The organism is Enterovirga aerilata, assembly GCF_013044135.1.
Lineage (GTDB): Bacteria > Pseudomonadota > Alphaproteobacteria > Rhizobiales > Beijerinckiaceae > Enterovirga > Enterovirga aerilata.
Genome location: NZ_JABEPP010000002.1, coordinates 281,688 through 336,678, shown reverse-complemented (window position 1 = coordinate 336,678; position 54,991 = coordinate 281,688). Strand labels below are relative to the sequence as shown.

Sequence of the window (54,991 nt, the reverse complement as noted above, 5' to 3'; positions counted from 1 at the left end):
GCCCTTCCATTGCGGATCGCTGGGCGGGAAATGCGTGCCGATATCGCCGCACGCGATTGCGCCGAGCAGGGCGTCGGTGAGGGCGTGCAGCACGACATCCCCGTCCGAATGCGCGAGCACGCCCTTCGTATGCGGGATGCGGAGGCCGCCGAGCCAGATATGGTCGCCTTCCGTGAAGGTGTGGACGTCGAAGCCGGTGCCGACCCGCGTGATCATGCTCTCTCCTCGGCCGGCGAGACGCCGCTCGGCCTCCTCGAAGTCCCGCGCGCTCGTGAGCTTCACGTTGGCGCTATCGCCGTCGACGACGTAGACCGTCGCTCCCGCCCATTCCATGAGCTGGCCGTCGTCCGTGAAGGCGTCCTCGCCCTCGGCCGCGGCCCGCGCATGGGCTGCGGCGAGCGGCCCGCGCCGGAAGGCCTGCGGGGTCTGCACGCTCCGGAGCGCGGCCCGGTCCAGCGTCTCGCATACGGCCCCGTCCGGGCCGACGCGCTTCACCGTGTCGGTGACGGCGAGCCCCGGGATCGCCGCCCCATGGGCGACGCCCGCCTCGATCGCACGCTCGATCAGCCCGGGCTCGACGAATGGGCGGGCGGCGTCGTGGACGAGGACGATGGCGTCGCCATCGCCCGGCGGGAGCGCCGCGAGCGCCTGGCGGACGGAGATCTGCCGGGTGGCTCCGCCGGCGGCGGGCGCCAGCAGCTTGCGCCGGAGCGCCGGATCGAGCTCGGCCACCGAGCTTTCGTACAGCGCGCGGTCGTCCGGGTGGATCGCGCACAGGATCCTGCCCACGCCGGGGTGGCTGGCGAAGGCCTGGAGCGTCCGGCCGAGCACCGTCCGCCCCGCCAGGGCGCGGTACTGCTTGGGCAGGCCCTCGCCCGCCCTGCTGCCGCGGCCCGCGGCCACGATGATCGCAATCGTCTCCATCACCCCTCGGCCCGGAACAAGGGCGACCTGATAGGCAATCCGCGCTGCAGTGCAAAGATGACCCATTGCGCTGACGCCCGGATTGGTTATTCGTCAGGCAGCCATGGCTTCTGAACAGTTTTTAGGCAGCGAGCTCCGGATCGGCCCCGTGCCGATGCGGGGGCGGGCGGTGCTCGCGCCCATGTCGGGCATCAGCGATGTCGCGTTCCGCCGGATCGCCGCCCGGTTCGGAGCCGGGCTCGTCGTCACGGAGATGGTGGCCGCAGCCGCCTATGTCGCTCGGGCCGACGAAGCGCGGCTGCGCTCGGAAGGGCAGGGGATCCAGCCGCATGTGGTCCAGCTCGTCGGGCGCAACCCGCGCGCCATGGGCGCGGCCGCCCGGCTCGCGGAGGCGAGCGGGGCCGAGATCATCGATATCAATTTCGGCTGCCCTGCCAAGAAGGTCACCGGCGGACTTTGCGGCTCGGCCCTGATGCGGGAGCCGGACCTGGCGCTCGCCATCGTGGAAACCGTGGTCGCCGCCGTGTCCGTTCCGGTCACCGTGAAGATGCGGCTCGGCTGGGACGATGCGAGCCGCAATGCCGTCGTCCTGGCGTCGGCGGCTGCCGCGGCAGGAGCGCAGGCCGTCACCGTCCACGGCCGGACGCGGCAACAATTCTATTCGGGCCGGGCGGATTGGGACGCGATCGGCGAGGTCGCCGCCGCTCTGGCGCTCCCGGTCATCGCCAACGGCGACGTCGTCTGCGCGGAGACGGCCCGTGCCTGCCTCGCCCGCTCCGGAGCCGCAGCCGTGATGATCGGCCGGGCGGCGGTGGGGCAGCCCTGGATCGTCGGCGAGGTCGCAGCCGCGCTGGCCGGCCGGCCCTTTGCGCCCCCGAGCTGGGCCGAGCGCGCCGGCGTCGCACTCGAGCACTACGAGGCCATGCTGACCCTCTACGGCACCGAGATGGGCGTCAGGCATGCACGCAAGCATCTCGCCGCCTATGCGGACCGGGCGACCGAGGCGGGGTTCGGGCTGGCGGAGACCGATCGCCGTACGCTGCTGACCACGACCGAGCCGGGGCTCGTCGCCTGCCTCCTGCGCCGGCTCTATGCGGAACCGGCGAGGCTCGCGGCATGAGTGCGGTCTCGAGCGATCTTGTCGTCAACGCGCTGCCGCTGCCGGTGCTCACGATCGGGCCCCAGGGCGAGATTCTCGATGCGAACCACGCGGCCGAGACGTTCTTCGAACTGTCGATCCGCGTACTGCGGCGGCAGAGGCTGGAGGACGTCGTCCCGTTCGGCTCCCCGACGATCGCCCTGGTTGACGAGGTGCGCCGCCGCGGGGCCGGGGTGAGCGAGCACAGGGTCGACCTGCCGAACCCACGCTCGATCGCGGAGCGCACGGTCGACGTCTTCGCCACGCCGCTCGGCGAGGATGGAGCCGTCGTGCTGATGTTCCAGGAGCGGACCATCGCCGACAAGATGGACCGGCAGCTCACCCACCGGGGTGCGGCGCGGTCGCTCACGGCGCTGGGCTCCATGCTGGCCCACGAGATCAAGAACCCGCTCTCGGGGATTCGCGGGGCGGCGCAGCTCCTGGAGCAGTCGGTCGACGAGAACGACCGCATGCTGACCCGGCTCATCTGCGACGAGGCGGACCGGATCGTGAGCCTCGTCGAGCGCATGGAGCTGTTCGGGGACGAGCGCCCGGTCGAGCGCGGCCCGGTGAACGTGCACGGCGTGCTCGACCATGTCCGGCGCCTCGCGCAGTCCGGCTTCGCCCGCCACATCCGCTTCGTGGAGGCGTACGATCCTTCGCTGCCGCCGGTCCACGGCAATCGCGACCAGCTCGTGCAGGTGTTCCTCAATCTCGTGAAGAACGCCGCGGAAGCGGTCGGCGTGGATGCGGTGGACGGGGAGATCGTGCTCGCGACCGCCTTCCGGGCCGGGGTGCGGCTGCAGATGCCGGGCGCCCGGGGCCGCGTCGCGCTGCCCATCGAGGTGGGCGTCAGCGACAACGGCCCGGGGGTCCCGGCGGACCTTCTGCCCCACCTATTCGATCCGTTCGTCACGACCAAGGCGCAGGGAAGTGGCCTGGGGCTTGCCTTGGTCGCCAAGATCGTGGGCGCGCATGGCGGCGTGGTCGAGTGCGATCCCGCCCCGCGGCGGACGACCTTCCGGGTCCTCCTGCCCATGTACAGCGCCCGCGACGGGCGCGGCTCAGAGGTTTGAGGCTGACGGATGCCGAGCGGACAAATTTTGCTGGCCGACGACGATTCGGCGATCAGGACGGTGCTGAACCAGGCGCTTTCCCGCGCCGGCTACGACGTCCGCTCGACCGGGCATGCGGCGACGCTCTGGCGTTGGGCCGCACAAGGGGAGGGCGATCTCATCATCACGGACGTCGTGATGCCGGACGAGAACGCCTTCGATCTCCTTCCCCGCATCAAGAAGGTGCGGCCGGAACTGCCCATCATCGTCATGAGCGCGCAAAACACGTTCATGACCGCGATCCGCGCCTCCGAGCGCGGAGCATACGAGTACCTGCCCAAGCCCTTCGACCTGAAGGAGCTCGTCGCGATCGTCGGCCGGGCGCTGTCGCGGCCGCGCAATCCCGGCCAGGCCGGGTTGGCGGCGGAGCAGGAGGAGATCCCGCTCGTCGGCAGGTCGCCGGCCATGCAGGAGATCTACCGCGCGCTCGCACGGCTGATGCCGACCGACCTCACGGTCATGATCTCGGGCGAATCGGGCACCGGCAAAGAGCTCGTGGCGCGCGCGCTCCACGATTACGGCAAGCGGCGGAAGGGGCCTTTCGTCGCGGTGAACATGGCCGCGATCCCGCGCGACCTCATCGAATCGGAGCTCTTCGGGCACGAAAAGGGCGCCTTCACGGGCGCCCTGACCCGCAGCTCGGGGCGCTTCGAGCAGGCGGAGGGCGGCACGCTCTTCCTCGACGAGATCGGCGACATGCCGATGGAGGCGCAGACCCGCCTCCTGCGCGTCCTGCAGCAGGGCGAGTACACCACCGTCGGCGGGCGCGTGCCGATCAAGACCAATGTCCGCATCGTCGCGGCGACGAACAAGGATCTCCGTCAGTCCATCCAGTCGGGTCAGTTCCGCGAGGATCTGTTCTTCCGCCTGAACGTCGTGCCCCTGCGGCTGCCGCCGCTGCGGGAGCGCAGCGAGGACATCCCGGACCTCGTTCGCCACTTCGTGAACCTGGTCGAGAAGGAGGGCCTGCCCCGCAAGCAGATCGATTCCGACGCGCTCGACCGCATGAAGCGGTATCGCTGGCCGGGGAACATCCGCGAGCTGGAGAACCTGGTGCGGCGGCTTGCCGCCCTCTATCCGCAGGATACGATCACCGGCCCGATCCTGGATGCGGAGCTCGACAGCTCGCCGCAGGTCGCGAGTGGTGGCTCCGAGTTGACGGCGCCCGTCGAAGGCGAGACGCTTTCCATGGCGGTGGAGCGCCATCTCGGGGTGTATTTCAAGAAGTACCAGAACACGTTGCCCCCGCCCGGGCTCTACCACCGCATCCTGCGCGAGGTCGAAGGTCCGCTGATCGGGGCGGCGCTCGCGGCGACGCGCGGCAATCAGATCCGCGCGGCCGAGCTCCTGGGCGTCAACCGGAACACGCTGCGCAAGAAGGTGCGCGACCTGGACCTTCAGGTGATCCGCTCGTCGCGCTGACGGGTCGCCGGCCGCTCGCCTGGACTTCGGAGCACTTCGGCTCTAATCCGCGGCTGTGGCCGTAATGCATCACCTCGCTCCGGCTCCGCGGGCATTCCCGCGGGCCGGGAGCGCCCGCGGGGCCTGTCATGCAGGCGGCTGAGCCCATGCCCGCGGCGAGGCCGGCGCGCCGCACGTCGCGCGGGCCGGGCTGGATCGGCGCGTTCATGGTCGGGGCGGCGCTCTGCTCGGGGCTCGTCACCTTCCTTGTCCTGGCGGGCATGACGCCGGTCCTGCCGACCCACGACGTGGTCGTCTGGGTGCTCGCCATCAATGTCCTGCTGGTTCTCGTCCTGGTCGGCGTGGTTGCCTGGGAGGGCTGGACCATCGTCCGCGCCCGGCGCGAGGGAGCGGCGGCCGCGGGGCTTCATGTCCGCGTCGTGGCGCTCTTCAGCCTCGTGGCGGCCGCCCCTGCGATTCTGGTCGCGATCGTCGCAAGCGCCATCCTCGAGCGCGGACTGGACCCCTGGTTCACCGGCTCGATCAAGGCGCTCATGTCGAACACGGTCGAGATCGCGCAGGCCTATCGCGACGATCAGTGCCGGACCCTGGCGCGTGAGACGCAGCTCATGGCCGCCGATCTCAATCGCGCACGGGTGCTGTACGACGCCGACCGGAAGCTCTTCCGCGACTTCCTGACGTCCCGCGCGACCTTTCTCGGCTTTCCGGTCGCAATGCTGGTGAAACCTGACGGCACCATCCTGGAGCGCGTGGACATACGGACGATACCGGGCGTGAAGGGCCCGTCGGCGGAGGACCTCGCGAGCGCGAACGAGAACGAGGCCATCTGCATCGTGCCTCGGGTCGGCAACCTGTTCAGCGCGGTGCTCCGGCTGACAGCGCATGAGGGGGCAGTTCTGTTCGTCACCCGGCCCGTGGATCCCCGCGCGACCGAGTTCCCGCCCGTGGCCGAAGCCGGCGTCGCCTACTACCAGGCGCTCGAGGAGAAGCGGCTGGGCATCCAGGTCGCCTTCGCGTCCATGTTCGGGCTCATCGCCCTGATCGTCCTGCTCTCAGCCGTCTGGTTCGGGCTGAACTTCGCGAATCGTCTCGTCGCCCCGATCCGGCGGCTCATTCACGCGACCGATCAGGTCGCGACCGGAAATTTCTACGTGCAGGTGCCGGTCCGCCGCAACGAAGGCGACCTCGCGCATCTCGGCGAGACCTTCAACAAGATGACCTCCGAGCTGCGCCGCCAGCACGACGGGCTGACCGCGGCGAGCGACCTGATCGATCGGCGCCGCCGCTTCATGGAGGCCGTGCTGTCCGGGGTCTCGGCCGGTGTCATCGGCATCGACGCGCACGGCCTCATCACGATCGTGAATCCCCCTGCCGAAGCGCTTCTCGACGCCAACCGCCAGGATCTCCTCGGCCAGCCCATCGTCTCCGTGCTCCCCGAAATCGCCCAATTGATCGAGGAGGCGAAGCTCGGGCGGCTGCGGCTCGCCCAGCAGCAGATCCCGATCTCCCGCATGGGGAGGGAGCGCACGCTGAACATCCGGGTCACGAGCGAGCAGGCCCGCGGGGAGGACAAAGGCTTCATCGTGACGCTCGACGACATCACGGATCTGGTCACGGCTCAGCGCAGCTCGGCCTGGGCCGACGTCGCCCGGCGCATCGCGCATGAGATCAAGAACCCGCTCACGCCGATCCAGCTTTCTGCCGAGCGGATCCGCCGCAAATACGGGAAGCTGATCACGACGGACCGGGAGGTATTCGACCAATGCACGAACACGATCGTGCGCCAGGTCGATGACATCAAGCGAATGGTGGACGAGTTCTCGTCCTTCGCGCGAATGCCGAAACCGGCGATCGGTGCCGAGGACATCGTGGATACGGTCCGCCAGATCGTCTTCATGATGCGGATCGCAAATCCGGAGATCAGCATTGTAGACGATGTGCCGGAAGCCCCGATCGCCGCGAGGTTCGATCGAAGGCTCCTGTCGCAGGCGGTGACGAACATCATCAAGAACGCGACGGAGGCGATCGCGGCCGTCCCCGAGAGCGAGCGGGGCAAGGCCGAGATACGGGTCGCGGTCAGGGCTGAGGGCGGAGACGTGATCATCGACGTGAGCGACACGGGGAAGGGCTTCCCGGTCGAGGGGCGCCAGCGCCTGCTCGAGCCCTACATGACCACCCGCGAAGGGGGGACGGGTCTCGGCCTCGCGATCGTGGGCAAGATCCTCGAGGACCATGGGGGCCGGATCGAGCTCCTCGACAATCCGGCAGGCCGCGGCAGCCTCGTCCGCATGCGTTTCCCGCAGAACCTGGAGGCGGAGCCGGGGCCATCGGCGGCTTCCGAAACGCAGCGGGTGCCTGCATGAGCACGGACATCCTGGTCGTCGACGACGAGGCGGACATCCGTGACCTGGTCGCCGGCATCCTCGAGGACGAGGGGCACGGCACGCGCAAGGCCGGCTCCTCCGACGAGGCGCTCGCGGCCATTCAGGCGCGGCGACCGCATCTCGTCTTCCTGGACATCTGGCTGCAGGGCAGCCGGCTCGACGGCCTGCAGGTTCTCGACCTGATCAAGGCCGAGCATCCCGATCTTCCGATCGTGATGATCTCGGGCCACGGCAACATCGAGACGGCCGTCTCCGCCATCAAGGCGGGCGCCTACGACTTCATCGAAAAGCCCTTCAAGGCGGACCGCCTCGTCCTCGTGGCGGAGCGGGCGCTGGAGGCGTGGCGGCTCAAGCGCGAGGTCAAGGACCTCAAGGCGCGCTCGATCCAGGCGAGCCGGATCGCCGGGCGCTCGGTCGTGATGAACCAGCTTCGCCAGGCGATCGAGAAGGTCGCGCCGACGAACGCGCGGATCCTCATCGCCGGGGCGCCCGGCTCCGGCAAGGAGCTCGTCGCCCGCACCATCCATGCCCAGTCGGGACGATCGTCCGGGCCGTTCGTGACGCTCAACGCGGCCGCGATCACGCCGGACAACATGGAGGCCGAGCTCTTCGGCGTGGAAGGCGGCGCGGAGCGCGGCCGCCGCACGGGCGCGCTGGAGGAGGCGCATGGCGGCACGCTGTACCTGGACGAGATCGCCGACCTGCCGAAGGAGGTGCAGGGACGCATCCTGCGCGTCCTCGTGGAGCAGAACTTCCAGCGCGTCGGGGGGGCGACGCGGGTCCATGTCGACGTGCGCATCATCTCGTCGTCGAGCCGCGATCTGCCCGCGGAGATCCAGCGCGGAGCCTTCCGGGAGGATCTGTTCCACCGTCTCGGCGTCGTGCCGATCCGGGTGCCGTCGCTGGCCGAGCGGCGGGAGGACGTGCCGGAGCTGATCGAGTTCTTCCAGGACCAGATCTCGTCCACCACGGGGCTTCCGAAGCGCCGGATCGGCGAGGAAGCCATGGCGGTCCTCCAGTCGCACGACTGGCCCGGAAACGTGCGCCAGCTCCGCAACAACGTGGAGCGGCTGATGATCCTGACGGCCGGCGACCCGGACGCCGAGGTGACCGCCGAGATGCTGCCCTCCGAGATCGGGACGCTCGTTCCGTCGACGCCGAACGGGGAGGGGGGCGAGCGCCTGATGAGCCTGCCGCTGCGGGAGGCGCGCGAGATATTCGAGCGGGAATACCTCGTCGCGCAGATCGCACGCTTCAGCGGAAACATTTCGCGCACGGCCGAGTTCATCGGCATGGAACGCTCCGCGCTCCACAGGAAGCTGAAGCTTCTCGGCATCGGAGGATAGCTCGCGTTCGCGCTGCACCTGCGAAAGGGCTTGCGCGATGCGGTATCAATCCGTGTAATGAGGAGCCGGTCGGAGGCTTTGCGCTTCCTGATCAACGACAACAGGGGCAGCCCGGCGATGGCCGGCCGTGAGGGCTGACACGGGCGCAACTATGCCGAACGAACGCGGCCAAAATCTTCAGGACACCTTTCTCAACCACGTCCGGAAGAACAAAGTCCCACTCACCATCTTCCTCGTGAACGGCGTCAAGCTCCAGGGCATCGTGACCTGGTTCGACAGCTTCTGCGTGCTGCTGCGGCGCGACGGGCACTCGCAGCTCGTCTACAAGCACGCCATATCGACCGTGATGCCCGGGCATCCGATCCAGCTCTTCGAGCCGGACGAGGTCGATCCCAAGCCGTAAGGATAGCAGTGGCGGAACCGCGCCCTCCGAAGCAAGACCGTCTTAGGCGCGGGCCGGAGCCCGAGCGCGACATCGCCGCTCGAACCCGGACGCTCGTCATCGGGCCGTATCTGGCGAGGGTGGCGGGTGCCGGGAGGGCAGGGGCCGTCCAGTCCCCGCCGCCCAATCCCCGTCCCATGGAGGCGCGACTCGACGAGGCGGTCGGGCTGGCCCGCGCGATCGATCTCGACGTGGTCGGCCAGTTCATCGTGGTCGTCTCGGCCCCGCGTCCCTCGACCCTGCTCGGTAAGGGCAAGGTCGAGGAGATCGCAGGCCGGATCGCCGCCGACGAGGTCGACCTGGTCGTCATGGACGGCGCGCTCACCCCGGTGCAGCAGCGCAATCTCGAGAAGGCCTGGGGGGCTAAGGTCATCGACCGTACCGGCCTGATCCTCGAGATCTTCGGCCGGCGCGCGCGTACCCGCGAGGGCGCGCTCCAGGTCGAGCACGCGCATCTCGCGTATCAGAAGAGCCGCCTGGTCCGCTCCTGGACCCATCTCGAGCGGCAACGCGGCGGCTTCGGCTTCCTCGGCGGTCCGGGCGAGACGCAGATCGAGGCGGACCGCCGCATCATCCAGGACAGGATGCGGCGGATCGAGCGGGACCTGGACGCCGTGAAGCAGACCCGCTCGCTCCATCGCGCGAGCCGGCGCCGGGTACCCTATCCGATCGTCGCGCTCGTCGGCTACACCAATGCCGGCAAGTCGACGCTCTTCAACCGGCTCACCTCGGCCGAGGTCTTCGCGGAAAACCTGCTTTTCGCGACGCTCGATCCGACCTCCCGGGCCATCAAGCTCCCGCACGGCGAGACGGCAATCCTGTCCGACACGGTGGGATTCATCTCCGACCTGCCGACGATGCTGGTTGCGGCATTCCGGGCGACGCTGGAGGACGTCATCGAGGCGGACGTACTCCTGCATGTCCGCGACATCTCGCATGGCGAGACGGAGGCCGAGGCCGCCGACGTCCAGAACGTGCTTCGCCAGCTCGGCATCAACCCGGACGACCGCGCCCGGGTGATCGAGGTGTGGAACAAGGCCGACCTGCTCGCGGCGGACGAGCGCGACCGCCTCGCCGCGGTCGTCGAGCGGGCCGAGCCGGAGACCCGGCCGGCGCTCGTCTCCGCGGTCACCGGGGAGGGGATCGACGCACTCCTCGCCGGAATCGAGGCGAGGATCGCCAAGGGACGGCCGAGTTTCCGCATCGCTGTCGAGCCGAGCGATGGCGGCGCATCGAACTGGCTGCACGAGGAGGCCGAGATCATCGAGCGGCTGGACGGCGAGGGCGGCCGGACTGAGCTGACCGTCCGGATCGCACCCGAGAAGGAGCCTCGGCTCCGGAAGCGGTTCCCCCAGGCGGAACGCCTGACCTAACCCGGCTCCGGTCCCCCGGCCCGCTCGGCCGCCTTGGCCTCCTCCCAGAGCCGGTCCATCTCGGCGAGGTCGGACTGCTCCGGCGTGCGGCCGGCCGCCTCGAGCGCCCGTTCGACCGCCCTGAACCGGCGCTCGAACTTGCGGTTCGCCCGAGCCAAGGCCGCCTCGGGATCGATATCGAGGTGCCGCGCAAGGTTGGCGACCGTGAAGAGTAGGTCGCCGACCTCTTCGGCAAGGTCGGCCTTGTCGCCACCCGCAGCTGCCTCCCGGACCTCGGCCAGCTCTTCCTCGATCTTGGCCGTGACCCCGTCCAGGTCCGGCCATTCGAAGCCGACCCTGGCAGCCCTGCGGGTCAGCTTGTCGGCCCGGGTCAGGCTCGGCATCGCGGCCGGAACGCCGTCGAGAATGCTGGCCGGTCCGTCCTCGCCGCCTTGCCGGTCGGCTCGCTCCCGCTTCTCCGCAGCCTTGATCTCGTCCCAGAGCCGCTTGACCTCGGCCGGGGCGAGATCGCGCGCAGCGCCGAACACGTGCGGGTGGCGGCGGATGAGCTTTGCCGTGATGGCCTCCACGACCCCGCCGAAGTCGAAGGCGCCGCGCTCCTCGGCCATGCGGGCGTGAAAAACGACCTGGAGCAGAAGATCGCCGAGTTCGTCCCGAAGCTCGGCGAGATCGCCGCGGGCGATGGCGTCGGCCACCTCATAGGCTTCCTCGACCGTGTACGGGGCGATCGTCTCGAAGCTCTGCTCGATGTCCCACGGACAGCCCGTCTCGGGATCGCGCAGGGCCGCCATGATGGCGAGAAGCATCGCGACGTCACGCGAAGGCCGTGGCTCGAACGGGGCGCCGACGCCCCGATCCATGCCCGGCCGATCCGCCGCGGAGCTCACCGGGCCGCCCGGTGACATGGGAGGATTGTCGCGCGGGGTAAATTCCTGCACTGGGACGCCCTCGCTTCATCCTTCATCACCATGCCTGATTTCTGCACCGGCCAGGGATGATTCCTGCACTAAGCGGAAACGACGACGGTTGAAACCTGCATCGGCAGCGCCGGGCTGAGCGAGGCATGAGGGACTGTCCCCAGGTTTGTGGATTTCCGGGCAGGACCTGCGTTCCGCCTTTGTTCACTTTACCTCGACCTGCTACAACGGGCGGCAGAGGTGAGAGATGCCGGAACTCAACAGGGACAAGGTTCGAGCGGAACTCGAACGAATGGAGGAGGACTGCACCCATTCGGGTAAGTCTCACTTCAATGCCGCCGACCGATGGGCACGGTGGAACTACATTTTCGGGATACCGTCCGTCATCCTGAGCACGGCCGCCGGGGCGACCTTCTTCAAAGACTATCCCGTCGCCGCCGGATCGATGGCGCTGACCGTCGCCGTCCTGACATCGCTCATGACGTTCCTCAAGCCAGGGGAGAAGTCGTCGGATCACAAGAGCTCGGGAGACCAGTACCTGGCCCTGCGGAACAACTCCCGTGTGTTCCGGGAGATCACCCTCGACAGCGTTGACGACGAGACGGCCCGGACGGCGCTGGAGGGGCTCACTACTCGTCGTGACGAGTTGAACCAGGCCAGCCCGCCTTTTTCGAACGGAGACTATCGGAAGGCGAAGAAGGGCATCGACGAGGGCGAGGCCAAGCACGCCGTGGACAAGAAGAGGTAAGCCGATGTCGGTGCTGTCCTACCTCCAGGGTCGGGCGAGCGGGGCGGTCCTGTCGGAGGCGGAGCGCTCGTCCATCTCGACCTCGATCTCGACGCTGTCGTCCCGGCTCTCCGGCTACTTCACTGTGGCTGGCGACGGGCTTTCGAGCAAGTTCCAGTTCGGCTCCTCAACGCGGGGAACGATCCTGCCGCGCCGAATGGATGGCCAGTCCGACATCGACTACATGATCGTTTTCCAGAAGGCAGGGTTCAATCCGCAGACCTATCTGGACCGGCTGAAGCGGTTCGCGCAGGAGCGGTACTCGACGTCCGAGCTCTATCAGTCCAACCCGACGGTGGTGCTCGAACTGAACCACATCAAATTCGATCTCGTTCCGGCCCTCCACCAGTGGGGCACGTATTACAAGATCCCGAGCAGCCCGACGGCCTGGCAGGATACCAATCCGATCGACTTCAACACGACCCTGGAGACCGCGAACCGGAACAACCGCTACCTGCTCAAGCCTACGATCCGGCTGGCCAAGCTGTGGAACGCCGCGAATGGCTACGTTTACGAGAGCTACGGGCTTGAGAAGCGGATCGCGGGGATGAGCTTCTGGCTTTGCACGAACGAGCGGGACTACCTGTTCTCGGTCTTCGACCAACTCGACGCCTACACCGGCACGCAATGGCGCAACGACCGGATCAACAGGGCGAAGGGCATCGTCAGGCAGGTCCGTGAGTATGAGAGGCAGCTGATGCCGTACAACGCCGAAGCGGAGGTCAAGAAGCTGATCCCCGAGTGAGCCGGTTGGGGCCGTTTCCCTTTTGCGGGAGATAGCTACCAGGGTTGGGTGGGCGAGCATTCCGGCGACTACTACGGCCTGAAATAACCAGCCGCGGTTAGGGGACTGCTCCGGCTTCAACTCGACGGTCTCGGTTCCCATGTTCCTGAACGAAGCGAAGGACGCGACAGTGAGGTCGCGAGGCTTCGTCTACCGGAATGCCGACATGAAGCGCCTCGCGATCTTTCTCGACGGGACCTGGAACACGCTCAACAACAATACGAACGTCTGGCGACTGAAATCGCTGTGCGACCCGAATGCCCCGGACCAGATGGTCTATTACGGGCAGGGCGTCGGAACGCGGTTGGGCGAGAAGGCGCGTGGCGGCATCGGCGGGTATGGCCTCGATAACGAGATCCTCGACGGGTACACGTGGCTGGCGGAGGTGTTCGAGCCCGGGGACGAGATCTTCATCTTCGGCTTCAGCCGGGGGGCCTACGCGGCCCGCAGCCTCTCGGGCCTGATCTCCAAGTGCGGCGTGCTGAGACCGGGCGCGCCGCTTTCGGTCGAGCAGCTCTATGAGAGGTACCGACGCGACGCCGAGCCGACGATCCGCGCGCTGAAGGCTGGACCCGCGGACGCCTCGCGCACGCTCGAAGAGCGCTGGCTGCTCTCGCATTGCGAAATCACGGACATCAAGTTCGTCGGCGTCTGGGACACGGTTGGATCACTCGGGAACCCGCTCGGGCGGATGCACCGCAAAGTGGCCAAGTACAAGTTCCTCGACACCCACCTGCGACTGTCGAACCAGCACGCCTTCCATGCGGTCGCCCTCGACGAGCATCGCGAGCCATTCGAGCCAACCTTCTGGACACGGACGGTCGACAACGCCAAGCCGGACGGGGGTGCCCGGCCGCGGACGCTGGCCGAAGTCGAGCAGCGCTGGTTCGTGGGAGCCCACGCCAACGTCGGAGGAGGCTACCCGAGCGACATCCTAGCCCAAGCTCCACTCAAGTGGCTGATGGACAAGGCCGCTCTGCACGGCCTGAGGTTCCGTCCCGGTTTCCAGATGGACCCCGTTGACCCAGCGGCTCCGATCACGGACTCCTATTCCGAGTTCGGCAATCCGCTGCTTCGCGCCTTCAGCAAGCGCTTTTACCGTCCGGTCGGTCCTCCTCCTCAGGTCGGGGCGACGAAGACCACGGCCCGGATCAACGAGACCATCGACGGCTCGGTCTTTGATCGCTGGCGAGAGAACCCCGCGTACAGGCCGGCCAATCTAGGGCAGTGGGCCGAACGGAAGGGTGTCGATCCGGCGATGCTCGTGGGGGCGAGGCTTGCCTCGGATCCGTCCGTCATCGTCGGGGAGGACCTCGCGACGCCTGCGACGGCCTAGGCAGGGTCGGGAACTGCGCGTCCGCTTCTGCTGTCGGTAACCACCCGTCCGGGTCGCGTAGCTTCCATTCGCCTCGAAGCGGGCGAGCAGGATGGCGCCGGCAGCGCCAGTCGCGGCCATCCACCCACTCGACGGTTTCCCAACGCGCCGGAGATCGGTAGGACGCCGCATGGCGCGCATACCGACGGACCCGTTGTTCGGGGCATGGGACAACGTGTTCTGGGCCGTCGCCGACCCGGCGAACCGCCTCATCATCGATCATCTCGCCCTCGGGGACAGTGCCGTCGGCGAGATCTCGCACGTGATCGACGCAAGCAGCTCCAACACCAGCCATCGACTATCGAAACTGGAGCGCCTCGGCCTGGTCTCAATCACGAAGACGAAGTCGGGAAACCTGATCTACCGGCTTCGTCCGGAAGCGTTGCAACCAATCAAGGACTGGCTGCAGCGCTTCCTGCCTTGAGGCGTCGCGTGCCGCCCTTCCAGCGTGGACCTGCGACTCCCAATGGTTCGTCTTGCGGTAGCGAACCGGCCGGTTGGGTTTCTTCCGACGGATCCTCTCGGCCCGGCGCACGCCAGCCTCGACCCGCCGCAGCAGCGTCCTGCGGATCGGGCCCTGCTTGATCGCGTCGATCTCCGTGCGGAGGTCGACGAGGGCGCCTGCCGGGCCTAGCCGCGTTGGCTGGGCATCCACGAAGCCCGCGACGATCCCGTCGAAGGAGGTTGGCCAGCCGAGCGCGAGTTCGAGCCCCCTGATCGGCGCCAGCGAACAGGAGAGGGGCGGGCCGGCACCTTCCGTCCGGTACTGCAGGCGCCCGAGGAGGGCGAAAAGCTCCAGGCGGGCACCGGCCGACGCCGATGGGAAGAGCCGCTCGATGGTCCGGGAGCTGGCCGTCGAGACGCCGAACCCGAGCAGTGCCGCGAAGGTCCGGGAGCTCTCGACGAGATGTGCCGGTGCCTGCCGAACCGGGATGTCACGGAGATCCGCACCGCACCAGTTGCACCGGAAAACCGACATGCAGCGGACCCAGGAGATCGGTTTGCCGCAGGGGCAATGATCCACGAGCATCTCGCCGGACGTGGGCTCGCAGGCGAAGCAGCGGAGTTGCCAAGACAGCCTGATCCACGGGGCGTCCCCGTCCCGTTTCAGCGTGCCCGGCGCGACCCGACGTCGGGCTGGATCCAACAGGTATGCGGGTATTCCGAGATCGCCGATTGCCACCGTCTCCCCGGAGGTGTCGTAACTCCTGAGCAGCATGTCGTCGGGGTCGAGGCTCGCCAGGTGCGACATGGCCAGCACGGCATCGCGGGTCAGCGGGAGCGACGCGAGGTCGGTCGCCCTCATCGACAGTCCGGACGCCAGGAGCTCACCGACCGTGATCGCCGTGCGCTCCGCATAGCGCACGGCGATGCTCGGCAGGCATTCGCCCGGCCACGGCGTGACGGTCTTCCGGGTGGGGTTGATCCGGGCGGGAAGCTTGCGGCGTTCAGCCATCGACGAGCGTCCGAACCAGGCCGTTCCCGGTCTTTCCGGACGCCGTGAAACCTGCCGGCTTGTCGACGGCGAGAGGGAAGGGCGGCAGCTTCTTCGCCCGGAACGGATTGATGCCGAGCATCTTGCGGTCATGCTTGAGGAAGAAGTCGAAGCCGTCCGCGAAATCGTCGACCGTGAGGCTCTTCGGGCGGACGGCGCCGGCTCTCTTGAACGCGGCCTTGGCCGCCTCGCCGCACAGTTGGGTGAGGATGCCCGGGCGGCCACGGAAGGCGAAGTAGGACGCCCTCAGCGCGTCATCCTCGCCGAAGAGGTCGTGAACGTCCTCGAAGGGGAGCTCGGTCACGAACTGCCGAACGAAGGTGCGTGTCCGCTTCTTGTCGGCTTCCGTGACGAGGGCGAAGGGCTCCAGGAAGGCGAGGCCGTCCTTCCGCTGGTCCAGCGCATCCTCGTAGGCGAACAGCTCGTCCAGCGCGTTCGTGCCCGTCACCACCACCGGGCAGGCGCCCCCGTTCTGAAGTGTGATGAGCATGCTCGCTGCGGCCGCGCGGAACTTGCCGGCATCGTGGCGGAAGGTGTTCTGGAACTCGTCCAGGACCGCCAGGTCGATGTCGTTGAGCGCCAGGATCTCGACGAGGCGGCGCGTGGCGTCCTGCTCGCGCAGGCGCCGATTGACGTTGCCGTTGATGTCGACGGCGCGGAGGTCGGAAAAGAACCGCAGGACGGCCTGGCAGAGGCCGAGCACCGTGCCCCCGCTGACGACCTCGACGTACAGGACCCGGCGGCCCTTCCCCTCCGCCAGCTGGATCGGTTCCTTCGTCAGGACCACGCCGGTCAGCTGCTCGATGAAGCGCTTGGTGGTCTCGGTCTTGCCGCAGCGCGAGAACCCTTTAACGTAGCCGACGAAGGCCTCGCGGTGCCCGACCCCGAAATCGACGGCGTTCTGAAGGATGCTGTTCGCGTGTTGCACGCCACCGTGCCGGATGAAGATCAGGTCCACGTAGGCCAGCGACGACGCGAGGGGCAGCTCGAAGCGGTTCCTCATCCGATGGCCTCCTCTCCCTCGTCATCGTCCATGAGGATCTCGTCGACGGCCCAGTCCTCGTCGATCCCGTCGTCGACCGGGCTCGCGACGGAACCGCCGTCCCCGGTCGCAGCCGCGGTCGCGCCGCCGATCTCGGCCAGGAGGTCCATGCGCGCGAGATCGCGCTCGATGCGGCTGTTGGCGTGCACCGAGGGACCGTCCACCAGGACCCCGGCGAAACGCATGGCCGCGGCCGCGTTCCTGGCCTTGCGGGGCGGCTTGCGACCGTCCTTCAGGTCGACCCCCATGAACCCGAGCGAGCGCTTGAACAGGGTCTCGACGGCCTCGGCGTACTGGGCGTCGTCGGTGGCGGACCGGCGCGCGTCGTTCAGCAGCTTGTTCACGACGTGGTGCTGCCAGTGCGTCCGTCCCCGCGCGGCCCGCTTGAGGCAAGGCACGGCGATCTCCCGGCCCTTGTGCTCCGGGCGCGGGTCGGTGACGTAGAGGACGCCTACGTCCCTTAGCCCGATGCGGGCGTCGACCAGGGTCGGCTGCTCCTTGCGCGCGCCATGCGCGCCGGCGAAGCGGCGGATTGCCTGGAGTTCGGGGGAGTCGAAGAACAGGTTCTTCCACCTGATCCCGTCGCGTCGGGCCTTCAGCCCCTCCAGCTCGATGGACGCGATGACGTCGAAGCGTGCCAGCTCGTCCGGGTTGAGCTGCCGCGGCGGCTTCTTCGCCAGCCGGAGCCAACGGCCCTCGGGAGTTTCCCAGTCGAGCCCCTGCTGCGGCCGGCGCGCGTAGATCGTGATCAGGTACTCGTGGACGAGGCCGACAACGTCGTCGAGCTCGATGCATGCCTCCTTCATCGGGTCCTTGTCCCCGCGTTTCTTCACGCTCGGCCCGGTCGAGCCCTTGAGCCATTCGATGAGGTCTCGCTCGAACGTGCCGTTGAACCTTTCGACGTACGGCTTGTCCTCCGGGTGCTTCGGGCGCGGTCTGGAAGCCGATGCCGACGCGGGCGAGCGCCGCGGCCATCTGCCAGCCGATGAACTCCTTGGCGTTGTCCCACCTGACCTTCACGGGTTTGCCGTAGGCGAGCCAGGCGCCGTCGATGTGGGGGAAACGCTCTGCGACGTACGCCTTCGTCTGAACGGCGTGCGCGATGCACATCAGCGAGGGAAGGAGGCCGGTGCCCTCGGCGTTCACGTAGATGCCGAGGGGATAGCCGGAGGCGACGTCGTACGCGACGGCCACCCAGATCCGGGCAAGGCCCAGACGCGCCAGCTTCTTGCCAAGAGGGGTCTGCCCGAGCACCGGGATCAGGTCGATCTGATGGTGGTCTATCTCGACGAGGTCGAGGAGGCGCTTGGGCCGCTCCAGCTTTCCGACGCCGCCGAATTCGAGATCGGCGGCGCGCACGCCTTCCAGGGCCGCCTTGCGGCGCCAGGCGTCGAACCGGGCGAACTCGGTGCGGACGAGGCTCGGGCTGGGCGGCTGCAGCGAGAGGCGCTCTTCGAGGTTGATCGCCTCGATCCTTCGCATGACCAAGCCCCGGAGCTTCTTGGGGCCGAGCTTCGGAAACTCGTCGACGGTTGCCCGGATCGTCAGGGCGATCTCGTCGACCACGCGCTGCGGCGCCCGGCGCGCATGCGGCCGGACGGCGTTGCCGTGGACGAGGGCGGCGGGCTTCCGGTGCTTGCCCGCCGACTTCTCGACCCAGGACAGGACCGTCCGCGGCTGCCGCATTCGCGGCGGGTCCAGTCTCTCGGACGCGAGCACCGCGTCGACGCTCCGCGTGACGAGGACGGCGTTCTCGGCATTCCGGGCGAACACCTCGCCGCGAGCGCGGGCGTCGTCGATGGCGGCCCAGAACGCCCGGACGTAGCAATCGCGCAGGTCGGACTTGGACCGGACCGGCTTGTTCAAGGTCCGGTAGGCGAGGTCGAGCGCCGCGTCGTCCCGGCCGGCCAGCTGCACGCCGTCCTGTCCCGGCCGACGAAGCTTCCGGGCATGCAGGAGGTCGAGGTATTCGGTCGAGCTCAGGGGGAGGGGGGCGCCTCCCTCGGTGGGCTTGAACCAGAGCGGGCCGACGTCGTCCTTGATCAGGAAGCTGTGCGGCTCGCCTTCGATGAACACCAGGTCGCCCGTGTTCAGGTTGTCCGGCATGACGTCGTCGAGCGTCGGTGCGCGGAGGGGCTCCTCGGCCAGGTCCTGGAGGATGTCAGTCACGGGTGGCCCTCCGCTGCGATACGGGGTCGGCGAGGCGGATCGGGGTGTCGAGGTCGATTGGTCCGAGGAGATCGACGGCGAGGCCCGCGTCGATGACCCGCGCCAGCACGGCGCCGGCCGGGTAGTCGCTGTTCCGGACGATCTCGGCACAGCGTCCGAGCGGAGAGGTTCCCCCCGAGGCGAGCAGGTGGTCACGGAGGCGGTGACGGTCGTCCTCGTCGAGGTGGCGCCCGCCGTTCGAGATGATCTCGTCCACGCTCTCGGGGTCGGCCATGTCGTCCATGGCCGTGTCCAGGAGCGGAAGCCAGACGAGCCCGACGCGGCGGTAGGCGGCACGGACGAGCCTCAGCTTGGCGCGGGCCTTCCTCGCCTTTTCCCAGACGAACCAGCCTCGCTCGTCGGCGGGGCTCTCCGGCCGGGGCGGGTGCAGGTCTTCCCAGCGCTTGACCTCGAAGCGCACCTCACGCCAGTTCCTGAAGGTGGCGAGCAGGTCGGGCGTGTAGCGGACCTTCTTGCTGCCGACCGTGATCCTGAGCGTCTCGGGCTGGGCGTGGATGTCGACCACGTCCGGGTGGCAATCGAGGAGGCGGGCCGCCCGATCCTCCGGGTTCGACTCCACGACGACGTGGCGACGGACCTTCCAGCTGTAGTGGGCGCCAACCTTGCGGTTGCGGCGGCCCGTCACGATGCGACGAACGGGCTCCCCGTCGGGAAGCGCGAACCGCTCGATGCCGGGTGCGATCTCGACCCAGGTCTCTTCGGCCAATACGACGCCTTCGCCCTCCCACTCGGGGGGCGGCTGAAGCTTCGGCATGCGGGTACTCCCTCCGCGAACGCGGGTTCGCGGCTAGGTCGCGACGCGACCCGTGGTCGATGGGGAGCCCGACGGGACGGGGAGGGGAGGCTGAACGGCCCCGAGGGACCTTGCCAGACCGAAATCGATCGGGCAGGGTCATCTCAGGGCTTGAGACATTTGAACGTGAACCGGCGCTTTTCGAAGGGTGGCCGGCCGCGTTTTCGGGGTCTTTCGTTCTGGCGCTTCCCGCTCCGGGTTCTTCCCGTGGGCGGGTTTCGCTTTTCTAGGCCTTGCCTCTCCTTTCCGAACGGGACGACGTCCTCGTCTCCGGCTTTCACGCAGAGCAGCCTGGACGCGTCGTAAGTCGTTGTAAACAGCCCCGAAAGCGCTCGTTTCGACGGGCCGATTTGACTCTGCTCGCCAGGTGTGTCTCAGCCGCCGCCGCGAGTTTTTAGGTGAGCGACCGGCCGAATTCGCGGATAGGAAGGTTTTCGGCGAATCCACCGCCGTCGATTCGTGGCCGACCAAAAAGCCTCGAAACGACCCCGCGACCGTTCGCCGCGAAATGCAGTTTTTCGGCGCCCTGGGATCTATCGCGGGAAATTCGGGCGGCCGAAGCTCGGGATCAGCAGACCATCTCGGACATGGGAACACCTCCGCACTGCCGGCTTCGGACGCGCCTGGTTTCTGATCGAGATCGAATGAATGCGAATGATAGCAGGAAAGCCCGGGTGTCCGCAGCTTCGCCCTGCTGTCCCGGTTAACGAGCTCCTGGCCGGAGCCTGCCGCAGCCGGGACTAGGCGGTCGTGAACTTCCAGGTCTTGATCTCGAACAGGACGGCGGCGTCACCCGTGTCATTCCAGACAGGCACATCGAGGCCCCAGTAGAAGCGGTGCACGTTCCTGCCGGCGCCGTCCTGGTACTGGTCGTGCTTACCCTTCCCGGTCCGGAGAACCACCCGGTCTCCCTTCTTCACTGACCGGTCGGGAAACCAGTAGAAGTGCCGCAACCTGTTCGACACCGCCTTCTCATTGACGAACGTGGTGTCGGCGAGACCGTAGCACCCCACGTCGCAATCCCCGGTCACTTCGAGCAGCACGTACTCCTTGATCGCGTCACCCTTCTCTTTGACCGACAGGATCTTCAGGTTCATCTCTTCCCTCTGGTTTCCGCCCTGGCCAAGGTAATTCGTCTGCAAGGGAAGAGCACTCCATCCCGGCCTTTAGGGCGGTCCGTACTCCCTGATCGTCATCGTACCGGCTCCCTTACGCTCCGGTGCCGTCGAGCCCGCGCCTTACTTGCCTCAGGTTCGTTCCGGCAATGAACGGACGCCCAGCGCTCGCTCCTCTGGCTCGATCCGCCGTTCTCATGATAGCTTGGCGCACCACCGGAGAATGACATGAAGCTCGTCGCGATGACGCTCACCACGCTGATGGTGATGGCAGCCCCGGCTCTCGCTTGCTGCCCCGGCTGCCCCTGAGGCCCCGCCGAAGTTCCTCGAAGCCGCCCTCTCGGGCGGCTTCGTCGTTTCAGTGGTCGGCGAGCCGCCCGTGATCGTGGCTTGGGTCGGCTAGCGTCTGGATGACGCGGCATTCGCCTACCCGGCCCTGACCGCACTCGCCGATCATCCGACGGAGCTCGCCGCGAAGGGCGGTCAGCTTCCTGATCCGTTTCTCGACCTCGGCCATGTGACGCCTGGCGATCCTGTCGACGTCGCCGCACGGCCTCTCCGGATCGGACGAGAGCGCGAGGAGTTCGCGGATCGCGTCCATCTCGAAGCCGAGCTCCCGGGCGTGCCGGATGAAGTTGAGGCGGGCCACCTCGGGCTCGCCGTAGCGCCGCTGCTGAGCCTCGCTCCGGGAGGGCAGGGGCATGAGCCCCACCTGCTCGTAGTACCTGATCGTCGGCACCTTCACGCCGGCCCGGCGTGACAGCTCCCCGATAGAGATGTCCACTTTCCGCTTGCCCCTCTAGTCGCTAGAGGCCGTAGACCCCTTTCCATGGAGACGAAAGGGCCTGCGATGGCAGACGATTGCTGCGGTTCGACCGCGTCCTGCTGCACTCCACCCGCGCTTCAGCTGCCTGAGGCGGCAGAGCGTGCGGCCGACGCCTGCGGCTGCTCCGGCGGGGTGCCGATCTTTGATGGCGTGGACCCGCGTTACAAGCGGGTGCTCTGGACCGTCATCGGAGTGAACGCGGCCATGTTCGTGACCGAGATGGCGGCGGGTCAACTCGCCGGCTCCCAGGCGCTCAAGGCCGACGCGCTCGACTTCCTGGGTGACACGGTGACGTACGGGTTGAGCCTCGCCGTGATCGGAGCGAGCCTCAAGGTCCGGGCTAGCGCGGCGCTGTTCAAGGGCCTCTCGCTTAGCGCCATGGCGTTCTGGGTGTTTGGATCGACCGTCTACCAGACCCTGGTTCTCGGCGTCCCCAAGGCCGAGGTCATGGGCGTCATCGGCTTCTTGGCGCTCGGGGCCAACCTGCTCTCCGTGCTCCTTCTCCGGCGATACAAGGACGGGGACGCGAACGTCCGGTCCGTGTGGCTGTGCTCGCGGAACGACGCCATCGGCAACGTGGTCGTCATGATCGCGGCGCTGGGCGTCTGGGGCACGTCGACGGCCTGGCCGGACCTGCTCGTGGCAGCCGTGATGGCCGGCATCTTCCTGACCTCCTCGGTCCAAATCCTGCGCCAGGCCTGGGCCGAATACCGAGGGCAGGGCGGTCATGCCCACCTCGCCCCGGCGGAGTGACGGCCCCTACCGTCCCGGATGCTCCCGTCGCTCGCGTAGTGCAGAAATCAGCCGGCGTTTGTCGCGCAGTGCAGATTTCTACCCTTGCCGTTGCCCGGCAATGCAGAAATCAACCCCGACGCCGGACGGCCCGTTAGCCCTGCGTCGTAGAGCGCGGTCGGTGGCAAATTAGGACGATTCCTGCACCACGGAGCGTGCTCTCAGTGCAGGTTTCAGCTCTCCCGACGGCCACGCCGTGCAGGTTTCATCGGCATCGGCAAGGCGTCCGGCCCATTTTCGGGGCTGGACGTCGCTCGGAATGTTCCTATTCTGTTCTCTCTCCGAGGACAGCCATGCCCGATGAGCCTGAACAGACCGACGAGGCCTTTCCGACCGATGACGACGTTGATGCCGTAATAGCCGAGTTCGGCGGCGATGCCCGGGAAGCAGTACGTGCGCTGCTCCACGACATCTCCATCTTTGCCGGTGACTTCGAAGCGTCGGTCAGCCACGGCTTTGTCCGCGGAGGCATTCCGAAGCTGGTACTCCGGCGCCGAGCCTGATGCCCAACTATGCGAAGGGTACGCTGAGACCGTCCGTGATCGATGTCGGCTGGCCATACCAAGTCGAGATCGAGGTGCCTTGGAATGGCTTCGGGCGACGGCTGGAAGCGATCACGGGCTGGGTCCGAGAGCATGCTCCGCGGCCCAGGTCGGCAAGACGGGCCGGATCAGTCAGCGACGCAACGCGGTGGTGTTTCGAGGACCGGGACGCAGCCATGGCATTCCGGGAGCAGTTCGGCGGGAAGCTGATCGAGGTTTCGCATCGGTAGCGGCGGCCGCTGGGTAGGGCAGCCATCCGGGCCAATGCAGAATTAAAGGTCGCCCAGTGCAGGAATCAGAAAATCACGACAAGGATCCACGGCAGGGGAGCCGTCTGCCGGCCATTCGCATAAGATATATTATGGAACCCAAGCACGGGCGTGGGCGAGAGGAATGCCGTCGCGAGCGACAGGATCGCAGGATCCCGTGATCCTCCCCGGTTCAGGATGGCCATTCCAGTTGCAGCCCGTCATAGGCAGGCTCGACTCCGTCCGGCAGTTCGCGCCGGATCGTCTCGAAGTCGATGTCCGTATGCATGTTCGTGAGCACGCTGCGTCGCGGCCTGATCTCGGCGATGAAGGCCAGAGCCTCCGCGACCGAGAAATGCGTCGGATGCGGCGTGTAGCGGAGCGCGTCGAGGATCAGGATGTCGAGATTGGCGAGCCGCGCCTTGGCTTTCGCCGGGACGGCGCTCACGTCGGGCAGATACGCCACCGGACCGAAACGGAAGCCGAGCGCCGGAGTCCGGCCGTGCTCCACCATGAAGGGCAGCGCCTCGATCCGGCCGCCCGGGCCTTCGATCCCGACAGGCTCGTCCGGATCGATCCGGTGATCGTCCAGGATCGGCGGATAGTCGCTGCCCGGCGGCGTGGCGAAGCAGTAGCCGAATCTTTCGTGCAGGACGCGGCTCGTGGCTTCATCGGAGAAGACCGGCATGCGACGGCGCATATGGATCACCAGCGGACGCAGGTCGTCGATGCCGTGGGTGTGGTCGGCATGATCGTGCGTGATCAGCACGGCATCGAGCCGCCGCACATCGGCGGAGAGCAGCTGCTCGCGCAGATCCGGCGAGGTGTCGATGAGAACGCTCGTCCGGCCGCCTGAACCCTGCCGTTCGACCAGCACGGAGCAGCGGCGCCGGTGGTTCTTGGGGTTGTTCGGATCGGCCGCTCCCCAGCCCATGCCGACGCGCGGCACACCGGCCGACGAGCCGCAGCCCAGAATCGTGAGCCTGAAACTCATGCGGCAGATTTCCGCGTCGTCTCAGAAGCTTGCCCGGCTTTTCTGAAGAGACGCTCGAAATTTGCGGTGGTCACGGCGGCGATCTCTTCGGGGGTGACGCCGCTGGTGTCCGCAAGCACCCGGGCCGTATGCGCCACGAAGGCAGGCTCGTTCCGCTTGCCCCGATACGGCACGGGAGCGAGGTAGGGCGCATCAGTCTCGACGAGGAGGCGATCGCGGGGCACGACCTCGCGTGCAATCGCCCGGATCTCGTCGGAGTTCCTGAAGGTCAGGATGCCCGAGAAGGAGACGTAGAAGCCGAGTTCAACCCCGATTTCGGCAAGACGCCGGCCGGACGAGAAGCAGTGGAGCACCGCGTCGAAGCGCCCTCGCCCGTGCTCCTCGGTCAGGATCCGGATCATGTCGTCGTCGGCGTCCCGCGCGTGGATCACCAGAGGCAGACCGCTCTCCCGGGCCGCCGCGATATGGGCGCGGAAGACGCGCTCCTGCACGTCCCGCGGGCTCTTGTCGTAGTGGAAATCCAGCCCGGCTTCCCCGACCGCGATGCACCTCGGATGCGCGACGGCGGTCACGATCTCGGCCGCCGGCACATCCGGCTCTTCGGCCGCGTTGTGCGGGTGCGTGCCGACCGTGAAGAAGACCTCCGGATGCGCCTCGGCGATCCGCCGGTAGGTCGCCGCCTTCGCGACGCGCGTCGAGATCGTCACCATACGCCCGACGCCCGCCGCCTTGGCCCGCGCGATGACGCCCGGCAGGTCCTCGGCGAAATCGGGAAAGTCGAGATGGCAGTGGGAGTCGATCAGCACCGTCAGGCCGCCTCCTCCGGCTCGACGTAGCGCGGGAAGATCGGCGCCGGCGCCGGCAGCGGCGTGCCCGCGGGCAGTCGCGACCCGGAACCGATCGCGTCGAAGCTCCGGGCTTCCTCAGACACCGCGAGGAGGTCCAGCAGCCGCGCGGCTGCGCTCGGCACGAACGGCTGGGCCATGATGCCGATCTCCCGCAGCACCTCGGCCGTGACGTAGAGCACGGTGCCCATGCGGGCTGGATCCTGTTGTCGCAGGATCCAGGGTTCCTGTGACGCGAAGTACCGGTTCGCCTCGGCGACCACCGCCCAGATCTCGGCCAGGATCGCGTGAAGGGCGAAGCCCTCCATCGCCGCCCTCGCCTTCTCCGGGAGCGCGTCGGCAAGGGCGATCAGAGTGCGGTCGGCATGGGTGAAGTCGCCTGGCTGGGGCACCTGTCCGCCGCAATTGCGAGCCACCATCGTCAGGGAGCGCTGCGCCAGGTTGCCGAGATCGTTCGCGAGATCCGCGTTGATGCGGTTCACGATCGCCTCGTGCGAATAGTTGCCGTCCTGCCCGAACGGCACCTCGCGCAGGAGGAAATACCGGAGCTGGTCGATGCCGTAGGCCGAGGCGAGCGAGGCCGGGTCGATGACGTTGCCGACCGACTTCGACATCTTCTCCCCGCGATTGAACAGGAAGCCATGCCCGAAGACCCGCTTGGGCAGCGGAAGGCCGGCGGACATCAGGAAGGCGGGCCAGTACACCGTGTGGAAGCGCACGATGTCCTTGCCGATCACGTGGACGTCGGCGGGCCAGTAGCGCCAGCGCGGGTTCGCCTCGTCGGGGAAGCCGGCTCCGGTGATGTAGTTCGTGAGCGCGTCGACCCAGACATACATCACGTGCTTCGGATTGCCGGGGACCGGGATGCCCCAGTCGAAGGTCGTCCGGCTGATCGAGAGATCCTGCAGGCCGCCCTCGACAAAGGACACGATCTCGTTCCGGCGCGTGTCCGGGCCGATGAAGTCTGGGTTCTCGCGGTACAGCGCAAGCAGCCGCTCGCCATAGGTCGAGAGGCGGAAGAAATAGCTCTCCTCCTCCACCCACTCGACCGGGGTTCCGGTCGGGGCGCGGCGGGTGCCGTCCTCCGCCAGCGTCAGTTCGCTTTCGTCGAAATAGGCCTCGTCGCGGACCGAGTACCAGCCCGAATACTTGGACAGGTAGATGTCCCCTGCCCGCTCCATCCGGCGCCAGATCTCCTCGCTGGAGCGGACGTGATCGGCATCCGTCGTGCGGATGAAGCGGTCGTAGGAGCAGTTCAGGAGATCGGCCATCTCGCGGAACTTCGGCGCCATCTCGTCCACGAAAGCTTGCGGCGTGGTGCCGGTCTTCGTGGCCGTCTGCTGGATCTTGAGGCCGTGCTCGTCCGTGCCCGTCATGAAGAACACGTCGAAGCCGTCGAGGCGCTTGAAGCGCGCGATCGCGTCCGACGCGATCACCTCGTAGGCGTGCCCGATATGCGGCGCGCCGTTCGGATAGGAGATCGCGGTCGTGATGTAATAGGGCTCGCCGGCCATGCCGAACCTTGGATTGCGCGAGCCGGTTCAGGCGGCGGCGCGGACGACCTCCGCCAAGTCCCCGAACATCGACACGACGAATGGGCGACGATCGAGGTTGTAGGTTTCGACCGACCTCGCAGCGTCGGCGACCTTCTCACATAGCTCCGCAAGGGGCGCAAGGCGCGCCGGCCCGAGCTCCGCACCGGCCCTGATGCGCTCGGCCGCCCAGAGCTGGACCGCATCCAGGGCCAGCTCGAACGTGCCTTCGGCGCGCCGGTCCGCCAGCTTCTCGGCGAGGCTCAGCACGCGCAGCATGGGCGGATCGGGCAGGGCCTGCAGCAGGGAAGCGAGTTCGTCGAGGACCGCCTGGCGCTTCGGGTCGAGCAGGCCGAGCGCCCTCCCGACCGACCCCTCGGCCCTCTCCGCCGCGCGCTCGACCAGCTCCGGACCGCCCTCCCCGCCCGCAAGCGCGTCCGGTCCGAACGAGCGCAGGATCTCGAGGACCTGCGCCTGCGGAAGCGGGCTCAGGTTCAGCTTGCGGCAGCGCGAGCGGATCGTCGGCAGGACGCGCTGCGGCGCGTGCGCGACGACGAGGATCGTCGAGCGCGGCGGCGGCTCCTCGATCGTCTTCAGGAGCGCGTTGGCGGATTGCACCGTGAGGTCCTCCGCCGAGTCGACGATCATCACCCGATGGCCGCCATTGGCCGCCGTCGTGCCGAAGAAGGCGAGCGCACGCCGCGTCGTCTTCACCGGGATCGTCTTGGCGGGCGGCCGTTCCACGTCGGCCGAGGCGGTCTCCAGATCGAGCACGATGAGGTTCGGATGGGCGCCCGCCGCGATCTGCCGCGCGGTCCGGCCGGCGGGGTCGACCGCGAGCGCGCCCTCGCCCGGTCGGATCTCGTCCGCGCTTGCGAGAAGCCGGCGGGCGACCCGGTAGGCCAGCGTCGCCTTCCCGATCCCCTCCGCCCCCCCGATGAGCCAGGCGTGGTGCAGACGGCCGGATGCGATCGCCTCGGCGAAGCTCCGCTCGGCCTCTACATGGCCTACGAGAGTCCTGCGCTCGCGCGGATGCGGGAGGCCGCCCGCGCCGGGTGCCGCCTCAGCCGCCATGGTCCGCCTCCCCGCCGGCCACGCTCTCCGGCGTGAGAAGGCGCGATTCGACCTCAGCCCAGATCAGCCGCTCGACGCTCTCGGGGGCGCCGCTCGCGTCGATCACGGCGCAGCGCTCCGGCTCCGCCGCCGCGATGGCCAGAAAGGCGTCCCGGATACGGGTATGGTACTCGAGCCCTTCCGCCTCGAAGCGGTCGCGCTCCTCGCCCGTGAGCTCGCGGCGCTGGCTTGCGCGGGCGAGGCCGAGCTTGGCGGGCACGTCCAGCACGAGGGTCAGGTTGGGACGCGTTTCGCGGACGGAAGCGCGCTCCAGGGCCGCGAGGGCGCTTGGGGGGACCTCTCCCAGTTTCCCTTGGTAGACGCGGGTCGAGTCCGAGAAGCGATCGCAGATGACGAAGCCTCCCGCGGCCAGAGCGGGCCGGATGGTGCGGTCGACATGGTCGGCACGTGCCGCGGCGAAGAGCAGGGCCTCGGCGAATGCGCCATGGCGCTTCGCCCGGCCGGACAGGAGGAAGGCTCTGATCGCCTCCGCCCGCGCGGAACCGCCGGGCTCGCGGGTCGTGACGACGCGAAGGCCGCGCGCCTCGAGCCGCCTCTTCAGGCGCTCGCTCTGGGTCGACTTTCCGGCCCCCTCCCCGCCCTCGAGCGTGACGAAACCGCCCGGTCCTTCTCTCGGCTGCTGCACGTCCCGCATGTCCGCCCGATAGCGCGAACCGGACCGCGGAGCCCAGCCCTAATAAATGCCCGCGTAGATGGGCCGCTGGGGTGGAACGGGCTGGGCGGCCGCGAGCGGTGCGGAGGCTCCGCCCGGAACGGCCGGGGCCGCCTCGGCCAGCCTCCGGGCGGCGAGCGGCCGCACCGGCGGAAGCGGTACCTCGCCATCCCGACTCGGGGCGGCAGCCGTCCGAACGGGTCTGCTCTGCGGCAGGCTGGTCGGCCCCGAGGTCCGGACCGGCTCCGCCGGAGCATCGGACCCCTCCTCCGGCTCGGCAGCCGCGGCCGCGACACGCAGGACAGGCTGGGAGCTTTCCTCGCCCGTCTCCGCCGGGGCGAAACGCGGCCGGGGCGGCGGGTCATGTCGCAGGTCGGCATACATGGTCGCCCCGCCCGGCCGGCCGAAGGGGGCCGGCGAGCCGTCGATCCGGAGGGTGGCGAGGAGCTTCTCGTCGTCGCTTCCGCGGACCGACGCCTTGCCGAGATACTCGACCCGGACGCGCGTCACCCCCTTGCGCCGGAACTCGAGCGCGTCGGCGACGCGTTCCGACACGTCGAGGATGCGGTCGCGCTCGTAAGGTCCGCGGTCGTTCACCCGCACGACCATCGAACGCTTGTTCACGAGGTTGGTGACGCGGACATAGCTTGGCAGGGGCAGCGTCGGATGGGCGGCCGCGATCGAGTGCCGGTCGAAGATCTCGTTGTTCGCGGTCAGGCGGCCGTGGAAGGCCGTCCCGTACCAGGACGCCCAGCCCTCCCGATTGTAGCCCTTGCCGTGGTGCGGAACATAGGTGCGGCCGCCGATCGTGTAGGGCTGGCCGATCATCTCGCGGCCGCCGCCCTTCGGGATAGGCTGGCCGTCCGGGATGACCTTCGGGCTCGGCTTCACGCCATACTTGTTGCCGCCGCCCTTCCGGCCGGCGACCTGCGGCCCGGCGCAGTTCGCGGCCGTGAGCGCGACGAGGACGAGCGCGGCCGCCCGAAGCGCGAGCCGCGCAGGACGCGCCGCACCATGCGGCCGGGATGCCGCCACGAAACCTCTCCCCTGCCGACAGATCACAGCTTGCTCCCCGCCGATGGAGCGCTTTGCGCGTCAGCCATCGTCCCGCTCGCCCCCGGAGCGTGCCTCAAGGATCGGGGTTGGCGCTTAAGGAAAGTTTGATGCGAATCGACCGGGGTTTCGGCCGGCGGGATCTTACTTCGTTCGCAGGCACTTAAATCTGCGTTCTCATCTCGTTTCTTAGGAGGGGCTGAAGCGGCTGTTCCGGCGGAAACGAAAGGAGCCCCCGGCCTTTGCAGCCGCGGGCTCGTCACGCGCTCGAACTCAGCGGGACTGGTTGAGCTGGCTGATCGAGAGCGCGCCGCGCTTCTGGAATAGCAGGTCGAGCGCCTCCAGCATGAGCTGGTGGATCTTGGTCCGCTCCGTATAGGCGATGTCGCGCAGCTGATCGTAGACCGGGGGCTCCAGATACACCGAGAGCTGCTTGGCGCGCTCCTTGAGGGTGCCGCGCGGATTCGGCTCCTGCGGCTTGGCGGGGGCCAGCTGGATGACCTCGCCGCCCGGCCGGTTGGTCGGCGGGACGGCGGAGGCGACGATGGACGCAAGACTGAGCTTAGGCGGCTTTGACATGGATCTGTCCCTGCGAGCGCTTCTCGATCCAGGCCCACAAGCGGCGGATCTCCGCGGCGGCCTGTCCGGTCGGGTTGAACTCGGTCACGCCCTGCCCCATGCCGAGCGCATCCTGGTGGTCGTTACGCGTCACGATGTTCACGTCCGGCAGAACGCCCAGGACCGCGAGGCCGTCGGCGGCGTCACGGACGCGGTAGCTGCGCGGCGGCGTCTGGTTCAGGACGAAGGCGAACTTCTTCTCCAGCCGGTAGATGGCGGCCAGCGTGGGCTTGAAGGCCCGCAGGTCCGCCGGGGTCGGCCGGCATGGGATCACGCAGAGATCGGCCGCGCGGATGGCCGCGAGGCTGCCGGGCGAATCGACGCCGGGCGTATCGATGAAGACGTAGTCGAAGTCGGAATCGCGCAGCCTCGTCATGATGTCGTCGAGCTGCGTCGCGTCGATCTGCGCCACCTCCGGCGTGTCGGCCTTGCGGTGCTCGGCCCAGTCGCTGACGGTGGCCTGCCGGTCCATCTCCAGGATGCAGACGGACTGGCCGGCCTCCTGCGCCGCGACGGCCAGCGAGATGCATAGCGTGCTCTTGCCGCTGCCCCCCTTCTGGGTCACGAACGTGATCGCCTTCATGGGCGTACCTTTCCTTGTGATACAAAAGGCCGTCCGCCGCTGAGTCGCGCCGGCCGGCGCCCGGCTCCGTGATCCTGCGATCCTTGGAACCAAGGATGGGGCCATTTCTCCGTGGACATGGTTAACGGGCCGTTAAGACGATTGGTCGGCGGCCGCAGAGAGCCTTGCGTTGACCGCCGAAGGCGCTCCGCCCTAGAGAGCCCGCAGACGCGGCTCCACATGCCGGAAGGGTGGCCGAGTGGTTTAAGGCAGCGGTCTTGAAAACCGCCGTGGGGGCGACCCCACCGTGGGTTCGAATCCCACCCCTTCCGCCACCTCGCCCGCATACGGCCTGCGCGCGCTCGAGGCGTCGACATGGCTGTCCGCCGCTGGACGCGAGCCTGGCAGAGCGCAGCCTGAGATCATGCGCCCGGGATAACGAGCACCCGGCCCGGCCTATACCGACAGCGTCCCCACCAGGGATGTCGCCCATGCGTGGGCCCAGGACGCGCGGATGCAGTATCCCCGGTGGCCGTCCTCGCCGAAGAAGACGCCCGCCCAGACGGGCGGCGTGTCGCTCGTCAGGACCCAGGCGCCGGAATCGCCCTGTGCGGGCAGGCTCGAGAAGATCGTTCCGAGCGCGCCGCCCAGGCCGAATCTGGGCTTGGGCTTCAGTTCGATCGTGTCGCGGAAGCAATATGAGCTTCCGCTTCTGCGGAAGCCGTAGCTGATCGCCAGCGACCCCAGGCGGCAACCGACCCTGTTGTGGGCGCCCTCGAACACGACGTCCTGGCCGATGGTCAGCGAGGCGGCCACTCCGCCGAGCGTGCGAGCCGTTGCCGGCGGCGCAGCCAATTCTATGAGGCTCAGATCGAGCATGTTCACCGACGGGCCGTTCCCGGGATAGGGGTTCGGCATCGGCAAGCCGACGGGATCGCAAACGGTCCCGGCAGCGAGGGTCACAAGGTTCGTATGGTGCCTGCAGGTTCCCAGGGCAGTGCCCGCGCTGTCGGAGACAGCGTCATTCGTCTCGGCGACGTGGGCGCAGGTCATCCCATAGACCGTGCCGTTCCGCCCCGTGAGCGTGCCGCCATAGGTCCCGCTGCGCCCCTGACTGGTGAGGATCCCGTCTCCCGGCGCGAAGGCCAGGGTCGCTTCCGGCCGCTCTTCAACCCGGACAAGCGCTCCGCTGGCATTGGCGATCTCGATCAGACGCCTGCGGTGGGCTTCGTCATCGGACGTCGTTTCAGCGACCGGCGTACGGACTGGCCTGTGGACGATGGTCAGGATGACCGGGCTGGCACAGCGCTTCCTGCCGTACCAGCCGTTGACCTCTGACCAGAGCCGGACAGGACGGTGGAGGTCGCGCCTCCGATAGCCCTGGAAGGATGGCTGTGGCCAATCGGCCGAAGACAGCCGATGCCAAAGAAAAGGTGACCGGTAGACATGATCCAGCCACGGCTCGACAGGGAAATCTGCTCCGTATGAACCTTCTTCCGCGTCGTAGAGGAACGTCCAAAGCGGATCCACGTCGATCGTGAAGCCGCTGACGATCGGCACTTCTGCAGCCTGCCGTGTGACGCGCTGGAACTCCTCCGAGCGATCGAAATAATCCCTGAGATCATCGTAGGTCGGCATGGCTCAAGCCTGCGGCGCTTTCGGCGGCGCGGGTTCGAAGAAGCCGGCCACGAACGTGAAGATCGGGGCAAAAAGGCCAGCGAGAAACACCTGATACCAGCCCAGGAGGAGGAACAGGCTGCCGCCGAGCGTATAGGCCCAAAGCACGAAGGCGATGGTCGCGATGCCGGCATTCAGCATCCAGGGCTGCCTCGGCAACCGGCGCCGCCAGAGATAGAGTGGTGTACCGACAAGCCCCAGCAAGAAGACGATCAGGCTCAGAGCAAAAGCGCCGGAGGATGTGGCCGCCGTCGTGCTCGCTGTATTGCCGATGCCGAAATGAGAGGCGATCAGCTTGTCGACGCATGCGAAGAAGGCGACCGATTCTGCGGGGATATATTTCACAAGCCGACTGGAATAGTCGTCGGCCGGCTGATCTTCGACGGATGCGGCTGCCAGATTTCCGCTCGTTGCCGACCTGGGAACGACGAGTCTGGGCATGATGTCGGATCCCCCTTCCAACGGCCGCGAGCGTAGCGGATCGTAAGAACGCAGCCAATATCTGCATCGCCTGGATTTGAGTTTTTCTGCCTTTATCTGGAATGGCGAAGTTGACTGATAGTCTCTGACTTGACACAAGGAATATACTCACGGATTTTGACGATCTCAGAGCGCTCAGCTCGGTCGTGCGCTGCCCGCCGATCCAATCTCCCGGTGCGGCCTCTGATGTCTCGCCGAGTTGGGAACCACGGCTGCAGCGGTTCTGAAATCCTCCTGCAACGTTCCCGCTGCACAGAGCGTCGTTCCTTGCCGGAGCCTCGGATGGGAGGGCCGCCCCATCCGGCCGCCACGGAGCACGCACGTACGCGACCCGTAGCGGCGAACATGGTATGAGAAGCTATCCGCCGGTCGCGACCGGGCCCGGACGGGCTCGACCGGGCCAGGCTCCGCCGAGGAGGCTCACATGAAGGAGCCGTCGGACTTCCCGCCCCAGTTCCGGCGGCAGATCCGCCCGGGAACGCGGCTGAACGGCATCTACGAGATCGATGCGCTCATCGCGACGGGCGGCATGGGCGAGGTCTATAGCGGCCGGGCCATCGAGACCGGGATCAAGGTCGCCATCAAGATGGTCCGGTCGGACCTGACGGAGAACGAGACGGTCCTCGCCCTCTTCCGCAAGGAGGCGGCGGCGCTCCACAACCTCCAGCACGAAGCCGTCGTCCGCTATTACGTCTTCACCACGGACCCCGAGCTGCAATGCCCGTATCTCGCGATGGAGTTCGTGGAGGGCCAGTCCCTCTCCACCCTGGTCGCGCAAGGACCGCTGCCGCTCGCCAGCGTGCGCATCCTGCAGCGCCGGATCGGGTCGGCGCTCGCCGCCGCCCATCGCGCCGGCATCGTCCACCGGGACATCTCTCCCGACAACATCATCCTGCCGGAGGGTGACGCGTCGCGTGCGAAGCTGATCGATTTCGGCATCGCGCGCAGCGCCTTCGGCGGTGGGACGGTGATCGGCGACCGCTTTGCGGGCAAGGCGAACTACGCCTCGCCCGAGCAGGTCGGCCTCTATGGCGGCGTGACCGGGCCGAAGGCCGACATCTACAGCTTCGGCCTCACGCTCACCGCCGCGATCCTGGGCGAGCCGCTCAATATGGGCGGCACCCAGCTCGAGGTCGTGCGCAAGCGCCAGGTGCTCCCGCCGGACCTGCGGCGGGTCGACCCGAGCTTCCGCCCGCTCCTCGCCAAGATGCTGCAGCCGAAGCCGGACGACCGGCCCGCCAGCATGGCGGAGGTCGCCGCCTGGGAGCCCGAACCAACCCGGATCGGAGCTCTCGACAGGGGCAGGCCCGGCCGGCGCTGGGTCGTGCCGGCGATCGCCGGGACGGCGCTGCTCGTCAGCGCCGGCGCAGGCTTCTTCGTCTCCCGCTACCTGGACGAGGACGCACCATTGGCCCCCGCCCCCGCCCGCATGGCGCATCAGGGCGAGCCAGCGCCCGCGCCCGAGGCGCGCCGGGCGGGACCGCCCGATCGTGCCGCGGAGCCGGCACGCGCAGCGCCCGAGCCGGCGCCCAGCCTCGCCCTGCTGCCCCCTCCCCCGGCCGCCCCGCCTCCGGCGGCGGCGGCGCGCCAGACCCCGTCCGATCCCGCGCTGCAGCTGCCATCCGCACTCCCTGCCGTTCCGCAGCCCGTCATTCCTCCAGCTGAGCCGGCGGCGCCGCGGCAGGAGCCGGTTCGGCCACCTCCGCAGGAGGCATCGGCGCCGCCCGCTCCGGCGAGACCTGCCCTCCCGCCCGGCGTCTTCCAGGATTGCTCGTTCTGCCCGCAGCTCGTCGCCGTCCCGGGCGGCAGGTTCCGGATGGGAAGCAACGCGGACCCGACCGAGCGGCCGGTCCGCGATGTGACGATCCGCGGTTTCGCGGCGGGGCGCTTTCCGGTCACGGTCGCCGAGTGGCGCGACTGCGTCCTCGACAAGGCCTGCGCCTTCGATCCCGGCGGGAATCCGGACGAGCCGGTGCGCAACGTGAGCTGGGCCGACGCGCAGGCCTACATCGCCTGGCTCTCGCGCCTGAGCGGCATGCGGTATCGTCTCCTCACGGAGGCGGAGTGGGAATACGCCGCCCGGGCGGGCACGACGACCCGATACTGGTGGGGCGACCAGTTCCGGTCCGACATGTCGCCGTGCCGGAGCTGCGGCACGCCCGCGAGCCGCGCGCCGCCGAAGGTGGGCAGCTTCCCGGCCAACCCGTTCGGCCTGCACGGGGTCACCGGTTCGGTGACGCAATGGACCCAGGATTGCTGGCACAAGGACTACCGGGGCGCGCCGAAGGACGGCTCGGCCTGGCTCGGCCCGCAATGCCGCGAGCGCGTGCTGCGCGGCGGCGCCTGGAACAACGACGAGGCCGGGCTGCGGGTCTCCAGCCGCGAATTCTACGAGGCGTCCGTCCGCTATCCGAACCACGGCTTCAGGGTGGCGCGCGACATGTGAGGCCCGGAGCGGGCGACAGAGGGGGAGACGCAAGATGATCCTGGCCCGTCACCTGATCGCAGCGGCCGCGGCGCTCCTGCCCCTGGCGGCCGCCGCGCAGACCCCGCCGCCGCATCCAGGCCATACGGCAGAGCCGCAGAATCCGCTCCCGCCCACCCCCGCACCCGCCGACGCCAAGCTGTATTTCATCGCGCCCGTGGACGGTGCGCGGATCCGGGGGCCTTTCGTCGTGCAGTTCGGGCTCCGCGGAATGGGCGTGACCCAGGCCGGCGTCACGACGCCGAATACGGGCCATCACCATCTCCTGGTGAACGTGAAGACGCCGCTCGACCCGAACGAGCCCATTCCGGCCGACAAGAACCATATCCATTTCGGAGGCGGGCAGACGGAAACCCGCCTCGACCTTCCGCCCGGCCGGCACACGCTCCAACTCGTCCTCGGCGACGCGCTCCACCGTCCGTTCCAGCCGATCGTGGCCTCCGAGCGCATCGAGATCGTGGTGCTGCGGCCGGTGACGAAGAAGAAGCGCCGGCGGCTCTGAGCGGGCCAGGCCGGGTTGGGCCCATGGCTCCGATCATGTATCCCCGACGGAGTGGCCAGAGAGGTGACGTGATGGCGGACCGGACCCGGCGGGGCGGCGGCGATTCGAGGGAAGCGGCCGAGCGCGCCTTCCGGGCGGCGACCACGAGGCCGGCGGAAGTCGCGCGCCCCACGCAGGTGGCGGTTCCGCGCGCCAGGGAAATGGTGTCGATCAGGCTCGACCGGGACGTCCTGGAGCATTTCCAGGCGGACGGGCCGGGCTGGCAGGAACGGATCAACGATGCCTTGAGGAAGGCCGCCGGCCTTTAGGCGAGCGCCGTGCGGCTTCGCGCGGAGGCCCTCACCGGCGAGGCCTTCGCACCGTTCGGCCGCGTGCTCGACGGCCGGGCGGCGCGTCCGACCCTCGTCAACCAGGGCCGTGCGGTCCGGACGGATCTGGCGCATCTTCCGGCGGCCGGGCTCCGGTTTACGCTCGCCCGCTACGACGTGGCCCCGAGCTCGCTTCCGCTCGACATCGTCCTCATGGAACGGCATCCGCAATCCGAGCAGGCCTTCTTCGCCCTCGCCGGCGGCACCGCCCTGGTCGTGGCGGCCGGGACGGCCGCGGACGGCTCGCCCGATCTCTCATCCGCCAGGGCTTTCATCGCGCGGCCGGAGACCCCATTTCTCTATGCGGCCGGAACGTGGCATGCACCGCTCTTCGCATTGGGCGGTGGCGGCGCGTTCCTCATGGGAATGCGCGAGAGCGGCACGCCGGCCGATTGCGAGACCTTCGAGCTGACGACGACGCTGCGCGTCGAGCCGTGATCCCGGGATGCCGGGATCGGCGGATACCAGGATCCAGGACTGACGTGTCGATGAGCGCTGCCGCCCCCAAGGTGTCCTTCGTGTCGCTCGGCTGCCCGAAGGCGCTGGTCGATTCCGAGCGCATCATCACGCAGCTTCGGGCGCAGGGCTACGAGCTGACCAAGCGGCATGACGGCGCCGACGTCGTGATCGTCAATACCTGCGGGTTTCTCGATTCGGCGAAGGCCGAGTCGCTCGGCGCCATCGGCGACGCCATGGCCGAGAACGGCCGAGTGATCGTGACCGGATGCATGGGCGCCGAGCCGGAGGTTATCCGCGAGCGCTTTCCCGGTGTTCTCTCGGTTACCGGGCCGCAACAATACGAGAGCGTGCTCGCCGCGGTGCACCAGGTCTCCCCGCCCAGGCACGACCCGTTCCTGGACCTCGTGCCGCCTCAGGGGATCAAGCTCACGCCGCGGCACTACGCCTATCTGAAGATCTCGGAAGGCTGCAATCACCGCTGCACCTTCTGCATCATCCCCAAGCTTCGGGGCGACCTCGCCAGCCGGCCGGCGGCCGAGGTGCTGCGCGAGGCAGAAAGGCTCGTCAAGGCCGGCGTGAAGGAGCTGCTCGTCGTCTCGCAGGACACGAGCGCCTATGGAATTGACCTCAAGTACTCAGATAGCGTTTGGCGGGATCGTGCTGTGCGCGCACGATTTTTCGACTTGGCTAAAGAGCTCGGGCAGCTCGGCGCATGGGTGCGGCTGCACTACGTCTATCCCTATCCGCATGTCGACGAGGTGATCCCGCTCATGGCCGAGGGGATCGTCCTGCCCTACCTGGACATCCCTTTCCAGCACGCCTCGCCGGCCGTGCTGAAGGCCATGCGCCGGCCGGCCCATGGCGAGAGAACGCTCGACCGCATCAGAACCTGGAGGACGATCGCGCCCGACCTTGCCATCCGCTCGACCTTCATCGTCGGCTTCCCGGGCGAGAAGGAGGAGGATTTCGAGCTGCTTCTCGACTGGCTCAAGGAGGCGCGGCTCGACCGGGTCGGCTGCTTCAAGTTCGAGCCCGTGGCGGGCGCTCCCGCGAACAACTTCGCGGCTCCTGTGCCGGAGGAGGTGAAGGAGCAGCGCTGGCACCGCTTCATGGCGGCCCAGCGCGAGATCAGCCGGAAGAACCTGGCCAGGAAGGTCGGAAAGCGCCTCCCCGTCATCATCGACGAGGCGAACGGCCCGGTCGCCAAGGGCCGCTCCAAATACGACGCGCCGGAGATCGACGGCACCGTCCACGTCGCCTCCCGGCGCCCGCTGCGGCAGGGCGAGATCGTCACCTGCCGCATCGAGCGCTCGGACGATTACGACCTGTTCGGCCAGGCCGTTTGACGCGCCTCAGGGCGTCAGGATCGTGGCGCCCGTGGTCTCGCGGCCTTCGAGCGCGCGATGCACGTCGGCCGCCTCCGCGAGCTTGGCCCGCTTGTTGATCGTGATCTTCACCACCCCGGACGAGACGACCTCGAAGAGGTTGCGGGCGATCTCGTCGAGCCACTCGCGCTTCGCCGTGAAGGTGTTGAGGGTCGGCCGGGTGACGTAGAGCGAGCCGCGCGGTGCGAGCAGGCCGAGGTTGAAGTTCTCGACCGGCCCCGAGGCAGAGCCGAAATTCACAAGCATCCCCAGGGGCTTCAGGCAGTCGAGCGACTGTACCACCGTGTCCTTGCCGACGCCGTCATAGACGACCTCGCATTTCTGCCCGCCGGTGATCTCGCGGACCCGGTCCACGAAGTTCTCCTGCCGGTACAGGATCACATGATCACAGCCGTTCTGGCGGGCGAGCTCGGCCTTCGCCTCGCTGCCCGCGGTGCCGATGACCGTCGCGCCGAGATGCTTGGCCCATTGCGAAAGGATGAGCCCGACGCCGCCCGCGGCCGCGTGAACGAGGATCGTGTCGCCGCGCTTCACCTTGTAGGAGCGATGGAGGAGGTACTCGACCGTCATGCCCTTCAGCATGATGGCCGCCGCGAGCTCGTCGGAGATGCCGTCCGGCAGCTTGACGGCAATCGCGGCCGGCACGTTGCGCTCCGCCGCGTAGCAACCGAGCGCCGCCACATAGGCCACGCGATCGCCCGGCTTGAAAGCGGTCACGCCCTCCCCCACGGCCGTGACCTCGCCCGCTCCCTCGTTCCCGGCGATGAAGGGGAGCGCCGGCGCCTGATAGTGGCCGGTCCGGAAATACGTGTCGATGTAGTTCACCCCGATCGCCGTCTGCCGCACGCGCAGCTCGCCCGGGCCGGGGGCGGGAAGGTCGATCTCCTCGTATGTCAGGACCTCGGGGCCGCCATAGCGATGAACCCGGACTGCCGCGACCATGTCTCTCTCCCTGTTGCGTGTCAGACGCATTAGAAGCGCAGCAATCCGGCGGCAACTCCGCCGACGGCCGGGGCGCGCATGACGGACAGGCGGTTCGACGTCGTATTGGTGGGGGCAGGCGCGGTCGGCCTCGCGGGCGCCCTCGCCTTCTCCCGGGCCGGGTTCGCGACCTGTCTCGTCGGGCCGGCGCCGGAGCGCCGCGACGGCCGCACCGCGGCTCTTCTCGAGACCTCGCTCGCCTTCCTCCGAGGCCTGGGCGTCGGATCTGTCCTGGAGGCGACCTCGCAGCCGCTCCGGACCCTGCGCCTCGTGGACGACACGGAGAGCCTGTTCCGGCCACCCCCGGTGGAGTTCCGGGCCGCCGAGATCGGGCTCGACGCGTTCGGTCGCAACATCGAGAACGCGGCTCTCGTCGAACTCCTGGTCGATGCCGTGCGGCGGGATGCCAGGATCCTCTGGTTGCCGGAATTCGCGGCCGGCCTTTCGGGCGAGGATTTCTCGGCCGTCCGGCTCCGCGACGGTTCGTCGGTCGCGGGGGCGCTGGTCGTCGCCGCGGACGGCCGGAAGTCGCGCCTGCGCGACGAAGCAGGGCTGGAGGCGTCAGAGACCCGCCATCCGCAGGTCGCGCTCACGACGATCCTCGGCCACGAGCGGGAGCATGGGGACGTCTCGACCGAATTCCATACCGGCTCCGGTCCCTTCACGCTGGTGCCCCTTCCCGGCCGCCGCTCGAGCCTGGTGTGGGTGAACCGCCCGCCCGTCGCCGAGCGGCTGGTGGCGCTTCCCGACGCGGAGCTCGCATCCGCGATCGAGGCACGCTCGCACCGCATTCTCGGCAGGATGCGGATCGACGGGCCGCGCGGGATCGTTCCCCTCTCGACGGTTCGGGTTCCGCGGCTCCATCGCGGCCGCCTGGCGCTGGCCGGCGAGGCCGCCCATGCCGTGCCGCCGATCGGGGCGCAGGGGCTCAATCTCGGATTCGCGGATGTGGAGGCGCTGCTGGACCTCGCCATGGTGGCGCGCTCGGGCGGGGCCGATATCGGCAGCCCTGCCCTCTTTTCTCGGTACCAGCGGGCGCGGTTGCGGGACGTTCAGGTCCGCACCGCCGCAATCCACGGGCTCAACCGGGCCCTCCTCTCGGGGCTTCTGCCGCTCGACATGGCGCGCGGCTTCGGGCTCGGGCTCCTGGCGCGGGTCGGTCCGCTCCGCCGCGCGGTGATGCGCGCCGGGCTCGGCACGGCCCGCTTCAGCGGAACGGGTTCAGCGGCAAGATCCCGGTCTGCGTCAGGAGGATGAAGCCGGTCAGCGTCACGATCGACGCGACCGTCCCGACGAGCACGCAGGCAGAGGCGCGCTCGATGCCCGTGTCATACTGGCGGGCGAGGACGAAGATGTTCAGCGCCGGCGGCAACGCCGCCATGACGATCGCGGCCTCTACCCAGACCGGATCGAAGGGGCCGAAGGCGGCGAGCACCAGCCAGACGATCAGCGGGTGCAGGACGAGCTTGATCCCGACGAGCCACCCGACCTCGCCGGGCAGCTTTCCGACTGGCCGCATCGCGACGGTCACGCCGAGCAGGAACAGCGCGCAGGGGGCTGACGCGCCCGAAAGCCAGGTGACCATCGTCTCGACCGCTGCCGGCGGCCGTATCCGGAACAGGCTCGCCAGGATGCCGATGATGGTCGCGACCACGAAGGGATGCGTCAGCACCTTGCGGACGATATCGGCCGCGGTGGCGAGCGCGCTCCGCCGCTCCACGCCCGCCAGCGCCATGAGCGCCGGGGTGGCCGAGAACAGGAAGAACGTGTCGAAGACGAAGATGAGCGCGACCGGCGCGCTCGCGGCCGGACCGAGCAGGCTCAGGATCATCGGCGGGCCCATATAGCCGATATTCGAATACGACCCCGCGACGGCCCCGAGGACGGTTTCGGGCGGACGAAGGCCGTTCAGCCTTCCGGCCGCGAAGGACAAAACGAAGGCCAGAGCCGTGGAGAGCGTCGTACCCGCGATGAAGGGCCAGTTGGCGAGCTCGCTGATCGGTTTTTCGGAGATCAGCCGGAAGAACAGGCAGGGCAGTGCCAGATAGATGAGGAAGAGCTGCATCCAGGCGAGGCCGCCCTCCGGCACCTTCGCGATGCGCGCGATGGCGAAGCCCAGAGCGATCACGCCGAAGAAGGGGAAGAGCAGGTTGAACAGGCCGACTGGGTCCGACATCGGGCCTCGCAGGGAACGGCGCCTTCTCGCAACGGCCTCGGCCATCCGCAACCCGTCGCGGCCGCATGGTTGACGGGTGCCGCGCGGGACCGCCAATGCTCGGCCGCGTCAAGCCGCCCCAGAGGTCCCGATGAAGCTGCCGCGACGATTCTTCCAGCCGCTCGCCGTCGGCGCGCCGGCGCCCCTCCGCGAGCTGCCGGTGCGGCTCGAGCGGATGATCCACTTCGTCCCGCCCCATGTCGAGAAGATGCGGGCGAAGGTCCCGGACCTCGCGGCGCAGGTGGATGTCGTACTCGGCAACCTGGAGGATGCGATCCCGGCGGACATGAAGCTCGAGGCGCGGCGCGGCTTCATCCGGATGGCCGAGAGCACCGACTTCGGCTCGACCGGGCTATGGATCCGGATGAACGCCCTCAACTCGCCCTGGGCGCTGGACGATCTTCTCGAGATCGTGGCCGCGGTCGGCTCCAAGCTCGACGTCGTGATGGTTCCGAAGGTCGAGGGCGCGTGGGACATCCACTACGTGGACCAGCTTCTCGCGCAGCTCGAAGCCAAGCACCGCGTCGGAAAGCCGATTCTGATCCACGCGATCCTGGAGACGGCGGAAGGCGTGAAGAACGTCGACGAGATAGCCGCCGCCTCGCCGCGCATGCACGGGATGAGCCTTGGACCGGCCGACCTTGCGGCTTCGCGCGGCATGAAGACGACCAGGGTCGGCGGCGGTCACCCGGAGTACAAGGTGTTGGGCGATCCGGCGGGGGGCGGGACGCGCTCGGTCGCGCAGCAGGACCTCTGGCATTACACCGTCGCCCGGATGGTCGACGCCTGCCTCGCGAACGGCATCAAGCCCTTCTATGGTCCCTTCGGAGACTTCTCCGACCCGGATGCGTGTGAGGCGCAGTTCCGCAACGCCTTCATCATGGGCTGCGTCGGCGCCTGGTCGCTCCACCCGAGCCAGATCGCGATCGCGAAGCGCGTCTTCTCGCCCGACCCGGGCGAAGTGGCCTTCGCGCGCAGGATCCTTGCGGCGATGCCGGACGGCACGGGAGCGGTCATGATCGATGGGAAGATGCAGGACGACGCGACCTGGAAACAGGCCAAGGTCATCGCCGATCTCGCGAAACTGGTCGAAGCCAAGGATGGAGCCCGGGCGATGACCTGAGCGGCTTCCGTCCTGCGCCCGCGGTGGCTATATCCGGACCATGCCAGACCCAGTGAAGGGCCGGGTCGCCCGCTTCGCGATCGGACAGGTCGTGCGCCACCGGATCTTCCCGTTCCGGGGCGTGATCTTCGACGTCGACCCGGTGTTCAACAACACCGAGGAATGGTGGCTGGCCATCCCGGAGGAGATCCGGCCGTCGAAGGACCAGCCCTTCTACCATCTCTTCGCCGAGAACGACGAGACCGAATACATCGCCTATGTCTCGGAGCAGAACCTCCTGCCGGACACCTCGGGACGGCCGCTCCGCCACCGGCAGATCGAGGAGGTGCTGGAGCCGAAGGGCGACGGCTCCTACCGGATCAGGATGAGCGGGGCCAACTAGCCCACAAACGAAAGGGCCGCATCGAGATGCGGCCCTTCGGTCTTACTGCTTCGGCGCCGGGCTCGCCGGAGCCGCTCCGCCCGCGGCCGGAGCGCCGCCCTGCCCTGCGGAGGCTTCCAGCCGCTTGCGCAGCTCCTCGCTCCGCTTCTCCAGCTCTTCCTGCAGCCGCTTCTGCTGCTCGGCGAGAACCTGCGGGTCGATCGGCGCGCCGTCGAAGGCCTTCGCGAAGCCGGCGAGCGGGACCGCGAAGGTGACCTCGCGGCCGACTTGGTTCTGCACGCTGACGTTGATCGTCGTCCCCTTCTTCATCGAGTTCACGACGTCGTCCTTGAGGCCGGTCGCCTCGGCGAAGCAGCCGTTCGGGAAGCACATCGTGTAGGTGCCGGCCATCGGCGATCCCTGGTCCACCGCGAAGCGGATGCCCGGCCGCAGCAGCAGGCCGAGCGGCATCAGGAAGCGGACGACCTTCTGCGGCGGATTCGACTTGATGTCGTAGATCGCGGCGGCGAGAACCGGCTGGCCCTGGTCGGACACGAAGTCGCGCGTCGTGTAGCATATCTCGGTCTGATTGCCCGGGTCCTTGCCGCAGACCTTGGTCCACTCGGCCTGGGACGGCTCGGGCTTCACCTGCACGACGAGAGGACCCGTCTGCGCCTGCTGTCCCTGCTGATTGTTCTGCTGCGCGGGCTGGGCCGGGGCGCTCTGGGCGGGAGCGGCCGGACGCTGCTGCCGCTGCGCTTGCGCGAGAGCCTCCGCACCACCCAAAACGGTCGTGATCGAAACTGCGAGCCCCAGCGGCTTGGCACAGCACGCGAGACGTGTCTTCAAAGACATCCCGAATTCCTCGTTCTTGGATTGTAGGGCGGAGCCGCCGCCGCCGCTTCGGAGCTTTCGACGCTTCGCGCTACCGGGTCAATCCTCACGGAATGAGGCGAGGGCATGACGCGCGGGGGACCCTCTAGCGGCTCTTTCCCCGCCTGGCCAGCGGCACATCTTCGCCGCCGCGCTCCCGCTTGTGGTTCCCCTGCCGGGAAGCGGTCTTGGAATGCGAGGGAAACCGCCGTTCCGACACGGACGGGACCTCGGCTCGGCTGACGGCGTGAGCTGAAGCGCTCAATCCGCGTCAAAGCTGGGAATTCCGCCGGGCTCTGGTGGCGGCAGCCCGAGTGATCGGCAATTGTTCCTTGAAGCGAATCAGGGACCGGGGCTGATCGAGCCGCATGGCCATTGTGGCGCCAGGGCGACCGCCCGCCGACCGGCACCGAACGGGGGAATGGGACGCGAGCGGCGCGCTCGCCCGTCTTCTCGCCGAAGCCGCGGGCGAGAGCCCGGACAGGGTGGCCTTTCGGGACGGCCCCGGGCGCGAGATCTGGTGCCGCCGGCCGAGCTTCGAGCTGAGCCGCGAGATCGCGACAGAAGCGGTGCGGCGACTAGCTGCCTACCTTGCCGGCCTCGGCCTCGACCCGGCCTCCCGGGTCGGGATCTGCCTTCCGAACGGCTCGGAGGCGGCCATGTCGCTTCTCGCAGTCGGCCGGGCCGGGCTTACACCCTGCCTTCTCGACGTCACCGCCAGCGCGGGCGAGCTGTCGAACGCGATCGAGACGGCCGACATGCGGGCGGTCATCACCCAGGCCCATCTCGGCCAGGACCGGCTCGCCGAGAAGATGTGCTTCGTGGCTGCGGGCTTCTTCCGCCTGCGTTTCCTGCTCGCCTTCGGGCCCGATGTGCCGGACGGGGTGGTCGATCTCGATCCCGTGCTCCTGGAGCAGCGACCGCCCCGGGCTCTGTGCTCTCCGGTCGAAGCGCCGGCCGAGACCGAGGCGGGCATCGTGAGCTTTGCCCGGGGCAGCGGCGGCAGAAGCGCCCTGTTCCGTTCCTACAGGTCCCTCATCGCAGCTGCGGCGCCGATCGTCGCCGCGGCCAGGCTGCGTCCCGGCGAACGCCTTCTCAGCCTCCTGCCTCCGGACGATCTGAAGGGCTTGGCGACGGGGCCGGTCGCGGCCCTCATCGCCGGGGCTGCGCTCGAGGCGCATTGCGCGTTCGACCCGGCCAGGCTCGCCGAAGCCCTCGCGGCGCCCGAGCCCACGCATCTGGTGGCGCCGGCCTGGATGGAGCCTGCCCTGCCGGAGATCGATCCGGGCGCGGAGCTCAGATCGATCATTCTCGTCCACGAGCCCCCGGTCCAGCTCGAGGCTCGGCCGGGAGCGGCGGGTCGGATCGTCGACGTGGTCTGCTGCACGGAGCTCGCACTCCTGTCGTCCGCGCGCAGCCGGCCCGGCGAGATCTCCTTTCAGGCTTTGTGCGGTGCAGAAGGCGGGGTCACAGGGTCTCTGGTGGAGGTCCGGCTCGGCCCCGGGGACGAGATCTGCCTGCGCGGTCCAGCGCTCGCACGGCCCGACCACACGAAGGCGGACAGCCTCGACTGGCAGCCCTCAGGGCTCGGAATCGAACGAAACGGCGGTGTGATCGTCCGGATAGCTTGACCGGAGGGGTGAAACCATTGTCATGCTCCTGAGTTGTTGCGCTGCGGCGTAACTCGGTGCGGGCGGCATGAACGATCTGCAGAAGGTTCTGGTGGTCGACAACGGCGAACGCGACGAGGTCGACCCTCTCGCCGCGGAGCTCGCCGAGCTCGGCTTTTCCAGCGTCACCACCTCCTTCGAGGCCGCAGACGATGTTCTGCAGGTCCTGCCGCAGCCCTCGGCCATCTTCCTGAAGATGCCGCAGAAGTCCGGGGACGCGAGTTCTCGGGAGATCCTCGCCCTCGCCGACCGCCTTCGGATCGCGCAAGGGCCGGCCGGCGCCCCCGTCTTCGTCTGGGACCGGGCCCGCATGCTGCAGAGTGGCGGTGTCTCCGCGCTGCTGCGCGGCGAGTTCAGCGCCGAGGCGCTCGCGACCGCCTGACCACCCTTCGCCGGAAGCCGACTTGCCGCTCAGCGGCGTCCGCGCGGCAGGTAAGCCTGCTTCCGGGCCGCCGCGACCGCCTTCGGAGGCGCGGGCGCCGGTTTCGGCGCGGGGACCAGGGCCGAGATCGACTTCCCGTCCGCCACCGCCAGGAGCTCCTTGACGATCCGGTTCGTCGTCTTGAGCCGGCGGCCGATATCGTCCGCCTCGCGCAGGAACACGACCTTCATGTCGGGCCGGACCTTCGCGAAGGAGCCCTGTTCGCCGACATATTTCACGAGCCCGGCCGGGTTCGCGAAGGCATTGTCGCGGAAGGACACGATGATGCCCTTCGGGCCGGCCTCGACCTTGTCGATATTCGCGCGCCGGCACAGGACCTTGATCGCCATCACGGCGAGCAGCTGATCGATCTCCGGCGGGATCGGGCCAAAGCGGTCCACGAGCTCGGCCCGGAAAGCTGCGAGTTCCTCTTCGGTTTCGAAGGTGGCGAGCCGGCGGTAGAGGGCAAGCCGAAGCTGGAGATCGGAGACATAGGTCTCGGGGATCATGACGGGGGCGCCGATCGCGATGGTCGGGGACCATTGCTCCTCCACCTCGTCCTCGTCGGCCACGCCGGCCTTCAGGGCCGCGACGGCATCCTCCAGCATCTGCTGATAGAGTTCGTAGCCGACCTCCTTGATGTGGCCGGACTGCTCCTCTCCGAGGAGGTTGCCCGCACCCCGGATGTCCAGGTCGTGGGAGGCGAGCTGGAAGCCGGCGCCGAGCGTGTCCAGCGACTGCAGCACCTTGAGCCGGCGTTCGGCCTGGACCGTCAGGGTCCGGTTCGCCGGCGTGGTGAAGAGGGCATAGGCCCGCGTCTTCGAGCGCCCTACCCTGCCGCGAAGCTGATAGAGCTGGGCGAGCCCGAACATGTCGGCCCGGTGCACGATGAGCGTGTTGGCGCTCGGAATGTCCAACCCGGATTCCACGATCGTCGTGGAGAGGAGGACGTCGTACTGGCCGTCGTAGAAGGCCGTCATGACGTCCTCGAGCTGGCCCGCCGCCATCTGGCCGTGCGCCACCGCGACCTTCGCCTCCGGGACCTCGCGTGCGAGGAACTCGCGAACCTCGTCCAGATCCTGGATGCGCGGCACGACATAGAAGGCCTGCCCGCCGCGGTAGCGCTCGCGCAGCAGCGCCTCGCGGACCGCGAGCGGATCGAAGGGCATGACGAAGGTCCGCACCGCGAGCCGGTCGACGGGGGGCGTCGCGATGATGGACAGCTCGCGGACGCCGGTGAGCGCGAGCTGGAGCGTCCGCGGGATGGGGGTGGCGGAGAGCGTCAGCACATGAACCTCTGCGCGCAGCTCCTTCAGCCGCTCCTTGTGGGAGACGCCAAAGTGCTGCTCCTCGTCCACGACGATGAGGCCCAGCTCCTTGAACTTGGTCGCTTTCCCGAGCAGGGCGTGGGTGCCGACCACGATGTCGACGCTACCGTCCGCCAGGCCAGCCTTCACGGCCTTGAGCTCGGAAGCGGGCACGAAGCGAGACGCCTGGGCGACATTCACTGGCAAGCCCCGGAAGCGCTCGGCGAAGGTCTTGTAGTGCTGGCGCGCGAGCAGCGTGGTCGGCACCACCACGGCCACCTGGCGGCCGGACATCGCGACCGCGAAGGCCGCGCGCAAAGCCACCTCCGTCTTGCCGAATCCCACATCGCCGCAGATGAGCCGGTCCATGGGCCGGCCGGAAGCGAGGTCGCTCATGACGGCCTCGATCGCGTTCAGCTGGTCCTCCGTCTCCTCGTACGGGAAGCGGGCCGCGAACTCGTCGTAGAGCCCCTCGGGCGGGGAGACCTTCGGCGCTTCCTTGAGGAACCGCGCCGCCGCCACCTTCATGAGCTGAGCCGCCATCTCGCGGATGCGGCTCTTCATCTTCGCCTTGCGGGCCTGCCAGGCACCGCCGCCCAGCCGATCGAGCTGGACTTCCGTCTCCTCCGAACCGTAGCGCGACAGAAGCTCGATGTTCTCGACGGGCAGGTAGAGCCGGGCGTCGCCGGCATATTGCAGGTCGAGGCAGTCGTGCGGTGCGCCGGCGGCCGTGATCGTCTTCAAGCCCTCGAAGCGGCCGATGCCGTGGTCGACATGCACCACCAGATCGCCGGGCGTGAGGGCCGTGACCTCCGCCAGAAAATCCTGCGGGCGTTTGGAGGCGCGCTTCGGGCGGACCAGCCGGTCGCCCAGGATGTCCTGTTCGCCGATGACGGCGAGATCCGGCGTCTCGAACCCGGCTTCGAAGCCCCAGACCACCACGCCGACATCGCCCTTGGGCAGCGCGATCGCGTCGGTGAAGCGGGCCGCCGGCTTCGTCTCCGACAGGCCGTGATCCTCCAGCACGTGGCAGAGGCGCTCGCGCGAGCCCTCCGACCACGCGCCGACCAGCACGCGCTTGCCCTGGCCCTTCAGCGCGCGGATATGGTCGACGGCGGCCTGAAAGACGTTCACGTTCGGGTCGGTCCGCTCCGCGATGAAGTCGCGGCCCCGCCGCGCGCCGGCATCGACCACCGGGCGTCCATCGGAGGAAGGCTGAGCGAAAGGCGTGAGCCTGGCGAGCGGCAGCTCGGCCACGCGCTTCGCCCACTCATCTGGCGCAAGATAGAGCGCCTCGGGCTTCAGCGGCCGGTATGGCACAGCGGAGGCCTCCGCAGCCGAGGCAGAGGAGACCCGCGCGTCGAAGTAGTCCTTGACCTGCGCCAGGCGCTCGCCCGCCGCATCCTCGACGAGCGGGTCGAAGATCACCGGCACGTCGGGGACATAGTCGAGGAGCGTGTCCATCCGCTCGTGGAAGAGCGGGAGCCAGTGCTCCATGCCGGGATAGCGCCGCCCCTCGCTCACCGCCTCGTAGAGGCGGTCGTCGCGCCTCGTCGCGCCGAAGGCGGCCACATAGGCCTGGCGGAAGCGGCGGATCGACTCGGTCGTGAGCTGGATCTCGCTCATCGGCACAAGGTCGAGCGAGCGCATCTGCCCCACGGAGCGCTGCGTCTCCGGATCGAAGGACCGGATCGATTCGAGAGTGTCGCCGAAGAAGTCGAGCCGCACCGGAGCCGGCAGGCCCGGCGCATAGAGGTCGACGATGCCGCCCCGGACGGCATATTCGCCCGCCTCGCGGACCGTCCCGGTCCGGGTGAAGCCGTTGGTCTCGAGCCAGGCGACGAGGGCGTCCGTCTTCACCACGTTGCCGGGCGCGGCCGAGAAGGTTTCCGCGCCGATCCGCGCGCGCGGCGGCACGCGCTGCACCAGCGCATTCACGGTCGTGGAGAGGATGCGCGGCCGCTCCTCCGAACTGCGTGAGCGGGCAAGGCGGGCAAGCGCCGTCATGCGCTGGGCGGTGATGCCCGATGTCGGCGAGACGCGGTCATAGGGCTGGCAATCCCAGGCCGGGAAGGCGAGCACCTCGATCTCGGGCGCGATGAACCGGAGCGCGTTCTCGAAGGTCTGCCGGCGCTGCCCGTCGCGGGCGACGTGCAGAAGCACGGCCGGGCCCTCGGCATCGCGGGCGAGCCCGCGGGCGAGATCCGCGACGACGAGCGCATCGAATCCGTCCGGCACGCTCGCGAGCGTCAGGCTGTCGCCGCTCTTCAGGAGATCGAGGGCGCGGGCGAGCGGGCCCGCGAGGGAGGCTTTGGTCTTGGCCATCGGATCGGTTCGCGCTGAGGGCGCGGTCAGTGCTGGTCGAAGCCCCGGAACTCGCCGAGGCGGGCGATGAGGCCGGGATCGATCCCAGCCGGAGGCTCGTTCGTGCCGCTCACCCAGCCGAACACGTCGGCCTCGGGCAGGTCGAGAAGCTGCTCGAAAGCCGCGAGCTCCTGGTCCGACATCGTCCCGATCGCGCGGTCGGCGTAGCGGCCCATGATCAGGTCCATCTCGCGGGTGCCGCGATGCCAGGCGCGGAACAGCGCGCGCTTGCGCCGCGGATCGAGCGCGCCGGCGGAATCCGCCGGCGCGGCCACCGCGGCGCCCGGTCCTGAATGCGATTGGGCCATCGGAGGGCTATATAGCGGGTGAGCCCGGGCGTGCCAGGGCCTCCGCTCAAGATGTCGCTCAGGCCGTCGCTCCTCGATCCACTCTTCGCTCCCGTCTCGTCGCTCCCCGGCGTCGGACCGAGGATCGCGTCGGCGCTCGACCGTCTCCTCGGCGAGCACGGCCAGACCGCGCGCATCCTCGACCTGCTGTTCCACCTGCCGAGTGGCGCCGTATCCCGAGGTTCCCTCGGATCGGTGAGGGACGCCCCGATCGGCGAGCCCGTGACGCTCGCCGTCAAGGTCGCGGCGCACCGGCCCTCGCCCTATGCGCGTGCGAGGGCGCCGTACAGGGTGCTGGTGGAGGACGAGACCGGCGACGTCACGCTCGTCTTCTTCAACCTGCCGCGGGTGCGCATCGAACAGATGCTGCCGCTCGGCGCGCGCCGGCTGGTGTCCGGCACGATCGAGCTCTGGGACGGGCACCGGCAGATGGTCCATCCGGCGCGGATCATGGACGAGCGGCAGGCCGCGGAAGCACCGAGCTCCGAACCCGTCTACGGGCTTACGGAAGGCGTGTCGTCCCGGCTCATCGGGCGGTATGTTGGGGCGGCGCTGAAGAGAGTTCCCGATCTGCCGGAATGGCAGGATACGGCTTGGCGGGAGCGAAACGGATTCCCCGCCTTCGGGGAAGCGCTGGCGGCCGCGCATCGTCCCTCCGAGCAGCCGCAGGGCGACGATTCAGCGCCGGATCCGGCGCGACGCCGCCTCGCCTATGACGAGCTGCTCGCGACCCAGCTCGCGCTGGCACTCGTGCGAAGCCCCATGCGCCGGAGCGCCGGGCGCGTGAATGCCGGGGACGGCTCTCTCGTCCGCCGCATCGTCGAGACTCTCCCCTTCCCGCTCACCGGCGCTCAGCGGCGGGCCGTGGAGGAGATCCGGCAGGACCTCGTGGCCGAGACGCGGATGCTGCGCCTCCTGCAGGGCGATGTCGGGTCGGGGAAGACGCTGGTCGCGCTCCTCGCCATGGCGAGCGCGGTCGAAGCCGGCCGGCAAGCGGCGCTGGTGGCGCCCACCGAAATTCTCGCCCGCCAGCATGCCGAACGCATCGCCGCGCTGGCGGACCCGACCGGGCTGCGCGTCGCGGTCGTCACCGGGCGCGACCGGCCGGCCGAGCGCCGCCGCAGCCTCGCCGCGCTCGCGGCCGGAGACATCGATATCGCGGTCGGGACGCACGCCCTGATGCAGGAGGAGGTGGCATTCCGCGATCTCGGACTCGCCGTGATCGACGAGCAGCACCGCTTCGGCGTGCACCAGCGCCTGACGCTCGGCCGCAAGGGCGAGGCCGTGGACGTGCTCGTCATGACCGCGACCCCGATCCCGCGCACGCTGGCTCTCACCTCCTTCGGCGACATGGACATCTCGGTTCTGGACGAGAAGCCGCCCGGACGCCAACCGATCGATACGCGGCTGGTCTCGATCGAGCGCATCGAGCAGGTGACGGACGCCATCGCCCGCGCTCTCGCGGCGGGCGACCGGGTCTACTGGGTCTGTCCGCTCGTCGCCGAATCGGAAGCGGTCGACCTCGCGGCCGCCGAGGAACGTCATGCCGAGCTGGCGGAGATTCTCGGCCCGGACCGCGTGGGGCTCGTCCACGGCCGCATGAAGGGGCCGGAGAAGGACGCCGCCATGGAGCGGTTCCAGCGCGGCGACATCCAGGTTCTGGTCTCGACGACCGTCATCGAGGTGGGCGTGGACGTCTCCGCCGCGACCGTGATGGTGATCGAGCATGCGGAGCGCTTCGGTCTCGCCCAGCTCCATCAGCTCCGCGGCCGGATCGGGCGGGGAGACAAGGCCTCGACCTGCCTGCTCCTCTACAAGGGACCGCTCGGCGAGACCGCAAAGGCGCGGCTCGAGACGATGCGCCGGACCGAGAACGGGTTCGAGATCGCCGAGGAGGATCTGCGGCTCCGGGGCGAGGGCGAACTCCTCGGCGCCCGCCAGTCCGGAATGGCGGCGTTCAAGATGGCACGGCTCGACATCGATGCCGACCTGCTCGCTGCCGCCCGCGACGACGCGCGCCTCATCGTCGAACGTGACTGCGAGCTGACGAGCGAACGCGGCCGCGCCCTGCGGCTCCTGCTCTACCTGTTCGACCGCGACGCCGGGATACGGCTGCTTCGCGCAGGGTGATTCTCAAGCGTCGCCGACGAGCGTCGTCACCTTGCCCGAGCCGTCGCAATCCGGGCAGGGCTCGCCGCCCACTTTTCCGGTGCCCGAGCAGCGCGGGCAGAGATTCTCCCCGGACTGCCCGGTCCCTGGCGCAACCTCGTCGCCCGGCCTGCTGGTTTCGTCCACCATCGCGCTCACAGATTCGGGACGGCGAGCGCCTTGGCGCTCCCGTGATCCTCGAGGTCGAGGCCATATTCCAGCACCTCTTCCTCGGTCAGCTCGCGCAACGTCTCGGCTTCGCTCGCGGCCCCGGCAACCCGGGACGCCACGAGTTCGGCGTCGAGCTCGTCGGTCGCAACGACGACGAGGGCCGACTTCTCCGGCATGCCGCCTCCCCCGTCGGTCCGCGTGACCGTCACACCGTAACCCTTGTTCATCGGACGCTCCCCCGTTGGCCAGCCAAACGCCGAGAGGCGGCAGGTGGTTCGACGGGGGTCCCGGGAACCGTCTCCGGAAGGGCCGCGTTCGCCGCCCATACGCCAGGAGAATCGAGCATGAAGACGGCCAAGATAGCTCCCATCGCCGCGGCTGCTCTGCTCGCGGCCGGGAGCGCCCTCGCGCAAACGGCGTCCTCGCCGATGACGGGCAGCGCCGGAACGAGCAATGCGGGGACCAAGTCGGGCACCAACACGTCCGGCTCGGCGGCAAGCGGCGCTCACGGCACGCACGGTGCTCCGAGCACGGCGGCCGGCGGCGGCACGGCGGCCGGAACGACCGGCAGCACGATGGGCGCCGGCGCGAATACCGGCTCCGGTTCCATGACGAGCGGCGGAACCTCCCGCTGACCCCGAAGGCTCCAGGCTACGGCGAGGCTGCCTACTCCACCGTGACCGACTTCGCGAGATTGCGCGGCTGGTCGACGTCTTTCCCCATGAAGACGGCAGTGTGGTAGGCGAGGAGCTGCGCTGGCACGGCGAAGACGAGCGGCGCGACGACCGGGTCGCAATCGGGCATGACAAGCGTCGACATGGTGTCCATGGCGGCCTCGGCAGCGCCGCGCCGATCGGTAATCAGCAGGATTCGGCCGCCGCGCGCAGCCACCTCCTGCATGTTCGATACGGTCTTCTCGAAGACAGCGTCATGCGGTGCGATGACGATGACCGGCATCGCCTCGTCGATGAGCGCGATCGGGCCGTGCTTGAGTTCGCCCGCGGCATAGCCTTCGGCGTGGATGTAGGAGATTTCCTTCAGCTTCAATGCGCCCTCGAGGGCCAGCGGGTAGGAAGTGCCGCGGCCGAGATAGAGGACGTCCTTCGCTTTCGCGATCTCGCGCGAGACGGTCTCGATCTCGCCTTCGCTCCGGAGGGCCTCCGTCATGAGGCTGGGGACCGCTGCGAGCACCTCGACGAGCCGGCGTTCGTCCGCTTCCGTCAGCGTCCCGCGCTGCCGGCCGGCGCCGATCGCGAGAGCCAGGAGAACCGACAGCTGGCAGGTGAAGGCCTTGGTCGAAGCGACGCCGATCTCGGGCCCGGCGAGCGTCGGGGCGACGACGGCGCTGTCGCGAGCCATGGTTGAGGTCGGGACGTTCACGACCGCCAGCGTGTGCTGGCCCTGGTCCTTGGCGTAGCGCAGCGAGGCAAGCGTGTCGGCCGTCTCGCCGGATTGCGAGACGAAGAGCGCCACCTGTCCCGGGTCAAGCGGGACCTCGCGGTAGCGGAACTCGGACGCCACGTCGATCTCGACAGGCAGCCGGGCGAGCCTCTCGAACCAGTATCTCGCGACGAGGCCCGCGTAATAGGCGGTGCCGCAGGCCGAGATGGACAGGCGCGAGACGTCCCTGAAGGAGAAGGGCAGCTCGGGCAGGCGGACCGCGCAGCGGGAGAAGTCGACATAATGCGCGATCGTCCGGCCGACCACCTCCGGCTGCTCGTAGATCTCCTTCGCCATGAAATGGCGGTGGTTGCCTTTGCTGGCGACCGCCGAGCCGGCCGGGATCGTCTGGCGGGCGCGCTCCACCGGATGGCCCTGCGCGTCCCGGATCGTCGCGCCCGAGCGGGACAGGACCGCCCAGTCGCCGTCCTCCAGATACGAGATCTCGTCCGTGAAGGGGGCAAGCGCGAGCGCGTCCGAGCCGAAATACATCTCGCCTTCACCGTAGCCGATGGCGAGCGGCGCGCCGTGCCGCGCCCCGATGAGCTGGTCCTCCTCGCCTTCGAACAGGAAGACGAGAGCGAAGGCGCCCCGCAGCTTGGGCAGGGTCGCGGCGACCGCCTCTGTCGGGCTCCTGCCCTGCCGCAGTTCGTCGGTGACGAGCTGCGCCACGACCTCGGTATCCGTCTCGGTGTCGAAGACGACGCCCTTCGCCTGCAGGTCGTCCCGCAGCGCGCGGAAGTTCTCGATGATGCCGTTATGCACGACGGCGAGCTTGTCCGTCGCATGCGGGTGGGCATTGGTCTCGTTCGGGCGCCCGTGCGTGGCCCAGCGCGTGTGGCCGATGCCGATCGCGCCGGTCAGGGGAGCGTGGGATAGCTTGAGCTCCAGGTTGCGCAGCTTTCCCTCGGCGCGGCGGCGCTCGAGATGGCCGTTCTCAAGGGTGGCCACTCCCGCCGAATCATAGCCCCGGTATTCCAGGCGCTTCAGCGCGTCGACGACGAGCGGCGCCACCGCGCCCCGTCCGAGAATGCCTACGATGCCGCACATGAAGCGATCCCGTCCGCCCGCCCGGGTCCCGGGCGGGCGTTACATACCCGAGAATACTGAATGATTGCCAACTGCAGTGGCGCAGTTCAGCCCTTTGCCGGCCGCTGCGTCCTCGCCCAGCCCTCCTTCACCACCTGCCGTCCGCGGCCGAGCGCCAGGGCCTCGGCCGGCACATTCTCCGTGATGACCGAGCCCGAGCCGATATACGCGCCCGCCCCGACGCTTACCGGCGCCACGAGGGACGTGTTCGTGCCGATGAAGGCGTTCGGGCCGATCTCGGTGCGGTGCTTGCGGGCGCCGTCGTAATTGCAGGTGATCGTGCCGGCACCGACATTGGTGCCCTCGCCGATCGTCGCGTCGCCCAGATAGGCGAGGTGGTTCGCCTTCACGCCAGGTCCAAGTTCGGCGTTCTTCACCTCGACGAAGTTGCCGATATGCACCCCCTCGGCAAGTCTCGCTCCCGGACGGAGCCGGGCGAAAGGCCCGATGATCGCGCCCGCTGCGACCCGGGCGCCTTCGATATGGCAGAAGGAGCGGATGCTGACGCTGTCACCGATCTCCACGCCGGGACCGAACCAAACATTCGGCTCCACAACGACATCGCGGCCGATCTTCGTGTCGGATTGCAGGAACACGGTCTCGGGTGCGACCAGGGTCGCGCCACCGGCCATCACGTCGCGGCGCA

Annotated in this window: 52 protein-coding genes, 1 tRNA gene and 1 pseudogene (2 of these 54 only partly in view); 26 read left to right on the top strand and 28 right to left on the bottom strand. The window is 68.5% G+C overall.

Features of this window, described 5'->3' with window-relative positions:
• Positions 1–924 carry the 5' portion of a bifunctional 2-C-methyl-D-erythritol 4-phosphate cytidylyltransferase/2-C-methyl-D-erythritol 2,4-cyclodiphosphate synthase gene (locus HJG44_RS06800; RefSeq protein WP_171217603.1) on the bottom strand. Its footprint begins 273 nt before the window's first position, so only the first 924 of its 1,197 coding nucleotides appear in the window; the start codon lies at positions 922–924; its stop codon lies beyond the left edge, outside the window.
• Positions 925–1,027: 103 nt separating this feature from the next.
• Here HJG44_RS06800 and dusB point away from each other — a divergent pair, with 103 nt between their 5' ends.
• The 7 genes from dusB (at position 1,028) to hflX (ending at position 10,144) form a co-directional block, all read left to right on the top strand.
• Positions 1,028–2,044: a tRNA dihydrouridine synthase DusB gene (dusB, locus tag HJG44_RS06795; protein WP_171217602.1), complete on the top strand. Its 1,017-nt coding sequence runs from the start codon at positions 1,028–1,030 to the stop codon at positions 2,042–2,044.
• Entirely contained in the window at positions 2,041–3,138 is a 1,098-nt protein-coding gene (locus tag HJG44_RS06790) for a two-component system sensor histidine kinase NtrB (protein ID WP_171217601.1), read from the top strand. The genes dusB and HJG44_RS06790 overlap by 4 nt, the downstream gene beginning before the upstream one ends.
• Positions 3,139–3,147: 9 nt before the next feature.
• Positions 3,148–4,599 (top strand): nitrogen regulation protein NR(I), encoded by a 1,452-nt coding sequence (gene ntrC / locus HJG44_RS06785; protein WP_171217600.1) that lies wholly within the window; start codon positions 3,148–3,150, stop codon positions 4,597–4,599.
• 146 nt (positions 4,600–4,745) lie between these two features.
• Entirely contained in the window at positions 4,746–6,962 is a 2,217-nt protein-coding gene (locus HJG44_RS06780; protein WP_171217599.1) for a sensor histidine kinase NtrY-like, read from the top strand.
• On the top strand, positions 6,959–8,329 hold the full coding sequence (ntrX, locus tag HJG44_RS06775) for a nitrogen assimilation response regulator NtrX (RefSeq protein ID WP_171217598.1): 1,371 nt from the start codon (positions 6,959–6,961) through the stop codon (positions 8,327–8,329). Before HJG44_RS06780 ends, ntrX begins: the two co-directional genes overlap by 4 nt.
• A gap of 151 nt (positions 8,330–8,480) precedes the next feature.
• Positions 8,481–8,732, top strand: coding sequence for an RNA chaperone Hfq (gene hfq, locus HJG44_RS06770; RefSeq protein WP_171217597.1), 252 nt, complete (start codon positions 8,481–8,483; stop codon positions 8,730–8,732).
• Between the two features lie 8 nt (positions 8,733–8,740).
• The gene (gene hflX / locus HJG44_RS06765) at positions 8,741–10,144 is read left to right on the top strand and encodes a GTPase HflX (RefSeq protein WP_171217596.1); all 1,404 of its coding nucleotides are present in this window, start codon (positions 8,741–8,743) and stop codon (positions 10,142–10,144) included.
• Here hflX and mazG read toward each other — a convergent pair.
• Positions 10,141–11,004, bottom strand: a complete 864-nt coding sequence (gene mazG, locus HJG44_RS06760) for a nucleoside triphosphate pyrophosphohydrolase (protein ID WP_171217595.1) — start codon at positions 11,002–11,004, stop codon at positions 10,141–10,143. The genes hflX and mazG overlap by 4 nt on opposite strands.
• Before the next feature lie 304 nt (positions 11,005–11,308).
• Between mazG and HJG44_RS06755 the strand changes: the two genes are divergently transcribed.
• The 4 genes from HJG44_RS06755 to HJG44_RS24355 all read left to right on the top strand — a co-directional run bounded on the left by HJG44_RS06755 (position 11,309) and on the right by HJG44_RS24355 (position 14,431).
• Entirely contained in the window at positions 11,309–11,809 is a 501-nt protein-coding gene (locus tag HJG44_RS06755) for an SLATT domain-containing protein (protein WP_171217594.1), read from the top strand.
• 4 nt (positions 11,810–11,813) lie between these two features.
• Positions 11,814–12,593: an SMODS domain-containing nucleotidyltransferase gene (locus HJG44_RS06750; RefSeq protein WP_171217593.1), complete on the top strand. Its 780-nt coding sequence runs from the start codon at positions 11,814–11,816 to the stop codon at positions 12,591–12,593.
• 169 nt (positions 12,594–12,762) lie between these two features.
• Entirely contained in the window at positions 12,763–13,968 is a 1,206-nt protein-coding gene (locus tag HJG44_RS06745) for a T6SS phospholipase effector Tle1-like catalytic domain-containing protein (RefSeq protein WP_346767113.1), read from the top strand.
• A gap of 91 nt (positions 13,969–14,059) precedes the next feature.
• Positions 14,060–14,431 (top strand): ArsR/SmtB family transcription factor, encoded by a 372-nt coding sequence (locus tag HJG44_RS24355; protein ID WP_430395036.1) that lies wholly within the window; start codon positions 14,060–14,062, stop codon positions 14,429–14,431.
• Here the strand turns inward: HJG44_RS24355 and HJG44_RS06735 are convergent.
• The 7 genes and pseudogenes from HJG44_RS06735 to HJG44_RS06705 form a co-directional block, all read right to left on the bottom strand.
• A complete protein-coding gene (locus HJG44_RS06735) occupies positions 14,336–15,463 on the bottom strand; it encodes a TniQ family protein (RefSeq protein WP_171217591.1) in 1,128 nt (375 codons plus the stop codon). The genes HJG44_RS24355 and HJG44_RS06735 overlap by 96 nt on opposite strands.
• Entirely contained in the window at positions 15,456–16,505 is a 1,050-nt protein-coding gene (locus HJG44_RS06730; protein WP_171217590.1) for an AAA family ATPase, read from the bottom strand. Before HJG44_RS06730 ends, HJG44_RS06735 begins: the two co-directional genes overlap by 8 nt.
• Positions 16,502–17,350: a hypothetical protein gene (locus tag HJG44_RS06725; protein ID WP_171217589.1), complete on the bottom strand. Its 849-nt coding sequence runs from the start codon at positions 17,348–17,350 to the stop codon at positions 16,502–16,504. Before HJG44_RS06725 ends, HJG44_RS06730 begins: the two co-directional genes overlap by 4 nt.
• A gap of 175 nt (positions 17,351–17,525) precedes the next feature.
• Positions 17,526–18,026 (bottom strand): annotated as a pseudogene (locus HJG44_RS24510) (hypothetical protein); the annotation flags it as partial.
• Positions 18,027–18,705: 679 nt separating this feature from the next.
• A complete protein-coding gene (locus tag HJG44_RS06715) occupies positions 18,706–19,527 on the bottom strand; it encodes a TnsA endonuclease N-terminal domain-containing protein (protein WP_171217587.1) in 822 nt (273 codons plus the stop codon).
• 779 nt (positions 19,528–20,306) lie between these two features.
• A complete protein-coding gene (locus HJG44_RS06710) occupies positions 20,307–20,663 on the bottom strand; it encodes a hypothetical protein (protein ID WP_171217586.1) in 357 nt (118 codons plus the stop codon).
• A gap of 376 nt (positions 20,664–21,039) precedes the next feature.
• Complete coding sequence (locus tag HJG44_RS06705) at positions 21,040–21,465, bottom strand: MerR family DNA-binding protein (RefSeq protein WP_171217585.1); 426 nt, start codon at positions 21,463–21,465, stop codon at positions 21,040–21,042.
• Between the two features lie 66 nt (positions 21,466–21,531).
• On the opposite strand from HJG44_RS06705, the gene HJG44_RS06700 reads away from it, so the two are divergent.
• Together HJG44_RS06700 and HJG44_RS06695 are read left to right on the top strand one after the other, a co-directional pair.
• Positions 21,532–22,260: a cation efflux transmembrane domain-containing protein gene (locus tag HJG44_RS06700; RefSeq protein WP_171217584.1), complete on the top strand. Its 729-nt coding sequence runs from the start codon at positions 21,532–21,534 to the stop codon at positions 22,258–22,260.
• Between the two features lie 332 nt (positions 22,261–22,592).
• Positions 22,593–22,802, top strand: coding sequence for a hypothetical protein (locus HJG44_RS06695; protein ID WP_171217583.1), 210 nt, complete (start codon positions 22,593–22,595; stop codon positions 22,800–22,802).
• A 480-nt stretch (positions 22,803–23,282) separates the two neighbouring features.
• On the opposite strand, the gene HJG44_RS06690 is transcribed toward HJG44_RS06695, so the two are convergent.
• The 8 genes from HJG44_RS06690 to HJG44_RS06655 form a co-directional block, all read right to left on the bottom strand.
• On the bottom strand, positions 23,283–24,083 hold the full coding sequence (locus HJG44_RS06690; RefSeq protein WP_171217582.1) for an MBL fold metallo-hydrolase: 801 nt from the start codon (positions 24,081–24,083) through the stop codon (positions 23,283–23,285).
• Positions 24,080–24,889: a TatD family hydrolase gene (locus tag HJG44_RS06685; RefSeq protein ID WP_171217581.1), complete on the bottom strand. Its 810-nt coding sequence runs from the start codon at positions 24,887–24,889 to the stop codon at positions 24,080–24,082. The genes HJG44_RS06690 and HJG44_RS06685 overlap by 4 nt, the downstream gene beginning before the upstream one ends.
• Positions 24,890–24,891: 2 nt before the next feature.
• Positions 24,892–26,442, bottom strand: coding sequence for a methionine--tRNA ligase (metG, locus tag HJG44_RS06680; RefSeq protein ID WP_171217580.1), 1,551 nt, complete (start codon positions 26,440–26,442; stop codon positions 24,892–24,894).
• Between the two features lie 27 nt (positions 26,443–26,469).
• On the bottom strand, positions 26,470–27,534 hold the full coding sequence (locus HJG44_RS06675) for a DNA polymerase III subunit delta' (RefSeq protein ID WP_171217579.1): 1,065 nt from the start codon (positions 27,532–27,534) through the stop codon (positions 26,470–26,472).
• Positions 27,524–28,228, bottom strand: coding sequence for a dTMP kinase (tmk, locus tag HJG44_RS06670; RefSeq protein ID WP_171217578.1), 705 nt, complete (start codon positions 28,226–28,228; stop codon positions 27,524–27,526). Before tmk ends, HJG44_RS06675 begins: the two co-directional genes overlap by 11 nt.
• Before the next feature lie 39 nt (positions 28,229–28,267).
• Positions 28,268–29,281 carry a septal ring lytic transglycosylase RlpA family protein gene (locus HJG44_RS24175; RefSeq protein WP_171217577.1) on the bottom strand — a complete coding sequence of 338 codons (1,014 nt, stop codon included), beginning with the start codon at positions 29,279–29,281 and terminating at the stop codon, positions 28,268–28,270.
• A gap of 291 nt (positions 29,282–29,572) precedes the next feature.
• Positions 29,573–29,878 carry a ribbon-helix-helix domain-containing protein gene (locus tag HJG44_RS06660; protein ID WP_171217576.1) on the bottom strand — a complete coding sequence of 102 codons (306 nt, stop codon included), beginning with the start codon at positions 29,876–29,878 and terminating at the stop codon, positions 29,573–29,575.
• Positions 29,862–30,500 carry a ParA family protein gene (locus tag HJG44_RS06655; protein ID WP_171217575.1) on the bottom strand — a complete coding sequence of 213 codons (639 nt, stop codon included), beginning with the start codon at positions 30,498–30,500 and terminating at the stop codon, positions 29,862–29,864. The genes HJG44_RS06660 and HJG44_RS06655 overlap by 17 nt, the downstream gene beginning before the upstream one ends.
• Positions 30,501–30,724: 224 nt before the next feature.
• On the opposite strand from HJG44_RS06655, the gene HJG44_RS06650 reads away from it, so the two are divergent.
• Positions 30,725–30,814 (top strand) — tRNA-Ser (locus tag HJG44_RS06650).
• A 121-nt stretch (positions 30,815–30,935) separates the two neighbouring features.
• Here HJG44_RS06650 and HJG44_RS06645 read toward each other — a convergent pair.
• Positions 30,936–32,117 carry a hypothetical protein gene (locus HJG44_RS06645; RefSeq protein ID WP_171217574.1) on the bottom strand — a complete coding sequence of 394 codons (1,182 nt, stop codon included), beginning with the start codon at positions 32,115–32,117 and terminating at the stop codon, positions 30,936–30,938.
• A gap of 3 nt (positions 32,118–32,120) precedes the next feature.
• Positions 32,121–32,597 (bottom strand): hypothetical protein, encoded by a 477-nt coding sequence (locus HJG44_RS06640; protein WP_171217573.1) that lies wholly within the window; start codon positions 32,595–32,597, stop codon positions 32,121–32,123.
• Between the two features lie 463 nt (positions 32,598–33,060).
• On the opposite strand from HJG44_RS06640, the gene HJG44_RS23980 reads away from it, so the two are divergent.
• From HJG44_RS23980 to rimO, 5 genes are all read left to right on the top strand, one after another.
• Positions 33,061–35,082 carry an SUMF1/EgtB/PvdO family nonheme iron enzyme gene (locus tag HJG44_RS23980; RefSeq protein WP_171217572.1) on the top strand — a complete coding sequence of 674 codons (2,022 nt, stop codon included), beginning with the start codon at positions 33,061–33,063 and terminating at the stop codon, positions 35,080–35,082.
• 34 nt (positions 35,083–35,116) lie between these two features.
• The gene (locus tag HJG44_RS06630; protein ID WP_171217571.1) at positions 35,117–35,623 is read left to right on the top strand and encodes a DUF4399 domain-containing protein; all 507 of its coding nucleotides are present in this window, start codon (positions 35,117–35,119) and stop codon (positions 35,621–35,623) included.
• Between the two features lie 71 nt (positions 35,624–35,694).
• Positions 35,695–35,931: a BrnA antitoxin family protein gene (locus HJG44_RS06625; protein WP_171217570.1), complete on the top strand. Its 237-nt coding sequence runs from the start codon at positions 35,695–35,697 to the stop codon at positions 35,929–35,931.
• A gap of 9 nt (positions 35,932–35,940) precedes the next feature.
• Positions 35,941–36,429, top strand: a complete 489-nt coding sequence (locus tag HJG44_RS06620) for an ureidoglycolate lyase (protein WP_171217569.1) — start codon at positions 35,941–35,943, stop codon at positions 36,427–36,429.
• A 50-nt stretch (positions 36,430–36,479) separates the two neighbouring features.
• Positions 36,480–37,796 (top strand): 30S ribosomal protein S12 methylthiotransferase RimO, encoded by a 1,317-nt coding sequence (gene rimO, locus HJG44_RS06615; protein ID WP_171217568.1) that lies wholly within the window; start codon positions 36,480–36,482, stop codon positions 37,794–37,796.
• A 6-nt stretch (positions 37,797–37,802) separates the two neighbouring features.
• Here the strand turns inward: rimO and HJG44_RS06610 are convergent, their stop codons facing one another.
• Complete coding sequence (locus tag HJG44_RS06610) at positions 37,803–38,777, bottom strand: quinone oxidoreductase family protein (RefSeq protein WP_171217567.1); 975 nt, start codon at positions 38,775–38,777, stop codon at positions 37,803–37,805.
• A gap of 78 nt (positions 38,778–38,855) precedes the next feature.
• On the opposite strand from HJG44_RS06610, the gene HJG44_RS06605 reads away from it, so the two are divergent.
• Complete coding sequence (locus HJG44_RS06605; protein ID WP_171217566.1) at positions 38,856–40,073, top strand: FAD-dependent monooxygenase; 1,218 nt, start codon at positions 38,856–38,858, stop codon at positions 40,071–40,073.
• Here HJG44_RS06605 and HJG44_RS06600 read toward each other — a convergent pair.
• A complete protein-coding gene (locus HJG44_RS06600) occupies positions 40,024–40,992 on the bottom strand; it encodes an AEC family transporter (protein WP_171217565.1) in 969 nt (322 codons plus the stop codon). The two genes, HJG44_RS06605 and HJG44_RS06600, sit on opposite strands and share 50 nt — an antisense overlap.
• A gap of 130 nt (positions 40,993–41,122) precedes the next feature.
• On the opposite strand from HJG44_RS06600, the gene HJG44_RS06595 reads away from it, so the two are divergent.
• The gene (locus tag HJG44_RS06595) at positions 41,123–42,154 is read left to right on the top strand and encodes an HpcH/HpaI aldolase/citrate lyase family protein (RefSeq protein ID WP_171217564.1); all 1,032 of its coding nucleotides are present in this window, start codon (positions 41,123–41,125) and stop codon (positions 42,152–42,154) included.
• A gap of 40 nt (positions 42,155–42,194) precedes the next feature.
• Entirely contained in the window at positions 42,195–42,536 is a 342-nt protein-coding gene (hspQ, locus tag HJG44_RS06590) for a heat shock protein HspQ (RefSeq protein ID WP_171217563.1), read from the top strand.
• Between the two features lie 42 nt (positions 42,537–42,578).
• Here hspQ and HJG44_RS06585 read toward each other — a convergent pair whose 3' ends face one another.
• Positions 42,579–43,370, bottom strand: coding sequence for an invasion associated locus B family protein (locus tag HJG44_RS06585; RefSeq protein WP_171217562.1), 792 nt, complete (start codon positions 43,368–43,370; stop codon positions 42,579–42,581).
• Positions 43,371–43,756: 386 nt separating this feature from the next.
• Here HJG44_RS06585 and HJG44_RS06580 point away from each other — a divergent pair, with 386 nt between their 5' ends.
• Positions 43,757–45,019: an AMP-binding protein gene (locus tag HJG44_RS06580; RefSeq protein WP_171217561.1), complete on the top strand. Its 1,263-nt coding sequence runs from the start codon at positions 43,757–43,759 to the stop codon at positions 45,017–45,019.
• A gap of 67 nt (positions 45,020–45,086) precedes the next feature.
• Positions 45,087–45,440, top strand: a complete 354-nt coding sequence (locus HJG44_RS06575) for a hypothetical protein (RefSeq protein WP_171217560.1) — start codon at positions 45,087–45,089, stop codon at positions 45,438–45,440.
• 29 nt (positions 45,441–45,469) lie between these two features.
• Here the strand turns inward: HJG44_RS06575 and mfd are convergent, their stop codons facing one another.
• The gene (gene mfd, locus HJG44_RS06570; RefSeq protein WP_171217559.1) at positions 45,470–49,111 is read right to left on the bottom strand and encodes a transcription-repair coupling factor; all 3,642 of its coding nucleotides are present in this window, start codon (positions 49,109–49,111) and stop codon (positions 45,470–45,472) included.
• Between the two features lie 26 nt (positions 49,112–49,137).
• On the bottom strand, positions 49,138–49,425 hold the full coding sequence (locus HJG44_RS06565) for an FAD assembly factor SdhE (protein ID WP_346767112.1): 288 nt from the start codon (positions 49,423–49,425) through the stop codon (positions 49,138–49,140).
• Positions 49,426–49,509: 84 nt separating this feature from the next.
• On the opposite strand from HJG44_RS06565, the gene recG reads away from it, so the two are divergent.
• Entirely contained in the window at positions 49,510–51,627 is a 2,118-nt protein-coding gene (gene recG, locus HJG44_RS06560; RefSeq protein WP_171218180.1) for an ATP-dependent DNA helicase RecG, read from the top strand.
• A gap of 3 nt (positions 51,628–51,630) precedes the next feature.
• On the opposite strand, the gene HJG44_RS06555 is transcribed toward recG, so the two are convergent.
• Positions 51,631–51,795: a hypothetical protein gene (locus tag HJG44_RS06555; protein WP_171217557.1), complete on the bottom strand. Its 165-nt coding sequence runs from the start codon at positions 51,793–51,795 to the stop codon at positions 51,631–51,633.
• A 5-nt stretch (positions 51,796–51,800) separates the two neighbouring features.
• A complete protein-coding gene (locus tag HJG44_RS06550; RefSeq protein WP_171217556.1) occupies positions 51,801–52,043 on the bottom strand; it encodes a hypothetical protein in 243 nt (80 codons plus the stop codon).
• Positions 52,044–52,160: 117 nt separating this feature from the next.
• On the opposite strand from HJG44_RS06550, the gene HJG44_RS06545 reads away from it, so the two are divergent.
• Positions 52,161–52,451 carry a hypothetical protein gene (locus tag HJG44_RS06545; protein ID WP_171217555.1) on the top strand — a complete coding sequence of 97 codons (291 nt, stop codon included), beginning with the start codon at positions 52,161–52,163 and terminating at the stop codon, positions 52,449–52,451.
• Positions 52,452–52,482: 31 nt separating this feature from the next.
• Here HJG44_RS06545 and glmS read toward each other — a convergent pair whose 3' ends face one another.
• Together glmS and glmU are read right to left on the bottom strand one after the other, a co-directional pair.
• Positions 52,483–54,306: a glutamine--fructose-6-phosphate transaminase (isomerizing) gene (gene glmS, locus HJG44_RS06540; RefSeq protein ID WP_171217554.1), complete on the bottom strand. Its 1,824-nt coding sequence runs from the start codon at positions 54,304–54,306 to the stop codon at positions 52,483–52,485.
• An 86-nt stretch (positions 54,307–54,392) separates the two neighbouring features.
• Positions 54,393–54,991: the 3' end of a bifunctional UDP-N-acetylglucosamine diphosphorylase/glucosamine-1-phosphate N-acetyltransferase GlmU gene (glmU, locus tag HJG44_RS06535; protein WP_171217553.1), read on the bottom strand. Its footprint extends 766 nt past the window's final position; 599 of the gene's 1,365 nt are visible here — the last part of the coding sequence; its start codon lies off the right edge, out of view; its stop codon occupies positions 54,393–54,395.

Excerpts from the sequence above, each read along its gene's own strand:
- dusB (WP_171217602.1), top strand. The coding sequence starts at position 1,028 with ATGGCTTCTGAACAGTTTTTAGGCAGCGAGCTCCGGATCGGCCCCGTG.
- HJG44_RS06790 (WP_171217601.1), top strand. The coding sequence starts at position 2,041 with ATGAGTGCGGTCTCGAGCGATCTTGTCGTCAACGCGCTGCCGCTGCCG.
- ntrC (WP_171217600.1), top strand. The coding sequence starts at position 3,148 with ATGCCGAGCGGACAAATTTTGCTGGCCGACGACGATTCGGCGATCAGG.
- HJG44_RS06780 (WP_171217599.1), top strand. The coding sequence starts at position 4,746 with ATGCCCGCGGCGAGGCCGGCGCGCCGCACGTCGCGCGGGCCGGGCTGG.
- ntrX (WP_171217598.1), top strand. The coding sequence starts at position 6,959 with ATGAGCACGGACATCCTGGTCGTCGACGACGAGGCGGACATCCGTGAC.
- hfq (WP_171217597.1), top strand. The coding sequence starts at position 8,481 with ATGCCGAACGAACGCGGCCAAAATCTTCAGGACACCTTTCTCAACCAC.
- mazG (WP_171217595.1), bottom strand. The coding sequence starts at position 11,004 with ATGGATCGGGGCGTCGGCGCCCCGTTCGAGCCACGGCCTTCGCGTGAC.
- HJG44_RS06755 (WP_171217594.1), top strand. The coding sequence starts at position 11,309 with ATGCCGGAACTCAACAGGGACAAGGTTCGAGCGGAACTCGAACGAATG.
- HJG44_RS06750 (WP_171217593.1), top strand. The coding sequence starts at position 11,814 with ATGTCGGTGCTGTCCTACCTCCAGGGTCGGGCGAGCGGGGCGGTCCTG.
- HJG44_RS24355 (WP_430395036.1), top strand. The coding sequence starts at position 14,060 with ATGGCGCCGGCAGCGCCAGTCGCGGCCATCCACCCACTCGACGGTTTC.
- HJG44_RS06735 (WP_171217591.1), bottom strand. The coding sequence starts at position 15,463 with ATGGCTGAACGCCGCAAGCTTCCCGCCCGGATCAACCCCACCCGGAAG.
- HJG44_RS06730 (WP_171217590.1), bottom strand. The coding sequence starts at position 16,505 with ATGAGGAACCGCTTCGAGCTGCCCCTCGCGTCGTCGCTGGCCTACGTG.
- HJG44_RS06725 (WP_171217589.1), bottom strand. The coding sequence starts at position 17,350 with ATGAAGGAGGCATGCATCGAGCTCGACGACGTTGTCGGCCTCGTCCAC.
- HJG44_RS06715 (WP_171217587.1), bottom strand. The coding sequence starts at position 19,527 with ATGCCGAAGCTTCAGCCGCCCCCCGAGTGGGAGGGCGAAGGCGTCGTA.
- HJG44_RS06710 (WP_171217586.1), bottom strand. The coding sequence starts at position 20,663 with ATGAACCTGAAGATCCTGTCGGTCAAAGAGAAGGGTGACGCGATCAAG.
- HJG44_RS06700 (WP_171217584.1), top strand. The coding sequence starts at position 21,532 with ATGGCAGACGATTGCTGCGGTTCGACCGCGTCCTGCTGCACTCCACCC.
- HJG44_RS06695 (WP_171217583.1), top strand. The coding sequence starts at position 22,593 with ATGCCCGATGAGCCTGAACAGACCGACGAGGCCTTTCCGACCGATGAC.
- HJG44_RS06690 (WP_171217582.1), bottom strand. The coding sequence starts at position 24,083 with ATGAGTTTCAGGCTCACGATTCTGGGCTGCGGCTCGTCGGCCGGTGTG.
- metG (WP_171217580.1), bottom strand. The coding sequence starts at position 26,442 with ATGGCCGGCGAGCCCTATTACATCACGACCGCGATCTCCTATCCGAAC.
- HJG44_RS06675 (WP_171217579.1), bottom strand. The coding sequence starts at position 27,534 with ATGGCGGCTGAGGCGGCACCCGGCGCGGGCGGCCTCCCGCATCCGCGC.
- tmk (WP_171217578.1), bottom strand. The coding sequence starts at position 28,228 with ATGCGGGACGTGCAGCAGCCGAGAGAAGGACCGGGCGGTTTCGTCACG.
- HJG44_RS06660 (WP_171217576.1), bottom strand. The coding sequence starts at position 29,878 with ATGTCAAAGCCGCCTAAGCTCAGTCTTGCGTCCATCGTCGCCTCCGCC.
- HJG44_RS06655 (WP_171217575.1), bottom strand. The coding sequence starts at position 30,500 with ATGAAGGCGATCACGTTCGTGACCCAGAAGGGGGGCAGCGGCAAGAGC.
- HJG44_RS06645 (WP_171217574.1), bottom strand. The coding sequence starts at position 32,117 with ATGCCGACCTACGATGATCTCAGGGATTATTTCGATCGCTCGGAGGAG.
- HJG44_RS06640 (WP_171217573.1), bottom strand. The coding sequence starts at position 32,597 with ATGCCCAGACTCGTCGTTCCCAGGTCGGCAACGAGCGGAAATCTGGCA.
- HJG44_RS23980 (WP_171217572.1), top strand. The coding sequence starts at position 33,061 with ATGAAGGAGCCGTCGGACTTCCCGCCCCAGTTCCGGCGGCAGATCCGC.
- HJG44_RS06630 (WP_171217571.1), top strand. The coding sequence starts at position 35,117 with ATGATCCTGGCCCGTCACCTGATCGCAGCGGCCGCGGCGCTCCTGCCC.
- HJG44_RS06625 (WP_171217570.1), top strand. The coding sequence starts at position 35,695 with ATGGCGGACCGGACCCGGCGGGGCGGCGGCGATTCGAGGGAAGCGGCC.
- rimO (WP_171217568.1), top strand. The coding sequence starts at position 36,480 with ATGAGCGCTGCCGCCCCCAAGGTGTCCTTCGTGTCGCTCGGCTGCCCG.
- HJG44_RS06610 (WP_171217567.1), bottom strand. The coding sequence starts at position 38,777 with ATGGTCGCGGCAGTCCGGGTTCATCGCTATGGCGGCCCCGAGGTCCTG.
- HJG44_RS06605 (WP_171217566.1), top strand. The coding sequence starts at position 38,856 with ATGACGGACAGGCGGTTCGACGTCGTATTGGTGGGGGCAGGCGCGGTC.
- HJG44_RS06600 (WP_171217565.1), bottom strand. The coding sequence starts at position 40,992 with ATGTCGGACCCAGTCGGCCTGTTCAACCTGCTCTTCCCCTTCTTCGGC.
- HJG44_RS06595 (WP_171217564.1), top strand. The coding sequence starts at position 41,123 with ATGAAGCTGCCGCGACGATTCTTCCAGCCGCTCGCCGTCGGCGCGCCG.
- hspQ (WP_171217563.1), top strand. The coding sequence starts at position 42,195 with ATGCCAGACCCAGTGAAGGGCCGGGTCGCCCGCTTCGCGATCGGACAG.
- HJG44_RS06585 (WP_171217562.1), bottom strand. The coding sequence starts at position 43,370 with ATGTCTTTGAAGACACGTCTCGCGTGCTGTGCCAAGCCGCTGGGGCTC.
- HJG44_RS06580 (WP_171217561.1), top strand. The coding sequence starts at position 43,757 with ATGGCCATTGTGGCGCCAGGGCGACCGCCCGCCGACCGGCACCGAACG.
- HJG44_RS06575 (WP_171217560.1), top strand. The coding sequence starts at position 45,087 with ATGAACGATCTGCAGAAGGTTCTGGTGGTCGACAACGGCGAACGCGAC.
- mfd (WP_171217559.1), bottom strand. The coding sequence starts at position 49,111 with ATGGCCAAGACCAAAGCCTCCCTCGCGGGCCCGCTCGCCCGCGCCCTC.
- recG (WP_171218180.1), top strand. The coding sequence starts at position 49,510 with ATGTCGCTCAGGCCGTCGCTCCTCGATCCACTCTTCGCTCCCGTCTCG.
- HJG44_RS06555 (WP_171217557.1), bottom strand. The coding sequence starts at position 51,795 with ATGGTGGACGAAACCAGCAGGCCGGGCGACGAGGTTGCGCCAGGGACC.
- HJG44_RS06550 (WP_171217556.1), bottom strand. The coding sequence starts at position 52,043 with ATGAACAAGGGTTACGGTGTGACGGTCACGCGGACCGACGGGGGAGGC.
- HJG44_RS06545 (WP_171217555.1), top strand. The coding sequence starts at position 52,161 with ATGAAGACGGCCAAGATAGCTCCCATCGCCGCGGCTGCTCTGCTCGCG.
- glmS (WP_171217554.1), bottom strand. The coding sequence starts at position 54,306 with ATGTGCGGCATCGTAGGCATTCTCGGACGGGGCGCGGTGGCGCCGCTC.